This window comes from Mesorhizobium ciceri WSM4083, assembly GCF_000519305.1.
Classification (GTDB): Bacteria; Pseudomonadota; Alphaproteobacteria; order Rhizobiales; family Rhizobiaceae; genus Mesorhizobium; species Mesorhizobium ciceri_B.
In genome coordinates, this window is sequence record NZ_JAFG01000015.1 from 1 (window position 1) to 55,463 (window position 55,463).

A 55,463-nucleotide genomic window follows, 5' to 3' on the forward strand; every position below is an offset into this window, starting at 1 on the left:
TGATGCCGAGGTCGATGACGTCGAAGCCGGCGCCCTCCATCATCATGCCGACGAGGTTCTTGCCGATGTCGTGGATGTCGCCCTTGACGGTGCCGATGACCATCTTGCCCTGCTTGGGCGCGCCGGTGGCGGCGAGCAGCGGGCGCAGGATGAACATGCCGGCCTTCATCGCGTTGGCCGANAGCAGCACTTCGGGAACGAACAGGATGCCGTCGCGGAAATCCTCGCCGACGATGCGCATGCCTTCGACCAGCGCTTCCGTCAGCACTTTATAGGGCACCCAGCCGCGCTCGAGCAGGATGTTGGTGCCTTCCTCGATCTCTTCCTTCAGCCCGTCATAGAGATCGTCGTGCATCTGCTGCACCAACTCGTCGTCGGAAAGTTCAGAAAGGATGATCTCGTCGTCGGACATTTTTGCCTGTGCCAATTGCTTGTCAGTGACTACGGGCCGCCGGCACTTTTTGTCAGAATGCCGGCGGCTATTGCTTGCAAGTCTCGGGAGTTAAATCAGGCGTCCAGCCAGACGTTTTGGAAATCCATTTCGTAAGTCTGGTGCATTCCGTAGTTCTTCACCTTCTTGCTCATGTGGCAGTAGAGCTTCTGCCAGAACGGCTGGATGATGACGCCGGAATCCTGCAGGATCTGCTCGACGTCCTTCATGACCTCCTTGCGCTTGGCAGGATCGGCCAGCGAGAGCGCCTGCTTGAGCTTGGCGTCGAAATCCGGGTTGGCATAGGCCGTTTCGTTCCACGCCTCGCCCGAGCGATAGCCGAGTGCAAGCACCTGGACGCCCAGCGGCCGCATATACCAGATGGTCATCGAGTATGGATACTTCGTCCAGTCGTTCCAGAAGGTCGAGCCCGGCAGCACGGTGCGCTTCACCTTGATGCCGGCATCGCGCAGCTGGCCGGCGATCGCATCGCCGGTGTTCTTCTGCCATTCGTCCTCGACGGTGATCAGCTCGTGCTCGAAGTCGGCTTGCCCGGCATCCGCCATCAGCTTCTTGGCGGCGGCGGCATCGCGTGTCTTCTTGGGCAGCGGATAGTATTCGGGATGGATGGGCGCGACGTGGTGGTTCTCGCCGACCGTGCCGAGCCCGGCGTAGCCGAGTTGCATGACGGCATTGTTGTCGACGGCCATCTGCAGCGCATTGCGCACCCGCTGGTCGTCATAGGGCTTGTGGGTGATGTTGGTGCGGGCAACGAGCGTGGTCGCCGTTGCCACCTCCGATTTCACCAGATCCATCTTGTCGAGGGCGTCGATGAAGTCGGCCGGCGTTTCGAAATCGAGGTCGATCTCGCCGGACTCGAAGGCATTCAGCGTGGCGTTGAAGTCGGTGCCGTAGTCGATGAACTCGACACCGTCGAGCGGCGTTTCGCCACCCCACCACTTGCCGTTCTCGCGACGCTTGACGACCGCCTTCGTACCCACCGCATAGGACACCAGTTCGAAGGGTCCGGTACCGATCGGCTTCTTGACCGGGTCGGCGCCATCCTTGTCGAAGTCGCGATGCACGACCAGCGCCGGATAGTCGGTGAAGCCCGGTATGATCGCAATGTCGGGTTCGGACAGCTTCAGCTTGACCGTGAGGTCATCGACCTTGGTGATGGCGCCATCCTTGGCCTTGCCGGTCTTTGTGTCGATCAGCGCGCCGACGCGTGCCGCCATGGAATTACCGGAAGCACCCTTCTCGCACCAGCGGTTCAGATTGGAGACCACGTCATCGGCGTTGAAGGCATCGCCATTGTTCCAGGTGATGCCTTTGCGCAGATGCAGTGTGTATTCGGTGGCGTCGTCATTGACGTCCCAGCTTTCGAGCAGGACCGGCTCGAACGTGAATTGGTGCGTGTAGCGGACGAGCGGCTCCAGCCAACTGCGGGTGACGTTTGCCATCTCGGTCCAGTCATAGGTGCGCGGATCCTTCTGTGCCTTGACCGACATTGCGACACGCAGCGTTCCACCCTTTTTCGGCTCATCGGCCCGGGCTTTTGTCGGTGCGGCAAGGCCGATCATGCCATAGGCGAGAGCCGTCGAGGCGCCGAAGGCGCTGGCCAGCGCCAGGAATTCGCGCCGGTCCATGCGGCCTGCTCGCGTCTCTTCCGCCATCGCCTCGATAGCGCCCGGCACGCGATCGCCATTGCTTCTGAAGAATGTCATTTTTTTCTCCCTTTTTTGTTCCCGTTCGTTGTTCGTCCGTCGCGTCAACTGACGCTGTTTGGTAGCGCCTCCTCGCGCCGCGCAATGAAATCCGTCAGCCCGTCGGCGATGCCCTCGTCGAGCTTCGGCTCCTCATAATCGGCCAGCATGTTGCGCGCTTTCTCGCGACCGCGCGTGTCGTGGTCCTTTGCGCCTTCGGCCTTCCACTGCTCGTACGAATTGAAGTCCATGATGCTGGGCATGAAGAAAGCGGACTCGAAATGCTCGAGCGTGTGCTTGGTGCCGAGAAAATGGCCCTGCGGGCCCACCTCGCGGACAGCCGCCATCGCCTCCTTGAAATCGTCGAACGGCAACCCGCCGGCATATTTGTACCAGCCGACGAGCTGTTCGCAGTCGGTAGCGAATTTCGAATAGCCGCAGCTCAAGCCGGCCTCGAGCCATCCGGCGGAATGCCAGATGTAGTTGGCGCCGGAAAGGATGGCGGCATGCATCAGCATGTTCGACTCGTAGCCCGCCTGGGCGTCGTTCAGCTTCGATCCGACATGGAATCCGGAGGTGCGCCATGGCAGCCGGTATTTGCGCGCCAGCGCGCCCATCAGATACATCATCTGCGCCGCCTCCGGCGTGCCGCCCATGGGAGCACCGGTCTTCATGTCCACAGTGACCATGAACTGTCCGTAGATCTGCGGTGACCCCGGGCGCAGCAGTTGCGTGAAGGCGACGCCGGCCAGCGCTTCCGCATTGACCTGCGCCACCGCGCCGACGGCGGAAGCCGAGGTCGAGGCGCCGCACAGTGCGAAGGGTGCGAGGATCAGCGGCTGGTTGCTGCGCGCATAGACCTTCATCGCATCCAGCATGGTGGCGTCCCACACCAGTGGCGAATTGCAGTTGGTGATCGACACCAGGACCGGGTTGTCGCGGACATAGTCCTCGCCGAACACGATGCCTGCCATCGCCATCGTGTCTTCGGCGCGCTCCTTCGAGGTGACGATGCCCATGAACGGCTTGTCGGAATGCTTCAGTGCCGAATGGATGATGTGGAGGTGACGCTTCGGCACCGCAATTTCCATCGGCTCGCAGATGACCGAGCTCGACGAATGCAGCGCCGGCGCCATATAGGCGAGCTTGTGGAAATTGTTGAGGTCTTCAAGCGACCCGTAGCGCCTGTTGTTGTCGAGGTCGCGCACATAGGGCGCGCCATACATTGGCACGAAGATGGAGTTCTTGCCGCCGACGCGAACGGTACGTTCGGGGTTGCGGGCATTGAGGGTGAATTCCGGCGGGACCTTCGAGACCAACTCCATCAAGAGCGCACGGTCGATGCGGACGCGCGTCTCGGAGACATCGGCTCCCGCCGCTTTCCACAGGGCGATCGCCTCGTCGTCGCGGAACTCGCAGCCCACCTCTTCGAGGATCAACAGCGATTCCTCGTGGATCAACTCCACCGCCTCGTCAGGGACCATCTGATAGGTGGGGATCTGGCGCACCAGCGTCGGGAACGAGACCATGGGCGCGCCTCGTATCGCCTTGCGCCCCAGGCGGCCGCCGCTTCTGCGATTTGCGTGTTCGGTCACGGCAACGGCCGGTGCATTCATGGCAACTCATCCTCCAACTGCCCGTCAACTTAGCGAGACGAAATGTAGCTGTGACGCTGGAAAATCCTGATCTCTTGTATAAACTCTCCTTATGCGAAGCCTGCGCCATCTCCTGCCCTCCGCCGGCAGCCTGATCGTCTTCGAGGCGGCCGGCCGGCTGTCGAGCTTCACCGCAGCCGGGCGCGAGCTCGGCATGACGCAAGCGGCTGTGTCCTACGCCGTGCGTGGGCTGGAGGAACAGCTGGGAGCCCAGCTATTCCAGCGCCGCCACCGCCAGGTCATCCTCACCGAGGCCGGCGAGCGCTTTCACGCCGATGTCTCGCTCGGGCTGTCGCATATCCGCAAGTCGGCGGAAGATCTGCGCCTGCAGGCGAGTGGCGGTCATGTGACGCTGGCCGCCTCGACCGCCTTCGGCTCGTTCTGGATGATGCCACGCCTGCAGCAATTCCGCGACGAACTGCCGGGCGTTGATCTGCGCATCCAGACCGCCGACCGCGACCTCGACATCATCGCCGAGGGCATCCCGCTCGGCGTGCGCGGCGGCGTGCCGCGCGGCTGGCCGGATTATCATTCGCTGTTGCTTGCCGACGAGGAGATCTTCCCGGTGGCGGGCCCCAGTTATCTGGCGAAGTTTGGGTTGCCGGAGACCGTCGCTGAACTTGCCATGCACCGGCTGATCCATCTCGAGGAGCCCTACCGCGAGGCCCCGAACTGGGACGAATGGTTCGCGGCAGCCGGAACCAGCCTCCGTAATGCCGAGCGCGGGTTGCGCATCAATGACTATGCCTTGGTGATTCAGGCGGTCATGGAGGGACAAGGCATCTCGCTCGGCTGGCGGCATCTGGTCGAGCGCCTCGTGGCATCAGGACTGTTGGTGCCGGTGACGGATCATGTGCTGAGGACCGGCATCGGATTCTACGTCATCTGGCCAAAAAACCGGGAGCTCAGCGACAACGCCCGCAAGGTGCGCGACTGGCTGGCGGAGCAGGCATAGGCCGTTTTCCACTGATCCACCGCCAGCGCAATTCTGCCCCTCCCGCGCGACGCGAATCCGCCTATAGTGCCGCCATGCCCATCCGCCAGCTTTCCGAAACGATGATCAACCAGATCGCCGCCGGCGAAGTCATCGAGCGTCCGGCGAGCGTGGTCAAAGAACTGGTCGAGAATGCGCTCGATGCCGGGGCTTCGCGCGTCGAGATCGTCACGGCCGGCGGCGGGCTGAACCTGATCCGCGTCACCGATGACGGCTCCGGCATTCCCGAACGGGAGCTGGCGCTGGCGATCGCACGTCACTGCACCTCCAAGCTCACCGAGGATATCAACGACATCCGTTCGCTGGGCTTCCGCGGCGAAGCGCTGCCGTCGATCGGCTCGGTGTCGCGATTGTCGATCCGCTCGCGCACGGCAGCAAGCGACAGCGCCGCCGAGATCGGCATCGAGGGTGGCCGCGTCCTGCCTGTCAGGCCGGCGGCGGCCAATCGCGGCACCACGGTCGAGGTGCGCGACCTGTTCTTCGCAACGCCGGCCCGATTGAAGTTCATGAAGGGCGAGCGCGCCGAGAGCTCGGCCACCAGCGATGTGGTCAAGCGCATCGCCATCGCCTTCCCCGCCGTGCGCTTCACGCTGGCCGGCTCGGACCGCTCTATGCTGGAATTGCCGGCGGCGGATGACAGCGCGGCAGGCAGCCTGCGCCGTGTCGCCCAGGTGATGGGCGCCGATTTTCCCGACAATTCCATTGCCATCGATGCGACACGTGATGGCGTGCATCTGACCGGCCACGTGTCGATCCCCTCCTTCACCCGCGCCAATGCGCTGCAGCAATATGCCTATGTGAACGGCCGCCCGGTGCGCGACAAGCTGATCGCCGGCGCCATACGCGGCGCCTATGCCGACGTCCTGCCGCGTGACCGCCATGCGGTGACGGTGCTGTTCCTGACGCTCGACCCGGCCATCGTCGACGTCAATGTCCATCCAGCCAAGGCCGATGTACGCTTCCGCGATCCCGGCCTTGTGCGCGGACTGATCGTCGGCGCAATCCGACAGGCACTGGCCGATGCCGGCGTCCGCGCCGCCACCACGGGGGCCGCCGGCATGATGGCGGCGTTCCGGCCAGGGGCTACATCCTATGGCCACGGCAGCCCGGCAAACGGCCATCGCAGCTACGACGCGGCCTACCGCGCGTCGGTCTTCGATCCCGCCCGGTCGTCGCAGAGGCCGCTCGATATGGGTTTCGAGGGTGCGGACTTCGAGCAGCGCGGCTTGCGTGAAAACGAGCAAGCGGCTTTCGATGCCGGTCCGCTCGCCAGCGCCGATGCACGCGCAGGGCAGGATGAAGCGGCCGAGACCTTGCTCGGCGCGGTGCTGGGCGCGGCGCGCGCCCAGGTGCATGAGAACTACATCGTCGCCCAGACCAGGGATTCGCTCATCATCGTCGACCAGCATGCGGCACATGAACGGCTGGTCTACGAGGCGCTGAAGAATGCGCTGCACTCGCGCCCGGTGCCCTCGCAGATGCTGCTTCTGCCCGAAATCATCGACCTGCCGGAGGAGGACGCCGAGCGGCTTGCGCTGCATTCGGAAACGCTGGCCCGCTTCGGTCTCGGCATCGAGCGCTTCGGCCCCGGCGCCGTCGCGGTACGCGAGACGCCGTCGATGCTGGGCGAGACCAATGTCCAGCAATTGGTGCGCGACCTTGCCGACGAGATCGCCGACAACGATACGGTCGACACGCTGAAGGAGCGGCTGGACAAAATAGCCGCGACCATGGCCTGCCATGGCTCTGTGCGCTCCGGCCGCCTGCTCAAGGCCGAAGAGATGAACGCGCTGCTGCGGCAGATGGAGGCGACGCCCGGCTCGGGCACCTGCAACCACGGCCGCCCCACTTATATCGAACTCAAGCTGGCGGATATCGAACGGCTTTTCGGGCGGCGATAGCCGCGTACGTATTGCGGGCCTGTCGCTTCGCCGCTCGTAGGTGCCGGTGTTGACCAGCAATGCCGAGACCACCCGCCCCGTTCGCCTGTGGGCGAATGCCGCGCCGGCTCCACGCACCGCTGTTGCCAGAAGCGCGGCGGTCAGCAAATAGCGCGCCGCCGCCAGCAGTAGCGGAGGCACGTCATCGAGACCGAGCTAATCGCCGCCCAGGTCAGCCCCCAGATCGGCGACATCACCGCGAAGAAGGCGAAATTGCGAACCACCAGATTCGCCGTTCAGCGCAATCCCTGGCGATCGACAAGTATCCGGTGGATGTCGATCCGCTCCGGCAGTTCGATCAGGAACTCGGCATCACGGTCCAGATGATGGACTTTGGTCGGTTCGCCTTTGGTAAAGGCGGTCATCGCTTGCATGTCGGCCCAATACGAGATGGTTGTGAACCAGGTCTCGTCACCGCGGTCCTCGCGCAGCAATTGGACGCCAAGCGCTGTCTTCTCGAGGGGCGGAATACCCTTGGCACGCAGGTATGGCTCATAGGCGTCGGCAACGTCGCGGCGGGTGCGACCGCGCCAGATGCGCGCGATGGTCGGTTTGGTCGGCATGAGGTTCTCCTTCAGTCAGGCGGACAGCAACTGAACATAGCGAACGCCGGCTGGGTCAGCCGTGAACACGAGCCAGGAAACCGCGGACCAGCGGCAGCGCGTCGTCGAAATGTGTCTCGAGCAGCCAATGACCCGCCCCTTCGATCAGATGCAGTTCCGCATCGGGCAGATCGCGATGATAGGCCCGTGCCGACGCCGCGGGCATATAGCCATCCTCTGGCCCCCAAACGATCAGCGTCGGCGGATGGTGTTCACGCAAATAAGCCTGGTAGCGCGGAAACCAGGTGAGATTGGCTTCTAGCTTCTCCATCAGACCGACGGCGATCCGCCGACGAACCGGCGTGTTCATCAGTGGCCAGTGAAGGCTCCAGAGATCGGGCGGCACGCGCGTGGCGACGTCGTCAGCCACTTCCCCGATGAACTCGGCCCGGAACCCGTCCTCACTTACCGCGGCCTGGAGCGGACGGTGCTTGTCGGGCGTCTTGTCGGTCCACCAAGCCGTGATCGTGGCGTATTTCGGACCAAGCACGTCCTCGTAGATGTCGCCGTTCTGGATAATCAGGGCGCTGATCCGCTCCGGGTGCGAGATCGCATGCCGGAGTCCTATCTGCGAGCCATAATCATGCAGCCACAAGGCGTAGCGTTCGAGACCGAATTCACCGGCAAGTTTGGAAAGCACGTCGGAATAGGCGTCGAAATCATAGCCAAAGGCGGCCGGATCTGGTGTGCCGCTGTATCCGAAGCCCGGCCAGTCGAATGCAATCGTTCGCCAGCGGTCGGCGAGCGCCGGCATCAGTCGGCGGAATTGGAACGAAGAGCAGGGATAGCCGTGCGGCAACAGCAAGACAGGTGCTTCTGGCGGCCCTGCCTCGCGATAGAAAATGGATAGATCACCCAGTTGCATGCGTCGGTGCGTCGTTGCACCCGGCATTCGGACCTCCCTCGAATAAACACCGGCTAAACGCGTTTGACCGAGGCATCGTTCCCGAATGAGGGAAGCGGACGGCCGGCAATATTCATCTCTTCAAATTCACCACGATGACACCGCCCAGCGCCAGCGCGCCGCCGATTATGCCGAGCAGCGTGGGAACTTCGCCCAGCCAGAAGAAGCCGATCAGCGCGGACATCGGCGAGACCAGATAGAGGAAGTTGGAGGCACGTGCCGCCGGCAGACGCGACAGCGCGGTCGCCCAGGCGGCATAGGCGATGAGGCTGGGCACGATGCCGAGAAAGATGACGGCGCCGAGGCCTGCTGTGTCGGCGACGGCCGCCTGCGAAAAGGCCGACGGCAGGAAGGGCGCCAGGCATAGTGCGCCGAGCACCATGTTCGAAGCCGAAATGGTCAACGGATGATGGCGGGCAAACAGCGGCTTCTGGACGATGGTGTTGACGGCCGAGCACAAGGCCGAACCAAGCACCAGAAGAGCACCGGTGTTAAAAGACAGTCCATTCCCGTCGGCCATGGCGATGACGCCAATGCCGGCAAAGGAAATCACCGTGCCGGCCCAGGCCATGCTGGAGAAGCGCTCGCCCAGCAGGACCATCGCCATGATGGCGGTGAAGATCGGGCTGACATTGATGATGAAGCCGGCGGCACCGGCCGAGACGGTCAGTTCGCCGAAATTGAGCATGACGGTGTAGAGCGCGACGAAGATGGCGCCGCCAAAGACCAGGCGCCACACTTCGTCGAGCCTTGGCAGCGCCGGGCGCTTGATGGCCAGGAAGATCGCCGCCGGCACCGCGGCGATGGCAAAGCGCAACGCGCCGAGTTCCAGCGGTCCGAAGGCGGCGAGACCGGCGCGGATCGCCGGAAAGGCGGAGGCCCAACCAACCACCGTCAGCGCGACAGCAATGGCTGCCGTGGTGTCCATCCGCTGTGTCGAATTCAACGTGCCCGTCATCGCGCTCATCTCACTGCCCTCGTATTCTTCGGTCCTGAGAGGCAGAAACGCCTTTTCGCGCCGGTTGACAAACGACCAAATCGAGGATCACCTGTGACTATGGATCACAGCTCGGACACAATGGTGCCGCTCGAAACGCTGCGCGCCTTCGATGCGGCGGCGCGGACAGGCAGCTTTTCGGCGGCCGCTGAAAAGCTCAATATCACCCATGGCGCCGTCAGCCGGCAGATCGCCAAGCTCGAGGACTGGCTGGGATTGAAAGTCTTCGACCGTGGCGCGCGCGGCGTCTCGCTGACGATCGAGGGGAACCGGCTGCATCTGCGCACGGCGGAAGCCTTTGCGCTGATATCGACCCATTCCGACCGCTGGGTCGAGCCGCGTGGCACGGCGGTGGTGCGGCTGACCTCGATCCCCTCGGTCAGCGGACTGTGGCTGATGCCGCGCATGGCGGCTCTGGAAAACAATCCCTCGAAGCTGCGCATCGTGCTCGATGTCGACATCCGCCAGGCCGACCTTGCCGATGAGGGCATCGATCTCTCGATCCGCTGTGGACGCGGCGGCATTCCGGGCCGCGTCTCGGTGCAGCTTTTCGAGGAACATGTCTTCCCCGTCGCGTCACCCGGGCTTGCCCGCGAGATCGGCCGCGGCGACCCTGCCCGGCTGCTCAAATACCCGCTGATCAACGATTCCGACGCGTCTGCCTGGCGCGCCTGGTTTGCCGCGCAAGGCATGGATTATCGCCCGCGCCCGCAGGACCGTCGCTTCGAGGACTACAATCTGGTGCTCGACGCCGCCGCCTATGGGCTCGGCATCGCGCTGGCACGCCCGCCCCTGACCGGGCATCAATTGCAATCGGGCCGCATCACTCCCGTCGATGAGCGCACCGCGCTCAATCCGGTGTCCTACTGGCTCGACCGGCCGATGGGGCGGCCGCGTGCCGCCGCCGCCGACCTCGCCCGCCGCATCGCGGCAGAGGCCGGGCTGGCTCCGGACAAGATCGAGGCGTTTATCGAAGCCGAGCGATAGGCCTCCTGGACATATATCGAGAACCAGCCGATTCGAAGCTCAGCGAAGCAACAACAGAACGAACCCGAGGATCACGGTTCCCAGCAAGCCGGCCATTATCGAAACAAAGCCGATTTTCACCAGCAACTGCTCAGGGTTCGGCGCCGCACCACGGGATTGATTGGCCGGCCTGTGCCTGCCCGCCGGTGTATCCAGGGCGGCAGCGTTGCGCGGGACTGGAGCCTGCGGCGGGATAAGCGACAGCAATGACAGCCCCGCAACCCTGGCGGAGGCATTGTCATTGGCCGTTGTCGAAAGCGGCAAGAAGGCTCGCAGCGTTTCGGCTTCGGGTTTTGCCTTTCTCGCCACGACCGTTGCCAACGCCGCCTCTTCGCCCGTCTCAAGCTGGGCAAGATAGGCATCGACGATGCCAGCCGATGCGATCTGCTGCGATTTGACGGCCATCGGCGCGGCCGGCAAAGTCAACAGCGCTGGCGCTGTCTGTTGCGCCAGCAGAGACGGCGCCGGCGGTTGGACCAGCGCCTTGACCAGTGCCGTCATGACTGGATCAGCCTGACCTGAGGGCACCGCCTGCGGCGTCATCACCTCCCTGAGCAAGGCGGGAAGACGAGTGGAGGAAATGTCCATTGCGGCCCACCAACACCATTTTTCCGCTTCACAATAGGCGTTCAACATTGTCTCAGGCTTGTCGCATGCTTGACCTCGCCGGGAATTTATGGCGATGAAATCCTCATGAACCCTGGCGTCCCCGCATGATGAACCGTTTCGAAGGCCCCGGCGGCAAGGAAGCCCGCATCCGCTATCTGGATGGCGACTTCCAGGTTACCAGCCCCGGCGCGTTCGTGCGCTGCGCGGTGACAGGCGAAAGCATTCCGCTCGACGAGTTGAAGTACTGGAGCGTCGCCAGGCAAGAGCCCTACGTCAGCGCCACCGCCTCGCTGCGCCGCGAAATCGAGATGCATCCGGAGCTGCGTAAGCGCGGTTAGAGCAGTTCGCCGTTTCACGGAACGGCGAACCGCTCTATCCCTTTGTTTTGACGCAATTCCGGAACGGAAAACCGTTTCACACTTTTCTTGGAATTGCTTTAGCCCTTCAGCTTGCGCTGGCGCCAGGCATCGAGCGTCTCGTCGATGATGCGCTCGGGAACGTGGTCGAGTTCGAAGACCGTGTCGATCTCAAGCACCTCGAGCCGGTCGAGAAAGCCCTGCGAGGCGCCGTGGCGCAGCCGGGCGGCGTCCTTGGCGGTGGTGATGAGCACCAGCCCCTCAGTGCGTGCGGTCGCCGCCAACTCGGCAAGTTCGTCCTCGGCATAGAAATGGTGGTCCGGAAACGGCCGCGTCAACGCCAGCTCGCCGCCGGCTTGGCGCACCGTGTCGAAGAATTTCTCGGGATGCCCGATACCGGCGAAGGCGAAGAACCGCTTGCCGGCAAGCCCTGCCTTGCCGCTTGGCTCTGTATGGGCCTCGAAGATCGGCCGGCCGGCGCGTGCCGCCTGGCGGACCACGCTGTCGGCAGCAGTGCCCTCGCCCATTTTCAACAGCCCGCTAGTGAAGACCAGCTGGTCGACGATTTTGGCCCTGAGCGGCCCCCCCGGAATAACGCGGCCATTGCCGATCCCATAGCGCGCATCGACGACGACCAGCGCGTAGTCGATGTGGATGCGGGCGCTCTGGAAGCCATCGTCCATGATCAGGAAATCGCAGCCATTCCGTTCCAGCAGCAGCCGGGCGCCGGCGGCGCGGTTTGGCGTCACCGCCACCGGCGCGTGTTCGGCGAGCAGCAGCGGTTCGTCACCGACATGCCGGGCGCTGTCGTGATCGACATCGACGACATGCGGCTCGGCGAAGGAGCCGCCATGGCCGCGCGACAGGAAGCCTGGCTTGAGACGCATGCGCTTGGCCTGTTTGGCGAGCGCGATGGCCACCGGTGTCTTGCCGGTGCCGCCAACCGTGAAATTGCCGATGCACAGAACGGGTGCCTCGATCTTCTCACGCTTGGCCCGCCGCATGCCGCGGCCGGCGGAGGCCGCATAGATGGCCGATAGCGGCGACAGCGCCAGGACCCGCCAGTCCGGCTCTTCCCACCAGAATGGTGGTGCTTCGGAGGCCACGCTAGCGACCGTTCGCGCCCTTCAGGCGCGACTTGACGACCAGCGGCTGGATGTAGGGCTCAAGCGATTTCAGGGTGCGCGCCAGCGCACCGCGCATCTCGTCGACGGTCGCCACGCCCGCCGCCATCATCTCGTGGCGCGCCACTTCGTTGGTCAGGAGGAAATTGACGGCGCCGGCCAGCATGTCGCGATCGCGCACCAGCTTGGCGCCGCCGCTGTCGAGGAGACGCTGGTAGGCCTCGCGAAAATTCTGAACATTGCGTCCGGCCAGAACCGCCGTGTCGAGCATGGCCGGCTCCAGCGGGTTCTGGCCACCCTCGGAGGTCAGCGAGCGGCCGACGAAGGCGATTTCGGTCAGCCGGAGATAGAGCCCCATCTCGCCGATCGTGTCGCCGAGCAATATATCCGTGTCGGCAGCTATCCTGTCGCCCTTGCTGCGCCGCGCAACCTTCAGGCCCATGCCGGAAATCTGCGCCGCAAGCGCCTCGCCGCGATCGGGATGACGCGGAACGACGATCGTCAGGAGACCATGATGGCGTTTGTGCAGCGTCGCGTGGACTTCAGCCGCGACCACTTCCTCGCCGTCATGGGTCGAGATCGCCGCCCAGGTCGGGCGCGTGCCTATCTGCCGCCGCAGCGTCGCCAGCGCCCGTTCGTCGACGGGCGGCGGCGAGGTATCGACCTTGAGATTGCCCGACACGGTGACCGGCCGGGCGCCGAGCGCCAGAAACCGCTCGCCATCGACATCCGACTGCGCCACGACGTGAGCCAGGTTCTCGAACAACGCCTCGGCGATGTTGGCGCGTTTCTTCCACGACTTGAACGAGCGGTCGGACAGCCTGCCATTGACCAGCACCTGCGGCACGCGGCGCGCGCCAAGCTCGAGGATGGTCATCGGCCAGATCTCGGATTCGGCGATGATCGCCAGATCCGGCTGCCAGTGATCGAGAAACCGGCTGACCGCCGGCTTGAGATCGAGCGGTACGTATTGGTGGATGATCCGGTCACCGAGACGCTCGTCGGCGACCTGCGCCGAGGTGACCGTGCCGGTCGTCAGCACGATGTTGACGCCATAGTCGAGAATGCTTTCGACCAACGGCACTACGGCTATGGTCTCACCGACGCTCGCGGCATGGATCCAGATCACCGGCCCGTCGGGGCGCGCGCGTCCGGCGACGCCATAGCGCTCGCGGCGGCGGTAGCGGTCTTCCTTGCCGCGTGAGGTGCGCCAGGCCACATAGGGCCCGACCAGCGGATAGGCGGCCGCACCCGCGAAACGGTATGCCGACAGCATGGCTCGCGCCCAGCGGCCGCTCATCGCGGGGCATCCACGAGACGGTAGGCCTCGGCGGTCGCAGCATTGAGCGCGGTCGTCACTTCCTGGCGCTTGCGCTCCATTTCGGCCTCATCGGCGCCGGCCGCCACGAAGATCGGCGGGCCGATGACGATCGACGAGCGGCCGAACGGCAGGTTTATGGTGGTCTTGTCCCAGCTCTTCTCCAGCACCTTGCGGCGGCTGGTTGTGATGGCGACAGGCAGTAGCGGTCGACCGGAGAGGCGTGCAAGGAGAACGATACCAAGTCCTGCATCTCGCGGCGTACCGTGCGGAATGTCTGCTATCATGGCGACGTTCTTGCCGGCACCGAGCGACTTTTTCAGGGCGATAAGTGCTTTTGCCCCGCCCTTGTCGAGATGCCTGGCGTTTTCACGCCCACCCGAACCGCGCACCGCCTCGATGCCGAATTTCTCCAGCATCAGCGCGTTGAGCTCGGCATCGGCGCTGCGCGAGACCATGGCGACCAGCGGCTTGCGCTTGGGGTAGTAAGCCGGCGTCAGCAGGTGCTGGCCGTGCCACAGGGCGATGATGCCCGGCTCGAACTCGGTATAGGCCCCGCCCGAAAACCGCGCCGATCCCTCGACGACGCGATTGGTGAGGCGCACGAACCGGACGAACTGGGCAAACAGGCTGGCGATGGCGTTCTTGACGAATCGCGACTGCGCCAGCGGTTGGCGAATCTTGCGCCAGAAGGCCTTGGTCGTGCGGCTGCGTCCCCTGCCCGTGGGCGCGGCATCGCTTGCTGGCCCTTTCGCCAGGTCATGCTCCATCGAAGTCAACCGGCAACCTTGTTGTCGGGGTCCAGCAGCCGGTGCAGATGAACGACGAAGTAACGCATGTGGGCGTTGTCCACGCTGGCTTGCGCCTTGGCTTTCCACGCCGTGTGCGCGGATTGATAGTCGGGATAGATGCCGACGATATCGAGGCCCTCGAGATCGCGGAATTCGGTGCCGCCAAGCTTCTTGAGTTCGCCACCGAACACCAGATGCAAAAGCTGTTTCTTTCCGTCTTCCGCGGCCATGTCGGTCCTTCACATATCGTGAGTTTGTCACAGGTCTAGACCAAAGCCGCCAACTTTGGAACCTTTAGGGCGAGATGAATTCATCTCGCCCGGGAAAACGCTTTCACGCGTCCAGGCCGGCGATGACGCCGGCGAGCACGGCCAGCAATTCACCGCTGCCGGCGGCAAGGGCGCCGTGGCGGGTCACCTCGCCGGCATAAAGTGGAGCGCGACCGTGCTGGTCGAGCAGCTGGCCGCCGGCCTCGCGCAGGATGAGGTCGGCCGCCGCAATATCCCAGTCATGCGCATTCGGCTTGACGAAAGTGGCATCCAGCGCGCCATTGGCGATCATCGCCAGCCGATAAGCCAGCGAAGGGCTGTAGGGCGCTCGCTTCAGCCGCGCCTGCCATTCGGCCGGCATCAGGTCGGTCAACTGCTTCAGCCCGGAAATCTCGGCCGTATCCCCCAGCTTGCGCACCGCAATGCGCTTGCCGTTGCGGAAGGCGCCCTGGCCGGGCAGCGCCCAATAGGTCTCCTCCATCGCCGGGCATTCCAGCACGCCGGCCAGCGTACGGCCACGCTCGACGACGGCGACGCTGACGCACCAGGTGCGCTGGCCTTCCAGAAAACCGCGCGTGCCGTCGATCGGATCGACGACGAAGGTGCGGCGTGCCGAAAGCCGGACCGGATCGTCGACCGTCTCTTCCGACAGCCAGCCATAATCCGGCCGCGCCGCCAGCAATGTTTCGCGCAGGTAGGCGTCGGCGGCATGGTCGGCCTCGCTCACCGGCGATGTGCCGCCCTTCATCCAGACTTGCGGGCTGTTGCCGAAGTAGCGCATGGCGATGAGCCCCGCCTCGCGGGCGGCATCGCGCAGCAGCGGCAAGTCCCCAGAGGCGCCGGAGATGGCCCCCACAGTGGTCAGGTCATGCTCCGGCAAGGGTCATGCCTTCGATCAGGAGCGTTGGGGCCGCGGTGCCGAAATTGCGGTCGAGATCATCGGCCGGCACCATGTTGAGGAACATGGTCTTCAGGTTCGAGGCGATCGTGACCTCAGCGACCGGATAGGCCAGCTCGCCATTCTCGATCCAGAAGCCCGAGGCGCCACGGCTGTATTCGCCGGTGACCATGTCGACGCCCTGGCCGAACACTTCGGTGACGTAGAAGCCGCTCTTGAGCGATTTGATCAGCTCTTCCGGCGACCGCTCGCCCGGCTCGATGGCGAGATTGGTGGACGATGGCGTCACGGAAGAGCCGCCGCGGGCGCCGCGCCCGTTGGTGACGAGGCCGAGCTCGCGCGCGGCCGAGGTCGACAGGAACCAGTGGTTGAGCACGCCCTTCTCGACCATCAACAGCTTTTCGCCCTCGACGCCTTCGCCGTCGAACGGACGCGAGGCCTGGCCACGCCGCCTGAGCGGCTCATCGGTGACGGTGATGGCGGACGCGGCCACCTGCTTGCCCATCATGTCGCGCAGGAACGAGGTCTTGCGCGCGACCGAGGCGCCGTTGATGGCGCCGGCAAGATGGCCGGCAATGCCGCGCGCGACGCGCGGGTCGAAGACCACGTCGACCGGCCCGGTCGCCGCCTTGCGCGCGCCGATGCGGCGCACGGCGCGTTCACCGGCCTTGCGGCCGATGTCTTCGGGCGCGTCGAGATCGGCAAAATGCTGGCGCGAGGAGAATTCATAGTCGCGCTCCATGCCGGTGCCCTCGCCGGCGATGACGCTGGCCGAGCGCGAGAAACGCGAGCCGACATAATGGCCGAGGAAGCCGTGCGAGGTGGCCAGCACCAGGCCGCCCAGCCCCGCACCGGCGCTGGCGCCGGCCGAATTGGTCACGCCCTTGACGGCAAGCGCTGCCGCTTCCGCCGCCAATGCGGCTTCCTTCAACTGGTCTGCCGACACTTCGGTGGCATCGAAGAGATCGAGATCGCGCGTCTGTTTGGCCAGCAATGCCGGGTCGGCCAGCCCCTGATAAGGATCCTGCGGCGACACTTTCGCCATCGCCACGGCGCGCTCGGCCAGTGTTTTCGGGTCGGACGCCGCCGTCGCCGAGACACTTGCCACGCGGCCGCCGACGAAAACGCGCAGCGCCACATCCTCGCTTTCGGAGGCCTCGGTAGCCTCGACCTTGCCGAGACGCACCGACACCCCGGTCGAGCGGCCGCGCACGGCCACCGCGTCGGCGGCATCGGCGCCGGCCTTTTTGGCAGCCTCGACCAGGGCCGCGACGCGGTCGGTCAATTTTGCTGCGTCTGATATGTCGGTCATGCCTGAAATCCTGCTGGTGCGGCCGGTATGCGGCCGTTGCCCACCCATCTATTGTTCCGGTCCGGCTTGTGCAATGGCATAGGCTTCAATCAAAATGCAGGGTGGACGGTTCAAAACCGCGAACCCTGTGACGCAAAATCGGTCCGCAGCCTGCACGGAGCATTTCGATGACGCCTTTCCATCTCGCCTTCCCGGTCCGTGATCTCGATGAAACCCGCGTTTTCTATGGCGAGGTGCTGGGCTGTGCGATCGGCCGTTCATCGGCGACCTGGGTGGATTTCGATCTTTACGGCCACCAGATGTCGGCGCATCTGCGTCCGCAGGCCGCACAGGCCCCCAGTGACGGCAAGGTCGACGGCATTGTCGTGCCGATCCCGCATTTCGGCGCCGTGCTCTTGATGGACGACTGGCAGCGCCTGGCGACGCGGCTGGAGGCGCGCGACGACATCGACTGGCTGGAACGGCCGATGGTGCGTTTCAAAGGCGAGCCCGGCGAACAGGCAACGCTTTTCATCCGTGACCCCTCGGGCAATGCCCTGGAATTCAAGGGTTTTCGCTCGCTGGAGCAGATTTTCGCGCACTAGCTCAGATCGAGGGCATCCGTCGATCAACGGCCGAAACGGCCCGCCGCGAAAGGTGCGAGCCGAGCCGGATCGCCGCGTCCGCCGATCAAGTCGGCGACCAGCCGCGCGGTGATCGGAGCCAGCGTCAGGCCGAGATGGCCGTGCCCGAAAGCATGAATTACGCGGGAGCTGCCGCGCGAAGCGCCGATGACCGGCCTGGAATCCGGCAGGGACGGCCGGAAGCCGAGCCATTGCGAGGCAGGCGAGCCGAGCCGGGGAAAAATTTGCCTGGCGCCACGGTCAAGCAGCGCCAGCCGGCGCGGATTTGGCGGCGCGACCAGGCCGCCGAGTTCGACGGTGCCGGCGACCCGCAAGCGGCCAGCCATCGGCGTCAGGTAGAAACCAAGATCGACGGGACAGACAGGTCGGTTGAGCAGCGGCGCGTCGGTCTGGAATTCCAGATGATAGCCGCGCTCGGTCTCGAGCAGAATCCTGTCGCCGGCCTGCGCGGCCAGTGCGCGCGACCGTGCACCGGCGGCGATCACCACCGTGCCAGCCTTGATGCGAACGCCGGGTCCGCTGAGCTGGACACCATCAGCCTCGACCTGCAGCCCGGTGATCTCAGCTTGCTTTATCGATGCACCACGGGCACTCACCGCGCCCAGCAACCGCCGCATCACCATTGCCGGATCGGTGACATTGATCGAATCGGGAAAATACACGCCATGCGCTGCTGTCGCCGGCAGGCCCGGCTCAAGCGCCGCCACCTCTTCGGGAGTCAGCACCTCTTGGTGGATGCCAAGCCCAGCGCGCATTGCCCGGCCGCCGGCGCCAGCGGCAAAATCGCTCTCACGGCGATAGAGGTAAAGACAGCCATTGCGGCGCAGCAGGTCCTCCAGCCCGGCCTCCCCAGCCATGTCTTCCCAGGCCGGGAGGGCGTCGGCCAGCAGTCCGGCGAGCGCCAGCGCATTGGCCCGGGTGGCCGCCGGCAGCGATTGCCGCATGAACCGAACGAGCCATGGCGCCAGCTGCAGCAGCGCCGGCCAGCGCAGCGAAAACGGGCTGTCGGGATCAAGCAGCAGCTTTGGCAACGCCCGCAGCACCGCAGGAGTGCCGACCGGCATGCAGGCATATTCGGCGATCGTTCCGGCATTGCCTGATGACGCGCCGGAGCCCGGCTCGTTCGGATCGATGAGCAGGACTTCACGGCCGTCCGCGACAAGGCGAAGTGCCGTCGCCAGCCCGACAACTCCGGCGCCGACAATGGCGATTTCGACCGTTTCAGAAGCATCCACTGTAGATCTTCCCGATTGACCTTGAAATCCAGTACCGATCATGTGGTCTCTTGGTTCGGGGTCGCGGTCCAGTCTTGATCCCTGGAATCGAATAGGCCAGATCTTTCCGCGCCTCAGGCAACAGGCGTCCAGATCACGTCCTCGATTTTCTGCGCGCCGGTGGCCAGCATCGCCAGCCGGTCGAAGCCGAGCGCGATGCCGCTGGCAGGCGGCATGATGGCCAGCGCCGCGAGGAAATCCTCGTCGAGCGGATAGCGCTCGCCATAGATGCGCTGTTTCTCGTCCATCTCGATGACGAAGCGCCGGCGCTGCTCCTTGGCATCGGTCAGTTCGCCAAAGCCGTTGGCGAGTTCGACGCCGCAGCAATAGAGCTCGAAGCGGTCCGCCACGCGCGGGTCGCTCGGGCTCGGCCGGGCCAGTGCCGCCTCGGCCACCGGATATTCGCACAGGATGGTCGCTCGCCCCTGCCCGAGGAATGGCTCGACCTTTTCCACCATCACCCGGCTGAACAGGTCCGCCCAGCTGTCGTCGGGCGCCGTGCGCAGGCCGGCCTGGGTCAAGGCCGAATATAGCGCGTCGCGGTCGGTGCTGCCGTCGGCGGCGACCGTGGCCAGCAGGTCGATGCCGGAATAGTGGGTGAAAGCATCCGCCACCGTCAGCCGTTCGGGCTCGGCAAACGGATCGCAGTCGCGGCCCCGGAAAGAGAAAAGATTAGCCCCTGCCCTTGTCGCGGCCAGCGCCAGAAAGGCCGCGCAATCCAGCATCAGGCTCTCATAGGCTTCGCCCACGCGATACCATTCGAGCATGGTGAATTCGGGATGGTGCAAGGGGCCGCGCTCGCGGTTGCGGTAGACCGGACCGAAGCTGAAAATGCGCTGCTCGCCGGCGGCGAGCAGCTTCTTGCAGGCGAATTCCGGCGAGGTGTGGAGATAGAGCGGCGCCCTTGCACCATCCGGCCCGACCGCTTCCGTGGCGAATGCCGCCAGATGCGCCTCATTGCCGGGCGAAATCTGCAGGGCCGCCGTCTGCACCTCGACGAAATCATGGGCGGCGAACCAGTCGCGCAGGCTGGCGGCGATGCCGTTGCGCAGCATCAGCCGCGGGCGGCGGTCGGCGTGAACGTCAGGCGTCCACCAGGGCGAAGCTTCGGTCATGCGGCTCGGAACATGGTGGAAGGGGGCTGGCGGCGGCGGCCAAGATGCGGTAGGCCCCCATCCAGCGCCGCACTAGCCGGCAAACGCCAGTCAACTCTTCTTGCAGGATTTAAAACCGTGGTGAAAGTCATCGCCAGTTCGCTCCGCAAAGGCAATGTCGTCGACAAGGACGGCAAGCTTTATGTGATCCTCTTTGCCGAAAACATCCACCCAGGCAAGGGCACGCCGGTAACGCAGCTCGACATGCGCCGCATCGGCGACGGGGTGAAGGTTTCGGAGCGCTACCGCACCACCGAGCAGGTGGAGCGCGCCTATGTGGAAGAGCGCGAACACACCTTCCTCTACCGTGACGGCGAAGGCTTTCATTTCATGAACCCGGAAAGCTACGACCAGGTCGCGGTATCCGAAGCCGTGGTCGGCGACATGGCGCCTTACCTGCTGGAAGGCATGGCCGTGCAGGTGTCGCAGTTCAACGGCATTGCCATTTCCCTGGTGCTGCCGCAGCGCGCCACCTTCGAAGTGGTGGAAACCGAGCCGACGACCAAGGGCCAGACGGCCTCGTCGTCCTACAAGCCGGCCGTGCTGTCCAACGGCGTGCGCACCCTGGTGCCGCCGCACATCGCGCCAGGCACCCGCGTGGTGGTGATGACGGCCGATGGGGCCTATGTGGAGCGGGCGAAGGACTGAGGGCGCGGCTTTTTAGCTTCGGGGGTGAGCGGGCGAAGGCGGGGTTATTCCTCAGCGACCGCTTCGCGGCATGAGCGACCCTTTAGGGGGACAAGAGGATCGAATAACCGCTGTGGGCCGATTTCAGTCAGGCGGCTTTCAGGAGCTGCCCTGCGAAAGCAGGCGCGCTAACTGGTGGAGCTCCTCGTTCCGGCATGCGGCTTTTGTGGCTTGCCATCGCGTCATCTCGGGTCGGGCATCTTCTGAAGGCCTCAGTCGCGCCTTGCCAGTTGAGTGGCGTGGCGAATGGCGCGCACCGCGTCGGGGTTGGTCACGGGATAATTCGTGATGAAGCGTTCGACCGAAAAGTCCGGAAATTCGGATTTCAAGCGGGCCTCGATCCTACCCGCGTCGACTCTCTCGCCCACGGCCGTATGCGCCAAGGCCAAAAACAACAGCACATTCGGAGAGTTTAGCGTACTTCTGCGCAGCGCCGCGATTGCTTCCCTGTGCCTGCCGGCCGCGAACAGGATGCGGCCCAGCATGCCGAAATACCAAGGTGGGGCCAGTGGATTGAGGCGCATGGCGCGCTCGATAAGCGGCAGCGCCTCGGTCGGATCGCCAGCGACCAATGCTTTGCTGCCGGCCAGCAGCGTCAGCGTATCGGCATGGTTGGAGCCATATTCGAAGGCGCGGTGATACGCGCGGTCCGCTCCTGCGATGTCGCCAAGACACCCCTTGAGGTCGCCAAGGCAATTACAGGCGACACTATCCATCGGATCGAGCCGAATCGCGTTTTCGACCGCCGTCCGCCAGTTCTCTATCGAGCCCTGGGGGTCGTTGCTGAAGCCGTTGGCACCCTCGATCGAAAAGGCATAGGCAAGCGCGGTCCACGCCCTGACCAAGGTGGGGTCAAGTTCCAGCGCGCGCGAAAACAGGCGTATCGCTTCAGCGGTGCCGGCGCGGCTGAATGTGTCCTGTTGTTCAACACCAAGCAGATAACAGTCATAGGCACGCAGACTGGCCGGCGGTTTGCGGCGAATGGCGTTGCGTCCGACCGTCGCAAGCGCGCCGTAGCTGCCTGCGATCACATTAATGACGCTTTCCGTCAGGCTGTCTTGCAACGCAAAAACGTCATCGACCTGACGATCGTAGCGCTCGCTCCACAGGCTTACTCCGGTAGTCGCATCGGCGAGCTCTATCGATAACCGAACCCGCCACTCGTCGGCACGCAGTTGGCCGGACATGATGTAGGTGGCGCCAAGCGCTTTCCCGTTGGCGGCGAAATCGGCGGGTTTGCTGCCCAAGGATTTCATGGTGTGGAAGGCGATAACCGGCAGGTCCGCGTAGCGCGCCAGGTCGATGGTGATGTCTGACGAAAGGCCGTCGGCAAAGCGGCGCCATCGCTCTTCCGCCTGTAAGCATTCGATGGGGAATATAGCGAGCACGGGAGATGCATCTGCCAAAGGCGGCAGCCTGTCCATAGTTGTGCCGACACCTCCATTGATCTGCGAGGCAAGCGCAATTTTGTTGCGCACGCCGAGCTTTTCATAGATCGAGGCGAGATGGGTGCGCACTGTCGAAGGGGCGATGAACAGTGCCTCGCCGATCTCACGATAAGTTAGTCCGGCCGCGAATCTCTCCGCCACCGCTCGCTCCCGATCGGACAGCGCGTCGTGACCGGGTGAAGATGTCTCGATGCGGCTCATGGCAGACCGATCGGTACGGTTTCAGCTTTTGCCGAGGCAAAATACTACAAATGCTGGAGCCCGAATACACCATCTGCCCGATCCCTGCGCAGGCAGACTCGATGCAAGTTCTTTTACAGCAAAAAGGGTTGCATCGGCCAAGGGAGATTTTCATGCGCGCGGTTTCGATTGTTCTGGTATCTGCGATCCTGGGTTTGTCCAACGCACCGCGGCCGTCGTTCGCAAGCGGATGCAGGCAGCTGCTTGAGTCGGATGTGAAAATCGCCAGCATGCGCCTTTATGCCGATATCGTGGCCGATGCTGCCCGGCAGGGCTGGAACTATGCACCTGAATTGATCGTCAGCGGCTCAAAGCGGCATTTCGACGAGCTGAAACTCCGATTAATCGACGTCGGCTACGAGATCGTACCGGTCGGCCGCCGACTTCAATGCGACATCGCAGGCTGATCGCCCAGTCGTACGGCACTCGGTTTCAGAATTGATGACATGTCATTTCGCAGCGCTGGCTAGTCGGCATCATGGATATCTTCGTTTAGGCGGCAGCCAAGATAAATCTGAACGACCAGTATGAGGGCGCTTAGCCGCCATTCGTCCGTGAACTCGGGTCAAATGCGACCGTTCCATAGCTTGAATTTTGCTCGCTTAAACCGGTTCGGCAAGCGGTGTAGGCGTCACGCATCAGCGGCACGCCACCACCCTAACCCAGTCACCCGCTTCCGTCGTTTCCCCTTCCCGCCCTCGCCTCCAGCACCTTCTCACCTGCCGCTTCAGCTCGTCCTTAATATCCACCGTCTCGTTCATCAGAGCGTCGATCTTGGGGAATCGAGCACGCGGTACTTCAACACCCCCGGGCGGATCACAATGTCGGGGTGGGCGCCGTCAGGCCGGCTGAGGTCAATGCGTGTCTCGAGCACTACCGAAAACGACAAAGCGCTTGCGATATTTTTCACGAGGCCTGTCGCAAAGCGCCCGCGCAATCCGTCCTCTGAGCGAAGAAGGAGAGCGCCATGCCAAAACTCATCGTCACCGAATTCATCAGCGTCGATGGCATTGCCGAGGTCGAGAAGCTACCCAGCGTGACCTGGAATGATGAGATGAACAGGTTCAAGGAAGACGAGCTTGCCGATAGCGGCGCCATGCTTTTGGGGCGCACGACCTATGAGATCTTTGCCGGCTCCTGGCCAACGGAAACCGGAGATTTTGCCGACCGGTTCAACGCGCTGCCGAAACATGTCGCTTCGGCCAGCCTGAAGGCGCTCGACTGGAAGCCGGCCGAATTGCTGAAAGGGCCTCTGCCGGAAGCGGTCAGGACGCTGAAGCAAGGCAGCGGCGGCAACATCTATGTGCATGGCAGCCTCAGCGTCGCGCAGGAATTGCTGCGCCACAGCCTGGTCGATCGCGTCAGGCTGCTCAGCTATCCCGGCGCCGTCGGCCAGGGCAAACCGCTGTTCCCAGCCGGCCAGTCGCTACCGCTCGAACTGATTTCGGCCACGCCGTTCAGCAACGGCGTTGTGGCGCTGGAGTATGCGCCGGTGGCAAAGTCGTAAATCGGTTGGAGCCTTTCAGATCGAATGGGGAAGATGCATCCTCACCCGACCTGCTTCCCCCGTCTCCCCTTGATGGCGGCGCTATTCCTCGCCTCAACCACCTTCTCCACCTGCCGCTTCAGTTCGTCCTTGATATCCACCGTCTCGTTCATCAGCGCGTCGATCTTCAGGAAATCGAGGACGCGGTATCTCGACACTGCCGGGCGGACCAGGATGTCGGGGCGGCATTGTTTCAGCTTGTTGGCGATGATCGACTGCATCATCAGTTGGGTGGCGCCGAACATCAGGTCGACGGAGGTCGGCTGTTTGCGGTCGGCCTCTTCCGGCGCGCCGACCACGTCGACGCCGATGATGATGTCGGCGTCGTTCTCGATCAGGTCGAAAGGCACGGGGTTGTAGATGCCGCCGTCGATCAGCAGCCTGCCGTCGCGCATCACCGGCCGGAACACGGCTGGAATAGCCGCTGACGCTGCCAGCGCCGAATGCAGGTCGCCATCCTCGAAGACGGCCAGCTTGTGGCCGAAATAGTCGGTCGCCGTGACCTTCAGCGGGATTTTCAGCTCGGCGAAGGTTTCGGGGATGGCCTCGGGCAAAAAGGCCTTCAGGATGCGCTCGACATTGAACTGGCTGACGCGGATGCCATTCTGCATGGCTTCGGCGATGGTGCCCGGCCGCGCCCGCCACATGCGGCTCGCGACTTCGGCGCGGCGGCTAAGGATCGAGCGGGCATAGTCGTGGATGTCCTTGCCGGTCATGCCCGATGCCATGCCGGCGCCCATGATGGCGCCGATCGACGAGCCGGCTATGGCCACCGGCTTGATGCCCAGTTCGTCCAGCGCCTCGATGACATGGATATGCGCCAGCCCACGCGCGCCGCCGCCGCCGAAGGCGATGCCGAAGGTTGGGCTCATCCCTTGCCGGCTCCGGCCAGTTTCGGGCCGATGACCATGATGGTCGGCTCGGCGGTCAGCAGCTTCTTCGCCGCCGCCTTGACCTGGTCGAGCGTCACCGCGTTGATGTAGCCGGCGCGGCGCTGCATGTAGTCGATGCCGAGATCGTCGAGCTGCAGTTCGACCAGTGTCGCGGCGATGGCGCTGGACGAGTCCAGATTGTTGATGGCGTAGGCGCCGATCATGTATTTCTTGGTCGCCGCCAGTTCCGCTTCGGTCGGGCCTTCTTCGGCCAGTCGCTTGACGACATCGCGGACGATGCCCAGCGTCTCGGCCGCGCGGTCGGACCGGGTGCCGGTGCTGACGATCAGTGCGCTGGCGTGGTCCTGGTTGATCAGCGAGGAGTTGACGCTGTAGGCCAGCCCGCGCTTCTCGCGCACCTCCTGGAACAGGCGCGAGGTGAAGGTGCCGCCGCCGAGGATCTCGTTCATCAGCACGGCGGGGAAGAAATCCGCCGCCTTGCGCTTCACGCCGGGAAAAGCGAGCTGCAGCGAGGTCTGCGGCAGATCGTAATCGACCTCGATATGCTGCGCCAGCTTGGGGTCGATATCGGCCACGGGCCTCAGCGCCTGGTTTTGCGGCAGGTCGCCGAACACCATGTCGAGCTTCTTCTTCAGCGTCTCCGCGTCGATGGCGCCGACGACGGCGACACGCAGGCCGCCGCGGGCGAACACCGCTTTGTGCAAGGCTTTCAGATCGGTCGGCGTGATGGTGGCGATGCTTTCCTTGGTGCCCTGGTCGGAGCGGGAATAAGGATGGTCGCCATAAAGCGCCCGCGCCCATTTGTTCTGCGCCACCGTGTCGGGATCGTTTTCGCCGGCGATGATGCCGGACAGTATCTGGGAGCGGATGCGGTCGATCGGCAGCTGGTCGAAGCGCGGCTCGTTGACCGCCAGCCGCAACAGGTCGAACGCCTGGTCACGCTGCTCGGCCAGCATGCGCATGGAGCCGTAGATGCCGTCGCGGCTTTCGTCGAAGCTCATCTCGGCGCCGGCATCGTCGAGCTTGATCTGGAAGTCTTCACTGTCGAGCGGGCCGGCGCCTTCGTCGAACAGGCCGGTCATCAGATTGGCCAGGCCCTCTTTGCCGACGGGATCCTGCGTCGAGCCGCCGCCGAAGACGAAGCGGATGGCAACGACCGGCACGGAATAGTCCTCGACCAGCCAGGCGGTGATGCCTTTTGGCGAGGTGACGGACTGGATGTCCATGGCCCGCGCGGTGAGTGCCGGCAGGATGAGGAAGAGGATGGAGAGGAAGAGGGTGGTGAGTGCGGCGCGCGCTCTTCCTTCTCCCCTTGTGGGAGAAGGTGGATCGGCGCGCAGCGCCGAGACGGTCGAGGGGTGGGTGACAGAGCGCCGTCGGCGCCAAGCTGGAACACCCCTCATCCGACCTCGCTTCGCGAGGCCACCTTCTCCCACAAGGGGAGAAGGCAAGGGCGCGCCGGCATGCATGGGGCTCAATCTCGTCATCAAATCAATTCCCCGCCTGTTGCTGCGGCAAGAGATAGCCGGTCGTCGACCGGGCGAGCATCAGATAGCGCGCGGCGACGGCCTTGACCTCGTCTGCGGTGACCTTGCGGATGCGGTCCGTCCACTGCTGGACGTCCTGCACATTGCCGCCGGTGGCCAGCGTCGAGCCGTAGATGTTGGCCATGGAATCCTGCTTGTCGCGGGCAAAGATCATCGACCTGACATAGCGGTCCTTGGCCTTTTCCAGTTCCGATGGCGTGACGCCATCCTTGACGATGCGCACCACTTCGGCGTCGACCGCCGCTTCGACGTCGGAAATCTTGGCATCGCCGCGCGGCGCGCCATAGACGGTGAAGTTGGTGTCGTCGAGCATGGTGCCCTGGAAAAAGGCGCCGGCGCTGGATGCGATACCTTGCTGGACGACGAGCGCCTGGTAGAGCCGGCTGCGATTGCCGCCGCCGAGAATCTCCGCCAAGAGGTCGAGCGCTTCCGCCTCGCCCGGCTTGCCCGTGTGATAGGACGGCACCACCCATTGGGTGGAAAAGCTCGGCACGCTGACGCGGGCATCGGCGAGCGTCACCGTGCGCTTGGTGTTCTGCTCCGGCTCGACCGGGCGGATGCGCGGCGGCAGATCGGGGCCGCGCGCCACCTTGCCATAGGTCTTTTCGGCCAGCGCCCGCACCGTGTCCGGTTCGACATCGCCGGCGACGATCAGCACCGCGTTGTTGGGCCGATAGTATTTGTCGTAGAAGGCGACAGCGTCGGCGCGGTTCAGCTGCTGCATCTCCTGCATCCAGCCGATGACCGGGATGCGATAGGGCTGGTTTTGCCACAGCGTCGCATCGACCTCCTCGTCCAGCACGGCCTCGGGGCTGTTGTCGATGCGAGAGCGGCGCTCCTCGAGGATGACATCGCGCTCGGTCTTGATGACATCGTCGGTGAGAATGAGATTGCGCATGCGATCAGCCTCGAAACTCATCATCAGCTCGAGCGCCGACGGCGCCACCGTCTCGTGGAAGGCGGTGTAGTCGTAGGAGGTGAAGGCGTTGTTGGAGCCGCCGATATCGGAGATGGCGCGGTCGAATTCGCCCGCCGCATGGTTGGTCGTCGCCTTGAACATCAGATGTTCGAAGAAATGCGCAATGCCGGATTTGCCGGGCGGCTCGTCGGCGCTGCCGATCTTGTACCAGACCATGTGGGTGACGATCGGCGCACGGTGGTCGGGAATGACGACCACCTCCATGCCGTTGTCGAGCAGGAAATCCGTGACCTTGAACTCGGCCGGAACCGTGTTGGGCAAGACGGGGCTCTCGGCCAGCACCGGGCTGGTCATGACAAAAGCCAAAGAGGACGCCAACAGCGTTCCGCGCAGCCATTCAATCCTGGATGTCATCAACGGCTCCGGTTCTGTCTGCAGACGATAGGCAAGGTACTGGCGACAAGCAAAGTTAATTGTTGGTCATTTTAGAGGCGGTGCTCGGTTCCTCGCCCCCGTGAAGCGGGGGAGAGGAACCGCCAATCGCGACGGCGTATCAGGCCGCCTCGATAAAGCGGATGACGGTCTCGCCATAGTTGCGTTCGTCCAGCACCGAAAAGCCGGGGCCTGGCTCGAAGGAAGCCACCGCGGCCTCTTCGACCACGCACAGCGCGCCGGGGCGAAGCCAGCCGCCGGCTTTCGCCGACTGCAAGGCGCGCTCGCCAAGGCCCTTGCCATAGGGCGGGTCGGCAAAGACGAGGCCGAACGGCGCCAGCGTGCCGGCCTCGCCAAGGCCGGTGGCATCGCGGCGGAAGATCTTGGTGCGGCCGGTCAGCCCGAATGCCTCGACATTGTCGCGGATCAGGCCACGGCCTTCGGCCGATTCCTCGATGAAGACGCCGTAGGAGGCACCGCGCGACAGCGCCTCAAGCCCCAGCGCACCGGTGCCGGCGAACAGGTCGAGCACGCGCGCACCGTCCAATTGCTCGGCAAAGCGATGCGCCAGCACGTTGAAGACCGCCTCGCGGGTGCGATCGGTCGTCGGACGGATGGCGCTCGAGCGCGGCGTCGCCAGCGGACGCCCGCGAAACTCACCGCCGACGATCCTCATCTCGCTTTGGGGCCTCGGGGACCATTGCGCGAACGTTCACCGCCGCCGGCCCCGCCCGGACGTTCGCCTCTCGGCTTGCCGAACGGTTTTGCACCGGCGGGCTTGCCATAGGTCGGCTTGAACGATGCCTTTCGCGCCTTTGCTTCAGCGGCCTTGGCTGCGTCTGCATCGGCCCTGCCCTTGCCGATCGGCCGCGCGCCCGGTGCCATCCAGACATTGGCCTTGCGCTGGCCGGGCGGCTCGATCGGCCGCTGCTCGCGCTCGGACTTTTTCCCGCCGCCCGGCTTGCCGCCAAAAGCACCACGCGGCTTGTCGCCGAAGCCACCGCGCGGTTTGTCGCCGAAATTGCCGCGGGGTTTGTCGCCAAAGCTGCGTTCGGGACGCGGGGCGCGTTCGCCAAAACTCTTCTCCGCGCTTCTGTCGGGACTTGTCGACAGTTTGCCCAGAGCCTCGTCGCGGCTGCCTTCGCGGCGCTTGCGGTTCTTGATCAAACCGCCCTCGCCGATCGGGCGGCGCTCACCGTCGCGGGTGAATTTCGGCCGCTCCGGCTCCGGCTCGCGAACTTCCGTGCGCCGCACCGGCTTGTTGGAAAATGGCTTGGTGACATCGGCGTCGAAATTGGCGCCGGATTCCTCGACCAGGCGCTCGCCAAGCTGGTCGCGCAACACCCTGCCCTTGATCTCCAGCACATGGCCCTCGGCGAGGTCATCGAGCTGGAACGGCCCGTAGGAGATACGGATCAGCCGCGTCACGTCGAGGCCGAGCGAGCCCAGGATATTCCGGACTTCGCGGTTCTTGCCCTCGCGCAAGCCGATCGTCAGCCAGGCATTGGTGCCTTGCTCACGGTCGAGCGTCGCTTCGATGGCACCGTAGAACACGCCGTCGACGGCAATGCCTTCACGCAGGCCGGCAAGCGCGCTTTCCTCGACCTTGCCGTGGACGCGCACGCGGTAACGGCGCAGCCAGCCGGTGGCCGGCAGTTCGAGCACGCGCGACAGGCCGCCATCATTGGTGAGCAGCAGCAGGCCTTCGGTGTTGATGTCGAGCCGGCCGATGGTCATCAGCCGCGGCAATTCAGCCGGCAGCACGTCGAAGACGGTCTTGCGGCCCTCGGGATCGCGGTTGGTGGTGACGACGCCGGCCGGCTTGTGGAACAGGAACAGCCGGGTGCGCTCGATCGGCGGGATTTCCATGCCGTCGAGATGGATGATGTCATCAGGCATCACGTTGAAGGCCGGCGAGGTCAGGGCGCGGCCATTGACCTTGACGCGGCCGGCGGCGATCAGTTCCTCGGCATCGCGGCGCGAGGCCAGGCCGGCGCGGGCCAGCCGCTTGGCGATGCGCTCGCCTGCCTCTTCCGCGCCCTCGGCGGGACGCGGGCGTGGCTTGAAGCTGCCGCCTGACGCGCCTTGCGGCCGATCGTTGAAATCCCGCTTCGGGCGATCGCTGAAGTCACGCTTGGGGCGGTCGGCGAAGTCACGCTTCGGCCGATCGCCGACGTCGCGCGGCGCGCGGTCGCTGAAATCACGCTTGGGACGGTCGAAACGCTTTTCGCCGCCCGCTGCCGCCGCCACCGGGCGGTCGCCGCGCGGCGCATAGGGTTTGCGCGGCCCTTCGCGCTTTTCATAGGGCTTGCGCTCGCCTTCCGCGGCCACCGGGCGGTCGCCGCGCGGTGCGTAGGGCTTGCGCGGTCCTTCGCGCTTTTCATATGGCTTGCGCTCGCCTTCGGCGGCCATCGGCCGGTCGCCACGCGGTGCGTAGGGCTTGCGTGGTCCTTCGCGCTTCTCATAGAGCTTGCGCTCGCCTTCGGCGGCCACCGGGCGGTCGCCACGTGGCGCATAGGGCTTGCGTGTTCCTTCGCGCTTCTCATACGGTTTGCGCTCACCCTCGGCGGCCACCGGGCGGTCGCCGCGCGGTGCGTAGGGCTTGCGCGGCCCTTCGCGCTTCTCAAAAGGCTTGCCTTCGGGACGCGGGCCTTTGCTGAAAGGCTTGTCCCCGCCCTTGAAATCGCGCTTCGGCCGCTCGCCATCGGCAGCCATCGGCCGATCGCCACGCGGTGCGTAAGGTTTCTTGGCGCCAAAGGACGGCTTGCCGCCCTTGCCCGCGGCGCCATCACGGCTGCGCGGTCCCGCGGCTTTCGGCCCACTCCTGGCCGGACCCTTCCTGGGTCGGAATTTCTTGTCGTTGTCGTCCATGTGGCCTTTATCCGTTTGCGCTGCTACAGCGTGGCGCATCCTTTCGGGCGCGCAACGAACGCTGTAGCACTTTTGATGTGGCGCATGATCATTTTCGAAAACCGAGTCCCGATTTTCGAGGTCCTGCGCTCAATAACAGGATCACTGGAGTTTGTCAGGGAAAAGTGGAGACCGGTTTTTCCAAAAAGACAAACGAAAATCAAAAGCCTGGAACAAGTACGGTTCATTCGAAACGAACTTGCTCCGTCAGGTGGCGAGGAGATAATCGGAGTGGAAATCGCGTGAAGCGGCCCGATTTCATGGCGCTGGCGCTGAAGGAGGCAGAGGCTGCCGCCTTGCGAGGCGAAGTGCCGGTCGGCGCCGTCATCGCCAATGGCGTTGGTGTTGTCGCCAGCGCCGGCAACCGCACACGCGAACTTGCCGACCCGACCGCGCATGCCGAGATGCTGGTCATCCGCGAAGCTTGCCGCAAACTGTCGGCCGAGCGGCTGACCGGCCATGATCTCTATGTGACGCTGGAACCTTGCGCCATGTGCGCCGGCGCCATTTCCTTCGCCCGGCTGCGCCGGCTTTATTTCGGCGCCGCCGACGACAAGGGCGGTGCCGTGGTCAATGGCGTACGTTTTTTCGCCTCACCGACCTGCCACCACGCGCCCGACATCTATCCGGGCATGGGCGAGACCGAAGCAGCCCTGCTGCTCAAAGGATTTTTTCGGGAGCGGCGCGGCTGAACCGGGCGCAACGCCCGGCGACACAATATGGCGTTCTTACAGCCAGTCGAACCAGCCGCTGCCCTTCTTGCCTTCCGCCTCCTTCTTGAGGCGGCGTTCCTTCTTGTACTCGTCCTCGCCAAGCTCGTTCTGCGGCGCGGTGCCGGCCGCGACACGATACTGCACTGGAGGCTCGCTCAGATATTTGCGGGTGTTCGGATCGCCCTGCTTGCTATCGGCGAGGCGACGCTGGATCTCGGCGGCACGGCCCTTGTCGGAATCGGCCGGTGTCCATGCCGGCGGGTGGCTCGAGCCTGACTCCGCCATCGCCTTCTTCACCGAGGCCGGGTCCGTCTGCACGTCGTCGACGATCTCAGACTGATAGGCCGGGTCGTTCTGATGGGCGGTGGCGTCGGCCCGCAAGCGGGCGCGGCGCTGCTCGGGCGATTCGGGCCATTCGGCGCTCGCCGTCTCGATGCTGTCCTGCGGGGCCGGCAGCGCTTCCCTCTGGCCTGGCGCCGGCTTCACGAGCGTCGGACGCGGCTTGTAGTCGATCTGTTCCTTGCGCTTCGGCGCGAATGAAAAGGCGCCCGAAATATCGCCGGCCAGCTGTTCACTGGCGGTCTTGTCGGTGCCGTAGGTCGGAGAGCCCATGCAGCCCGACAAAGCGAGGCCCGACGCGACAAGCGGCGCCAGCAGCGCCAAGCGCGCATTATATCTCTCGGTCATGCCAAAAAGTCCCACTCTAGACAGCCTCTCGATTGCCACCAGCCTTCTGGCCGGTCCCCATCGTCCAAGCACTTGCGACGGAAATCCGGCGACAATTTGTCTTCCGGAGTTTCGCGTGTTTACCTCAACCACTCGTTAAGGGCAACGCGCGGGCGGTTTTCGCCCGCCCGGCGTGGCATTTGTGCACCGATCCGGCCGTCAAAGCCGGCCAAGCGCCTTCAATTCATGCAGCACCGCCGCATCCCTGGCCGAAACATCCGGGAATTCCGGATCCTGGCCGACATCGGCGGTGTAGCGCCAGGAGCGTGCGCATTTCACCAGGCCGCGATCCCAGGCCTTTTCGACCACCACGGCAACGCCCTTGACGTCGTCAAGCGTGAAGGCACCCGCGGGTGCTTGCCCATGAGCGATGACCAGATCGCTGGTGATCGCCATCTCGGCCATGTCGACATCTGAAATCGCCGCTTCGAGCGCGGCGTCGTTGATGGTGACGACCGGCACCGCTTCCAGCGATGATCCGATCACCTTCTGGGCGCGCGCGATCTCCAGCGCGCCGGTGACGACGCGCCGCACCTGCCGCACCTGGCGCCACTTTTCCGCCAGCGCCTCGTTCTTCCAGTCCGCCGGGATTTGAGGGAACTGGTCGAGATGCACCGAGACAGCGTCGGGATGACGATCGAGCCAGGCCTCCTCCATGGTGAAAGGCAGCATCGGCGCCAGCCATTTCACCAGGCAATCGAAGAGATGGCGCACCACCTGCACCGAAGCCTTGCGCTTCAGGCTCGACGGCGCGTCGCAGTAGAGCGCGTCCTTGCGGATGTCGAAATAGAACGCCGACAGCTCGACCACCATGAAATCGAGCAGCATGCGGGTGATGCGCTTGAACTCGAAGGCGTCGTAGCCCGAGCGCACGATTTCATCGAGCTCGGATAGCCGGTGCAGCATCAGCCGCTCCAGCTCCGGCATCTTCTCCAGCGGCACCTCTTCGCCATCGTCATGGGCGAGCGTGCCCAGCATCCAGCGGATGGTGTTGCGCAGCTTGCGGTAGGCGTCGATGTTGGTCTGCAGCACGTTCTTGCCGAGCCGCTGGTCCTCCCAGTAGTCGGTCGTCACCACCCACAGACGCAGGATATCGGCGCCCGACTGCTTGATGACGTCCTGCGGCACCACGGTGTTGCCCAGCGACTTCGACATCTTGCGGCCATCCTCGTCCATGGTGAAACCATGGGTGACGACGGTGTCGTAAGGCGCCCTGCCCCTGGTGCCGCAGCTCTCCAGCAGCGACGAATGGAACCAGCCGCGATGCTGGTCGGAACCTTCGAGATAGACGTCGGCCGGCCATTTCAGATCAGGACGATCCTCCAGCGTGAAGGCGTGCGTCGAGCCCGAATCGAACCAGACGTCGAGGATGTCCATCACCTGCTTCCATTTGGAGGCGTCGTGATTGCCAAGGAAACGTTCCTTGGCATCAGCCGCGAACCAGGCGTCGGCGCCCTCCTGCTCGAAGGCATCCATGATGCGCTGGTTGACCGCTTCGTCCTTCAACACATTGCCGTCGGCATCGGCGAAGACAGCGATCGGCACGCCCCAGGCGCGCTGGCGCGACAGCACCCAGTCCGGGCGCTCCTCGATCATGGCGCGGATGCGGTTCTGGCCGGCGGCGGGCACGAAGCGGGTGTCGTCGATGGCCTTCAGCGCCCGGCTGCGCAGTGTCGAGCCATCGCCGAGGTCCTTGTCCATATAGACGAACCATTGCGGCGTGTTGCGGAAGATGATCGGTTTCTTGGACCGCCAGGAGTGAGGATAGCTGTGCTTCAGCCGGCCACGCGCGAACAGCGCGTTGCGCTTGATCAGCTCGTCGATGACGGCCTGGTTGGCGTTGCCCTTCTTGCCGTTGTCGTCGATGACGCGTGCCGGTCCACCCTCCCGGTCAGGGCCGAAACCCGGCGCGTCCTTGGTGAAGAAGCCGCCATCGTCGACGGTGAACGGGATGGCGGGATCGATGCCACGTGCGCGCAGATCCGCCGCCGCATCCATCCAGGCGTCAAAGTCCTCGCGGCCGTGGCCGGGCGCGGTGTGGACGAAGCCGGTGCCGGCATCGTCGGTGACATGGTCGCCGGCGAGCATCGGAACGGCAAAGTCGTAGCCGCCGCAAAAATCCTTGAGCGGATGCGAAAGCGTAAGGCTTCCAAGCTCTTGCGCCGAAACACTGCGGAGACGATTCAAGGTGACCTTGGCTTTGGCCGAGGAATCTTCGGCCAGCGCATCGGCAAAGATCAGTTTTTCACCCGGCTGCGGGCCGAATGCGTTCTCGGCTGCCGTGACCTCATAGAGGCCATAGTTGATGCGCGGCGAATAGTTGACGGCGCGGTTGCCGGGGATCGTCCACGGCGTCGTCGTCCAGATGACGACATGAGCCTGCAGCAGATCGAGCGCGCCCTCGGTCAGCTTGGTCTGGCCATCGTCGATGGGGCGAACCAGGCTGGCAACCGGGAACTTCGCCCAGATCGTGTCGCTCTCATAGTCGTGGTACTCGATCTCGGCCTCGGCCAGCGCCGTGCGCTCGACGACGCTCCACATCACCGGCTTGGAGCCGCGATAGAGCTGGCCCGACATGGCGAACTTCAACAGCTCGCCGGCGATGCGCGACTCGGCATGGAAGGCCATCGTCGTATAGGGATTCTCGAAGTCGCCGATGACGCCGAGGCGCTGGAACTCAGCGCCCTGCACCGTGATCCAACCCGCGGCGAACTCACGGCATTCCTTGCGGAATTCGTTGACCGGCACCTCGTCCTTGTTCTTGCCCTTGGCGCGGTACTGCTCCTCGATCTTCCATTCGATCGGCAGGCCGTGGCAGTCCCAGCCGGGCACATAGTTCGAGTCGTAGCCGCGCATCTGGAACGAGCGGGTGATGACGTCCTTGAGGATCTTGTTCAGCGCATGGCCGATATGGATGTTGCCGTTGGCGTAGGGCGGACCGTCATGCAGCACGTATTTCGTGCGGCCGGCAGCGCTCTCGCGCAGCTTGCGGTAGAGATCCATGTCCTGCCAGCGCTTGACCAGCAGCGGCTCCTTCTCCGGCAAGCCGGCGCGCATCGGGAAATCCGTCTGCGGCAGGTAAAGCGTCTTGGAATAATCGATCGTTTCAGTTGTATCGGTCATTGGTCTGCCATTTGCATTGCCCGGCGGGCGTACAAGCTCGGGCGTGAACTATCATGTTATGGAAAAAGCGCGAGGAGGCGCGCAGAAACTCCCGGCGGCTCCGGCGGCGCTCAGGCCACCCGGAACACCGGGCCTGTAATTCGTATCGCGATCGCGAAAAGGCGCGAAAAGCTGGTCATGGCTAGGCTTTTAGCCGAAGCCACGGCAGGAATAAAGCGTCTCGTTCGATTCACCTACATCGTGAAATCGAAGCGGTAGGTGGTCGACACGCCGACCGTGAACTGGTTGCGGTCGCCGCGCTCCTTGACCAGGCTGGAATCGGCCGCCGGTCCCATCAGGCGCGAATATTCGCCAAACAGGCTGGCGGTCATCGGCTCGGTCACCTTCCAGGTTATGGCGCCGCCGAGGCCGGTCGATTTCAGCCCACCACCGGGATGGTATTCGCTCAAGCCCGACGCCACCGCTTCCTGCGCGTTGACGCCATAATAGGCGTCGAAATAATTGCCTGAGGCGAAGGAAACACGCGGGCCGCCCGAAATCCTGACGGTCGGCGTCACGTCGTAAAAGGCATCGGCGGCGATGTCGGCGACAAAGCCGTTGTGAGCGCGAATGCCGTGGCGCAACTCGGCGCGGGCGCGCAGCCAGTCGGTCGGATAGAATTCGAAGAAGCCGCCGACTTCCCCGCCCCAGCGCACCGGATCGAGGCCCTTCAGCTCATCGGCGTTGTCATCGTCGCGGGAAAACAGGAACTTGCCGGTCAGGCCGGCGCGGACACCGCCATCGTCGACCAGCGCCAGCGAGATGTTGTCGTTGCGCGAGACAAAGCGGGCCGCCGGTCCGGCCTTGCCCAGCGAAATGATCGGCGAAGCGCTGAGCAGGTACTTCTTGCCGCCCTCGAAATTCGGCGCCACCATGCCGGTGGCGCCAACGGTCAGATACCAGTCGCCGGACAGCCAGCTGCCCTCGCCCGCATGGGCAGTGCCCGCTCCGCCCAGCACCGCAGCGGCCAACACCAGAGAGATTCTTCCGACCGGACTCATGGCCACTCCATTAACACGACACACACGATTACCGATGACAGCTTTGACGGCCGTTTGGTAAAATTTGATTTAAACCCGAGACATACGCTCGCGCTTTGCAGCGGTCCCGCTGCCAGTCATCGACTGGACGTTGGCACGCGCCCGGATTACCTTCCATTCGCAGTATTCCGCAGCCCTCGATGGAGACCGCGACAATGACCCTGCATGGCGACGCCTTGAAAATCGCGCTCGAACAGACACGGACAAAATGGGGATGGTTTGTCGCGCTCGGTGTGCTGCTGCTCATTTTCGGCGGCATTGCCTTCGCCAATCTGTTCGTCGCCACAGTGGCTTCCGTCTACGTCGTGGGATGGCTGATGCTGATGGCGGGCATAATCGAGATCGTGCACGCGTTCGGCGTCAAGACCTGGAGCCGCTTCTTCTATTGGCTGCTCAGCGGACTGCTTTACGCCGTTGCCGGCTTCTTCGCTTTCGGCAATCCGTTGCTGGCCTCGGCGGTGCTGACATTCCTGCTGGCGATCGCGCTGGTCGCGTCAGGGGTGCTCAGGGCCTGGGTCGGCTACAGCCATCGGCCGGAACGCGGCTGGGGCTGGATCGTCGCTGCCGGTGCCATCAGCGCGCTTGCAGGCCTGATCATCGCGATGGGCTGGCCGGTCAACAGCCTGTGGGTGCTCGGGCTGTTCCTGGCGATCGACCTGATCTTCCAGGGCTGGACCTTCATCGCCGTCGGCCTGGCATTGAAGAAGTAGCCGGCATCACGCCTGGCTCAAAAAGCCATGGCCGCGTCGAGCTCGGAGAGCGGCCTGACGCCGGCGAGCAGCGCGCGTGCCTCGGCTTCATCGCGTTTCATCTGCGCGACCAGCGCGTCGAGCCCATCGAACTTCACCTCCGGGCGCAGGAAACCGAAGAAGGAAACCTGACAGACCTCGCCATAGAGGTCTTCGGAGAAGTCGAAGACGAAGGTTTCCAGCAGCGGCGTGCCATTGTCATTGACGGTCGGGCGACGGCCGAAGCTGGCGACGCCGTCGTGAAGCGTGCCGTCGGCGCGGCGGAAGCGGACGGCATAGATGCCCTCCTTGAGTGCGGCTTCAGCCGACAGCCTCATATTCGCGGTTGGAAAGCCAAGGGTGCGGCCAAGCTGCTGTCCGCCGACCACTTCGCTTTCGACGGTGAAGCGGTAGCCGAGCAGACCGGCGGCTTCGGCCACTTCGCCCTCGCCCAGCAATCCGCGGATGCGGCTGGACGACACCACCTCGGCGCCCTCGTCCCGGAAGGCGTCGACGAGCGTGACGCCGAAGCCGTGACGCTCGCCTGCCGCCATCAGGTAGGCCGGGCCGCCTTGACGATCCTTGCCGAAGTGGAAATCGAACCCGGTCACGGCGTGGGTAATGCCAAGGTTCGTTTCCAGCACATCCGTCACGAACGCTTCCGCCGACAGCGAGGCGAAGTCGCGCGTGAACGGCTGTTCGACCAGCGCGGCAAAGCCCAGCAGCGACAGGAGCCGCGCCTTCATCGGCGGCGGCGTCAGCACGAACAACGGGATATCAGGCCTGAAGATCTTGCGCGGATGCGGTTCGAATGTCAGCACCATGGCCGGTGCGCCGCGCCGTCCGGCCTCGGCGGAGGCGCGCTCGAGCACCGCCTGATGGCCGCGATGGACGCCATCGAAATTGCCGATCGCCACCACGCCGCCGCGCAGGTCTGCGGGAAGCGGCGCGGTTGCCAGGATGCGCTGGAAGGCTGCCATCGTCACCTACCGAAGTCTGGGAATGACGGCCACCGGACCATAGCCATGCTTTTCCAGGAACGCCGCCAATCTTGCCGGGTCCGGTTGCAGGGCATCGCCATAGTCGCGGGCATGGATACCGCCGGAGACATAAAGAACATCGAAGCCATTGTCGGCGGCGCCCTTCACATCGGTCATCATGCCATCGCCGATGGCCAGCACCTGGCCGCGCTCGACCGGCCGGCCAAGAATCTCGGCGACCTCCTTCATCGCGAGATTGTAGATCGGCGCGTATGGTTTTCCAGCGATCAATGTGCGGCCGCCGAGCTGGGCATAGTCACGCGCCAGCGCGCCGGCACACCAGATGATGCGTTCGCCGCGCTCGACCACGATGTCGGGATTTGCGCAGATGAAAGGCAGGTTCCGGGCGCGCAGCCGCCGCAGGAGCTCCGTGTAATCCTCGGGCTTCTCGACCTCGTCGTCGAACAGGCCGGTGCAGACGACGCCGGATGCTTCGAACTCCTCGACAAGCTCGATATCGAGACCTTCATAGAGGGTGAGGTCCCGGTCGGCGCCGATATGGAAAATCCTGCGCGGCCCTTCGGCGATCAGATCCCGGGTCACGTCGCCTGAGGTAACCACCCGGTCGTAGGCTGACGGTGGAACACCGATCGCGTTCATCTGCGCCATGACATCGGCACTTCTGCGCGGCGAATTGGTGATCAGGACGACGGGGATTTTCGCCTCTCGAGCCCTTGCCAATGCGGAGGCCGCCATCGGGAAATGCGTCTCGCCATTATGGACCACGCCCCAGACGTCGCACAGGATTGCCGAATAGGCCTTCGACACGTCTTCGAGCGAGCCGATGATTTCAGGCGAATTCGCCATGCCGTTTCCTTCAGTCGTGATCGTTGCGACGCCGCGACCGACGGTTCGCCGCAGCCGGTTCGGATTAGCCGAACCGCCCCGGCCTGTCACCAGCTTTCGCCAGGCACGATTGGTTAGCGGTTGGTGAAGCGCTGCCCCGGCAATAGAGCGATTTCCCAAACGCGGCCTTCAGCGTTTTGTGGAAAGCTGGCATCAATCGAGAATCCGCCGGCGGGGGCCGCTGCAAGACATGTATGGACTTTGGCGTCAGTTCTGCCGCGACCAACGCGGCAACTATGCTCTTATGACCGTCGTCGCGATGGTTCCGCTCATGGGCGCCCTGGCGATAGCCGTCGATTTCACCGAGATGAGCCGCGAAAAACAGGCGGTTTCGAATGCGCTCGATGCCGCAAACTTCGCCACGGCGCGCCGGCTGACGGAGGGTGCCACCGACGATCAGTTGAGAGCCTATGCGCTCGACTTCTTCAATGCCAACCTCAACAAGATCAACCCCGCCAACACGACGCTCACCGTCACCTTGCCTAGCAACACCACCGGAGGCGGCTTGCTCAAGATGAGCGCGCGGCTTGACTACAAACCCTACTTCTACCCGGTCTTCGGCCAGCTCGTCGGCAAATCCGAAACCGACGCCAACCAGAAGATCAGCTTCAATGTCACCTCGGAAGTGCGGCTGAAGAACACTCTTGAAGTCGCTCTGGCGCTCGACAATTCCGGGTCGATGACCAAGACCGGAACGGGCTCCGGGCAAACGCGCATCGACCTTCTCAAGACCGCGGCCAAACAGCTGGTCGACACGCTGGCCCAGCAGGCGGCGATGATCAAGCAGGTCGACAGGCCGGTGCAGTTCGGCCTCGTGCCGTTTGCCGCCTCGGTCAATGTCGGACCCGGCAATGGTAACGCGTCCTGGATGGATACCGAAGGCCTGTCACCGGTATCGAACGAGAATTTCGACTGGTCGACGCTGAACGCAGCCGACAAATATGCCCAGCAGACCAACGGCATCTGGTACAAGCGCGGCACCGGATGGGGTACCGACGAAGGCCAGATGCTGACCCGGTTTTCGCTCTACCGGGACATGAAGGTCGTCACCAACCATGAGCGTGTCACCAACAGCAAGCGCGTGGTTTGCGACGAATACAACTCGAACAACACCTGCAAACGAAGCCATGACGAATACGACTACATCGATTCCTATGGTCCATTCGCCAGTTGGCAGGGCTGCGTCGAGGCCAGGCCCTATCCCTATAATGTCAACGACGCGGCGCCGTCCGGCGGCTCGGCGAACACCGGCATAGGGGTTGGCGATCCGGCGACGATGTTCGTGCCGATGTTCGCCCCCGACGAACCCGGCAACCATTGGAGGCTCACCCAGGACCCCGATGAAGCAACGCCGACGGCCTACGGCGCCGTGAACAGCTGGTGGAATGACGACCCGACAAGCAGCACCGGCCAATCCCGGTTGCGCAACGTGGCCAAATATTTCCAGCCGCGGCCGATCAATGCGCCGGCGCTGGCCGCTGGCAACGGGCCAAACTACAGCTGCTCCACCAACCCGATCACGCCACTGACCGATGTCAGCGTTGCCACTGGGCTCACCGCGATCAAGGCCGCGATCGACCTGATGCAGCCCGATGGCGGCACCAATGTTCCCGAAGGCATGGCCTGGGGATGGCGGGTGGTTTCGAGCGGCGAGCCCTTCACGCAAGGCCGCCTGGAAACCGAGAGAGGCAACGACAAGGTTGTCATCGTGCTGACCGACGGCGCCAACACCTACTACACGCCTTCCTCGCTCGGCTATTCCGACCCCGCCGATTCGAAGTCGACCTATGCGTCCTTCGGCTATCTCAAACCCGGCTACAACGGCACGTCGGTGGGCCGCCTGTTCATGGGCACATCGAGCACCATTGGCCAATTCGATTATTCCAACGGCAACTATACCAACGCGCTCAACGAGCAGATGGCGACGCTTTGCAACAACGCCAAGGCAGCCAAAATCATGGTGATGACTGTGGCGCTCGATCTGTCGACGACCAAAATCGCCGACCAACAGGCGATCGAGGCGCTGAAATCCTGCTCGTCGAACTCGCGCTTCCGCAAGGATCCGACGGACGCGAGCAAGCCGGCAAAACTGTTCTGGAACGCCACCGGCGCCAGCTTGTCGAACGATTTCAAGGAAATCGGCAACGAACTGTCGAACCTGCGCATCGTCGGCTGATCCGTAGGCACCGGCTAAGCTGGAACAACGGCTGGCGCCGCCATGCACTTGCGCGCGCCTGCCGGGACAGGCACATCTTGGCCGCCTGCCGGATCGCGCGTCCATTCGCGGCGCGCTGGGGAAGAACAGATGCCCGAAACAGCCAATCATCTCGCCTTCGCGCTGGTCTGCCTCGGCATGGTGCTGACGCCTGGCCCCAACATGATCTATTTGATCTCGCGTTCCCTGTCGCAGGGGCCGAAGGCGGGGCTCATTTCGCTTGGCGGCGTGGCACTCGGCTTTGTCTTCTATGTGCTGGCGGCGGCATTCGGCATCACCGCGCTGCTGCTCGCCGTGCCCTACGCCTATGACGCGCTGCGCTTTGCCGGCGTGCTCTATCTGCTGTGGCTGGCCTGGCAGGCGGTGAAGCCGGGCGGACGCTCGCCGTTCGAAGTGCGCGAATTGCCGAGGGACCGGCCGCGCAAGCTGTTCGCCATGGGCCTGATGACCAATCTGCTCAATCCGAAGGTGGCCGTGCTCTATCTGTCGCTGTTGCCGCAGTTCATCAGCCCCGGCAAAGGCCACGTCCTGTCGCAGCTTCTGGTGCTCGGCGCGACGCAGATCTCGATCAGCCTCAGCGTCAATGCCGTCATCGCGGTGACGGCCGGCTCGATCGCCAGCTTTCTCGCCGGACGGCCCTTGTGGCTGGTCATCCAGCGCTGGATGATGGGCACCGTGCTGGCGGCCCTCGCACTGAAGATGGCGACAGACGCGCAGCGCTGAGGGTGCTGATCTACATCGGCCGCCTTATCTGCTGTGCCCGCTCGGGCTCGACCACCTTGCGGTAGAGATGCCAGGTGGCATGGCCGAGCACCGGCATGACGACGGCGAGCCCGGCAAACAGCGGGATCGAACCGATCACCAGAAGCACGGCGACCAGCAAGCCCCACAGCGCCATTTGCAGCGGGTTGGCCATCACCGCCCTGGCCGAGGTCTCGATCGCCGAAACGGCGCCGACGTCACGGTCGAGCAGCAGCGGGAAGGTAACCACGGTGGTGGCCAGCACGATTACGGCGAAGACAAAGCCCGCGGCATTGCCGGCAAGGATCAGCGTCCAGCCCTTGCTGGTGGTCAGCACGTCGCGGATGAAACCACCGATCGAGGCCGGCGGCTGGTCGCCGAACAGGCCGGTGTAGATCGATTGCGCGGTGTAGAGCCACAACAGGAACAGCGCCACCAGCATGATGCCGATGACGGCGATCGACGGGACAGCCGACGAGCGCCGCACCTCGAACGCGTGCCGCCAGGAGGTGTTCATGCCGAGTTCGCGCCGGCGGCTGATCTCGTAAAGGCCGAGCGCCGCAAACGGCCCGACCAGCGCGAAACCCGACATCAGGGGATAAATGAGCTGGATGGCATTGGCGCCGGACGTCCACTGCGTCAGGATCAGGCCGACGATGGGATAGATCAGGCACAGGAACACGTAGTGCGATGGTTTTGCCCAGAAATCCTCGAATCCGAGGCGCAGCGCATCCCAAAGGTCCGACGTGGTGATGCGGCGCACCGTTGGCTGCACATGCGTTCCACGTGCGTCCGCCATGACATGAAAGCCGGCCATAACCTTCCTCCCGTGTGTCGGGGCGGTCACCGCCTGGATGGCCGCCAGAGCTGCCACTTCAAGATCAAGAGGCATGATAGCAGAGTTGGCGGCGATTGTCGCCGCGTCAATTGCCTGGGGCGCAACTCCTCGTAGTGTTCAACTCTCCGTATGGCCTCTCATATGGCGTGCCTCGGCAGTCTTTCGTTTTAGCCAATCATTGTTCTGCATTTTAGCATTTACGTATTTTAGCATTTACTTAATTACTCGTAGGGATCTCTGGCGTATCACCTGAGCTTTACGAGGTTCGGCGAGGAACTATGTTCGCATTGAGAGGCTTCTGGTCTTCGGAGCACGGCAACTTTGCCATGACGACCGCCATCGCGATGCTGCCGATAATGATTGGTTTGGCCGGCGCCGTTGATCTGATCGGCACGAGCCATGACGCCTCGCAACTGCAGAACTCGCTGGACGCGGCGGGGCTCGCCATCGGCACGAAGTTCTCTCCCGATATGGCGGCCGGCGATGTCCAGGAGCTTGGGCTGCAATTCTTCGCCGCCAATATGAGCGTGGCCGACCAGCAGGAATATTTGGGCAGCGTCTCCGCTTTCGCGGCAACGGCAAGCGGCAGCCCAAGCGCCTACTTTATCTCGCTGTCGTCCAGCATAAGCCGCCCAAGCTTCATCAGCGCCTCGGCCCCCTGGCAGGCCTCCCGCTCGGCCTCGGTCAAGATAAAACCTGGCGCGCAGGCCTGCGTGCTGGCGCTCGATCCGCATGCGTCCGCCGCCGTGAACCTCCAGGGCTCGACCAACGTCTCGATGGACAATTGCCTGATCGCGGCGAACTCGGACGCGTCCGATTCCGTCAACAGGGGTGGCTCCGCACTGGTTTCAGCCGGCTGTGTCTCAACCGTCGGCGGCACCAGCGGACTGTTGCCACCCAGCGCCAGTCTCGCCTGCGGAACGCCGCACGAACATAGGTACGCGTCCTTTGATCCATTGGCCGACGTCGTTCCTCCCCCTTACACATTGTGTTTGCCTGTCCCGAACGGCAAAACCTATACGCTGTCGCCCGGCACTTATTGCGACAAGACATTGTCGGGGGACATCACGCTTGATCCGGGCGTCTACATCATGCGCGGCACCACCATAAAGCCAGGGGGGAACGGCAGCCTGGCTGGCCAGGGCGTGACCATATTCCTCATGGAAAGTGCTGAGATCTACATAAATGCCAATGAGAAGGTGAACCTTTCCCCGCCCACCAGCGGCCCTTATGCTGGCATCACCATTTTCCAGGATCACGGCAACACGTCTGCTCTGACATTGAATGGCGGCGCAAATTCCGTGCTCAGCGGTTTCATCTACGCGCCGGACGCGCCCATTTCCTACGCCGGCAACTCTGATATGAGCGCCCAGGGCGACTGTCTCAGGCTTGTCGGCAATACGATTCAGATGACCGGAAACTCGTCCGTCAAGTCGGACTGCGCGGCGGCGCTTGGAAATCGCACAATGTACGCCGATCGGATGATCACTCTGGTGAAATGAGAACGACAGGCGGCCCAAGCGGTAGCGTTGAGAAAAATGGCGGTCCCCTTTAACAATGCCGGAGTGCGGCGGCGACCGCACTCCGGCAGATCAGCGCCTCTCACAAAGGCACATCCTGGTTGAAAACAGAGTATCGCTACGATTTCGCCGCCGCCGCGAAGTGATCGATCACCTCAGTCAGGGGGACGTGGCCAAGGCAGGCGCCAGAACCGGCGGGCTGTTCGCCATCCTCGACAGCCAGCGCATAACGCACGGCCGGATCGGATTCGATGCGAAGGCGCAATCCGGCCAGCTTGGGATAGGCAGCGCCGTCGATCGCCTGGTGAAATTCCGCCCAGCGCGCCACGCCGATCAGCGTGATATCGGCCAGCGTCAGCCGGTCGCCGACCAGGAAATCCGTGTCGGCGATCATCGCCTCGAGCCGATCATGACGTTCCGCAACGACCTTGCGGCCGAACTCCCGCAAGGTCGCCTTCAGCGCCGGTTCATCCGCCGCCATTTCCAATGCCACCCAGAGCGGGCTGAAGGCGGCGGTGAAACCGGTGTTCACGAAGGCCATCAGCTGGTGCATGCGGTCGGCTTGCGGCGTGCGCGGTTCGAAGCTGATGCGGCGCTGTGTGTCGCGGGCTTCGAGCCACGAGGCGATGGCCATTGTCTCGGTGAGCACCCGGCCTTCGTCGGTGATCAGCACCGGCGTTTCCTGACGGTCGTTGATGCTGGCATAGGCATCGTTTTTCATCTCGGTGAGCATGTCGACGCGGCACAGGCGATAGGGTTGCCCGACGCGTTCAAAGGCAGCGACAAGCCCCATCGAGCTTCCCGCCGGGAAGCCATAAAGCAGGATAGGTTCCATTTGTTTTCTTCCGTGGTTGAGAGGATCACGCCGCGCAGCGAAACTTGACCCTAAACGCTGGTCGTCCCATGTAAATTACGCACAATTCTGTAACCAGGATCCGCCCATGAAAGACGTCGTCTCACGCTGCCCGATCGAAGAGACCATGCGCGTGCTCAGCGGCCGCTGGCCCACGCTGCTGCTTTATTATCTGAAGGACGGGACCAAGCGGTTCAGCGACCTGAGACGTGACAACCCGACGGTGTCGCATCGCATCCTGACGCTGGAACTGCGCAAGCTGGAAGAAGCCGGCATCGTGCGCCGAACGGCCCGCTCGGGCTATCCGCTGCGGGTTGACTACGATCTTACCGCGCCGGGCCGCAGGCTTGTTCCACTCATCGACGCGCTGGGCTCGTGGTGGGAACGGACCGAAGACGACCGAACGGGCCGATCCCCGACTTCGGACGTAAATCTCGACACCGCCGCCTAAAGCGCCGGTTAGACCGAGTTTTTCGCCGCCCTGCCCGGCAAAAGCCATGATCGCCACTATCTCAGGTGGGCATGACCATTGCGAAAACCGAAAACCACCCGATCCCGAATCTGAACAGGCGCATGGTGCTGACCGGCCTCGCGGCCCTGACGGGCCTCGCCGCCTGCAGCACCGTTTCACTGCCGACCGGCGAAGGCGCCGGGGTCTCTTCCTCCGCCACCAGCACGCTGGCCAGCATCCGCGCCTCGGCCGGGCTTGCGCCGCTGGTCCCCGACCGGCAGCTCGAACAGGCTGCCCTGCAGCAGGCCGGCTACATGGCGCAGCGCCGCCGCATGAGCCACACCACCGGCTGGGGCAAGGATTTCGCCTCGCGCGTCAAGGACAATCGAATTTCCGGCGCCGCGGCGGAGAACATCGCCGAGGGTCGTTTCGACCTCGAGAAACTGTTCGACATCTGGGTGCATTCACCAGGCCATCGCCGCAACATGCTCGACCCGCGCTTCACCCGCTTCGGCCTTGCCTATGTGCGCGACGGCAGCGACAGCAAGCTCCGTTACTGGAGCCTGGTGCTCGGGAAATAGCGCTAATCCATATGCGCTGCCGGCGCGCCGCCGGCAGGCGCCTGCTTGGGCTTGCGCAGCAGGAAAACAAACGGGATGGCAAGCAGCGTCATGACCATGAGTATTTTGAAGTCATTGACGTAGGAAATCATCATCGCCTGGAGATTGACCATGCGATCGACCTGCGAAAGCGCCGTCGGATCGCCGCTCGCGGCGGCTGGAGAGACCGCCCACAGGTTCGGGTTGAACGGGTTGATGAAGGCCGAAAGCTCGGCGTGATTGACCTGCGTGTTGCGCACCATCAGAACCGTCACGACCGACACGCCGATGGACGAGCCAAGATTGCGCACAAGGCTGAACAGGGCCGTGGCATCGGTGCGGAAGCGCACGTCAAGCGTGGCGAAGGCGACGGTCGACAGCGGCACGAACACCATTCCCATGCCCAGACCCTGGATGACGCCGGAGCTGATGATCAGCCAGTTGTCCATCTGCGGCGTGAAGCTGGACATGGTGTAGAGCGACTGCGCGGTCAGGAGGAAGCCGATGACGACCAGGATTCGGGCGTCGATCTTGCTCATGAGCCGCCCGACGACCAGCATCGAAATCATCGTGCCGACACCGCGTGGCCCTATAACGACGCCGATGGTGACCGTCGGATAGCCGAAGATGGTCGACAGCATTGGCGGCAGCAGCGACATCGAGGCCAGGATGAGCACACCCATGACGAAGATGAACGCCAGCCCGGTCACGAAATTGCGGTCGAGGAAGATCTTGGGATCGATGAAGGGGTGTTCGGCCGTCATCGTGTGAATGATGAACACCCAGAAGCCGGTGAGCGAAAGACCAAGTTCGATCCAGATCTCGACCGAGGAAAACCAGTCGACCTCGCCGCCGCGGTCGAGCAGCAGCTGAAGCGCGCCGACGCCGAGCGATATCATGGCGAAGCCGAAGAAATCGAAGCCGCGCACGCGCCGGGCAACGGCCGGTAAGTAGGCGGCCATGCCGAGAAAGGCGACGATGCCGACCGGCAGGTTGATGAAGAACACCCAGCGCCAGTTGAAATTCTCGGTCAGCCAGCCACCCAGCGTCGGGCCCAGAATCGGCCCCAGCATGATGCCGGCGCCCCAGATGGCCATCGCCTGGCCATGGCGTTCCCTGGGGTTGATGTCGAGCAGGAAGGTCTGCGACAGAGGCACGATCGCCGCGCCGAACACGCCTTGCATCAGCCGGAAGAACACTATGCTCTCCAGGCTCCAGGCGACGCCGCACAGCATTGAGAATATGGTGAAGCCGACCACCGCCGTCAGGAACAGTTCCTTGCGGCCGAAGCGATCGGCCAGCCAGCCGGTGACCGGCGTCATGATGGCGGCGGCAACGATGTAGGAGGTCAGCACCCAGTTGATGTTGTCCGGCGAGGCGCCGAGATCGCCGGTCATGGTCGGCAGCGCGACGTTGGCGATCGTCGTGTCGAGCGCCTGCATGACCGTCGCCAGCATGAGCGCGACCGTGATCAGGCCGCGATGCGGCACTTCTTTGAAGGGTTCGGGCGTGCTCATGGCGTGGAACTTCCAGCAGGTAACAAAAACGTGTACAAGGGGTTTCCGGGCGGCAACGCCTTCCGTTGAGAGACCCTCGTCGCGGTGGGACGCGATCGTCGATGTGGGGGTTACATCGACTGAAAGTCTCTGATGAGCGGATGCCTGCCGCCCGGAAACATGAGGACCGACGGGTCCGCGTCGGAGATTTCAGCTTTCGCCGGGCCGCTACGCGGCGCGTCCAAACGCTGATCCTCCAGCTCCTCCCATCAGACCAATCCTGCTATTCACCTCCGCCGCTGGTCCTGCGGCAATCTGTTCACGTTACTGCGCGGCCTCGCCAGCCGTGGCGTGACCGAAGATCGAAGGCAGGCCACGCGTCACGCCGGTGTCGACGGTAACGGTGGCGCTCATGCCGGTGCGCAACGCCATCTTGGCGTCCGCATCGATGAGTTCGAGACGAACCGGGATGCGCTGCGTTACCTTGACCCAGTTGCCGGTGGCATTCTGGGCCGGCAGCAGCGAGAACTCGGCTCCCGTGCCGGCGCCGATCGCCTTGACCGTCGCCTCGAAGGTGCGCCCTGGATAGGTGTCGACCACGATCTCGGCCTTCTGGCCGGGCTTCATATGGGTGAGCTGCGTTTCCTTGAAATTGGCATCGATCCAGGTGTCGCCGGTCTCGACCAGCGAAAAGAGCGGCGTGCCGGAACCGACATACTGGCCGACCTTGAACGACGAGGCCTGGCTGACAATGCCGTCCGCCGGCGCCTTGACCGTGGTCTGGGCCAGGTCGTAGGCCGCCTTGTCGCGCGCGGCGAGCGCGGCCATCACGGTCGGGTGCTTGTCGGTCTCGATATCGGGATTGCCGCCAAGGGCTGCCTTGGCGCTGATGATGCCTTGCTCGGCAACCGCCAGCTGCTGCTTGGCCTTGTCGAGATCGTTCTTGGCTTCGTCGAGCGACGATTTGGCGTTGATGCCCTTCTGGGCGAGGTCGGCGGCGCGGTCGAACTGCGACTGGGCGAAGGCGACCTGGCTGGCGTCGGATTTCTGCTGCGCCATCGACTGGCCATAGGCCGCGCGCAACTGCTCGACATTGAGACGCGCGCCCGCCACCGCCGCGTCGGCCTGCGCCAACGCGATCCGGTATGGCTCTGGGTCGATGGCAAACAGCTCGTCACCCTGCTTGACCAGCTGGTTATCGAAGATATCGACCTTGACGATGCGGCCGGCCGTGTCGGAAGCGATCGACACCTTGGCCTGCTGCAGATTGGCGTTCTCGGTCTCCTGATAGCGGCCGCCGGTGACCCAGACATAGCCGCCGCCGACAGCCAATGCCGCAGGCAGCGCGACCATCAGCAGGAAGCGGCCCAGCCGGCGCTTTTTCTTCACGGGCACTGGGGCCGGCTGCACCGGGGGAGCAACCGCCGCCGGGGCTGCGGCCGGCTGCGCCGGCGCTTCCATGTCCAGTTCGGTCACTTTCTCGTCTATCTTGGCTACCGCGTTCATGCTGCTGCGCCCTCTGTATTCTTCACTTTTTCAATGGACGGCGTCTCGTCGTCGGTCAGGTTGCGGACCATCGCCTCAAGCCCCTCGATGAGGACGCGACGGGCTTCCGGCTTCACGCCGACCAGCGATTCCTCATAGACTTCTCCGGCAATGCTCTTGATCACGGCGTAGGCATCGCTTGCCTTGGGCGTCAGGAAGATCATGCGGACGCGACGATCGGCGGCGTCGGAACGACGCTCGATCCAGCCGCCCTCCTCCATGCGGTCGACCAGGCGCGAAACGCTGATCGGCTCGATTTCGAGAAGTTCGGCCAGCCGCGCCTGCGCAACACCGTCTTCCTTGGCAACGCGGACCAGAAGCCGCCATTGCGCCGAAGAAAGCCCCAAGCCACTGGCCCTCGCCTCGAAGCGCTTGCGCATCAGGCGCTGCACGTCGTGGATCAAGAAGCCCAATCTGTCGATGCCATCGGAAACCATGAGCGGGATATATAATAAGCGTGCTTACTATTCAAGATGCCGCGTTGCACGAGCAGCCGGCAAATGTGCATGACAGCTTTGCCGGCCCAATCATGGTTATCGATTTGCGAACGCATGATGGCCGCGCCGCCTCTCCGCTGGCCGCGTCTGGCATATTGATGTACAGCCGCTGAACAGGATCGGGGGATCAACGCAATGCCGACGCTTTACGCTCTCAAGCCGGCCTTCCAGGGTCGATTGCGGCCGCTGGTCAATCGGCTGGCGGCAATCGGGGTCACCGCAAACAGCATCACCATCCTGGCCGCCGTGATGTCGGTCGCGGCCGGGACGGCGATCGCGATCTGGCACGAATGGCACTGGCTGCTGTTGCTTATCCCCGCGGTGATGTTCGTGCGCATGGCGCTGAATGCCGTGGATGGCATGCTGGCGCGGGAACACGGGCAGGCCTCGACGCTCGGCATGTATCTGAACGAGTTGTGTGACGTCGTTTCGGACCTCGCGCTGATTCTCCCTTTTGCCGTCTTTCCCGAATTTGGCGCATGGGGCGTCGTCGCCTTCGCGGTATCGGCCGTGCTGACCGAGTTTGCCGGCGTGCTCGGCATCGCCGCCAGGATCGGGCGTAATTATGCCGGGCCGTTCGGCAAGAGCGACAGGGCGCTGGCGCTCGGCGTTGTCGCCGCGCTGTGTGCCGCCGGGCTGTGGCCGGCATCCATAACGCCGTTTGTGTTTCCGGCCATGGCAACGCTTTCGCTGCTGACCGCCATAAACCGGATACGCGCCGGCCTTATTGGCAGCGCCAGCTGAGCATCGAGGCTCGCCATGCCGCCAGTGGGGCCGCCAGAGGGAAAGACCATGATGCACGAACCGATCGCCGCCGCGGCTACGCAAAGCCCTGAGCGGCAAGCGCAGGAGCGGGTCTTCCGCAGCCATGACGGGACGGAGATCTTCTACCGCTTCTGGCCGGCGGCTTCCGCCGATGCCAAGGGCGCGGTGGTGCTCTTCCATCGCGGCCACGAGCATGGCGGCCGCATGGCCCATCTCGTCGATGAACTGCAGATGCCCGACCACGCCTTCTATGCCTGGGATGCGCGTGGCAATGGCCGTTCGTCCGGCGAGCGCGGCTATGCCCCGTCCTTCGCGGCCCTGGTGCGCGACATCGACTGCTTCATGCGCGAGATCGCCGAAAGGGATGGCTTCGCCACGCGCGATATCGCGCTGATCGCGCAGTCCTTCGGCGCCGTGCTCGCTGCCGCCTGGGTGCACGACTATGCGCCCAAGCTGCGCGCCATGGTGCTGGCCTCACCGGCCTTCTCGGTAAAACTATACGTGCCCTTCGCTAAGGAAGGCATCGCGTTCTGGCAGAAGATCAAGGGCCGCTTCTTCGTCAATTCCTACGTCAAGGCGAAATTCCTGACCCACGATCCTGTGCGCATCGCCTCTTTCGAGAGCGATCCGCTGATCACGCGGCCGATCGCCTCCAACATACTGGTCGAACTCTACCAGCACGCCGCCCGCATCGTCAGTGACGCCCGCGCCATCACCGTGCCGACCCAGCTTCTGCTTTCGGGCAGCGACTGGGTGGTGCGCCACGGTCCGCAGCACGAGTTCTTCGTCAATCTCGGCAGCCGCACCAAGGAACGCCATGTGCTGCCGGGCTTCTTCCATGACACGCTGGGCGAGCGCGACCGCGCGCAGGCCCTCGACCTGATCCGGCCGTTCCTCGCCAGGCAATTCGCAACGCCGGATGCGCCGGCCGACCTGAAGCAGGCGGACATTGCCGGCTACACCCGCGACGAGGCCGACAGGCTTGCCTCGCCGCTCGCTCTCATGTCGCCCAAGGGTCTCTATTGGGCATTCAGCCGCGCCTCCATCCGCATGGGCGCCTGGGTCTCGCAAGGTATGAAGGCCGGCGTGACCACCGGCTTCGATTCCGGCTCGACGCTGGACTACGTCTACGAGAACAATGCGCGCGGGCTTACGCCTCTTGGCCGCGTCGTCGACCGCATTTTCCTGGAGGCCATTGGCTGGCGCGGCATCCGCCAGCGCAAGCTGCATCTCGAGGAGCTCATCGGCTCTTGCCTGGCGACGCTCAAGGCCACTGGCCGGCCAGCGCACATTCTCGACATCGCCGCCGGCCACGGCCGCTATGTTCTCGATGCCATCGTGAAGAGCCCCGACCAGCCGGCGAGCGTTCGCCTGCAGGATTATTCCGACCTCAACGTCGAGCTTGGCCGCAAGCTGATCGCCGAGCGGCAATTGCCGGCTGATGTCTCATTCCAGCGCGCCGATGCCTTCGATGCCGACATGCTCGCCAACGTCGATCCGGCGCCCGACCTCGCCATCGTTTCCGGCCTCTACGAACTGTTCTCCGACAATGCGATGATCGCCCGCTCGCTCGGTGGATTGGCCAGCGCCATGCAGCCGGGCAGCCTTTTGCTCTACACCAACCAGCCCTGGCATCCGCAGCTCGAGATGATCGCCCGCAGCCTGACTTCGCATCGCGGCGGCGAGGCCTGGGTGATGCGCCGGCGAACGCAAGGCGAGATGGACCAGCTCGTCGAAGCCGCCGGTTTCGAAAAGCTCGACCAGCGCATCGACCAATGGGGCATCTTCACCGTCTCGGTCGCGCGGCGCCGCTGAACAGCATGGTCTCATCGCCTGCATCCGTGGCGCGTGCCGAACCCTATAGCCGGGTGGTCGTCAGGGCAGCCCTGTGGCTGGCCTTCCTGGCGCCGTTCTTCTATCTCAGCTACGGCTTCGCCAACTGGCTGGCGTCGCAGCGCGACGATGTCGGCAGCATCGTGTTCTCGTGGGAGCACGGCATCCCGTTCGTCGCCTGGACCATCGTGCCCTACTGGTCGATCAACCTGTTCTACGGCCTGTCGCTGCTGCTCAACAACGACAGGCAAGGGGTCGACCGTCTGGCCGGACGCTATCTCACCGCGCAGATCGTCGCCGTTATCTGCTTCATCCTGTTCCCGCTGACCGCGACCTTCGTGCGGCCGGCGACCACCGGCCTGCCCGGCTTCCTGTTTGCCGTGCTCGGCGGTTTCGACAAGCCGTTCAACCAGGCGCCCTCGCTGCACATCGCCCTTTTGGTGATCATCTGGGATCATTGGCGCCACCGGCTCGGCGGGTTGCTCCTGCCGCTTTGGCATGGCTGGTGTTTCCTGATCGGCGCCTCGGTGCTGACGACCTGGCAGCATCATTTCATCGACATCCCGACCGGCGCGCTGCTCGGGTTCTTTGCGCTTTGGCTGTTTCCGCGCAGCGGCGAATTGCCGTTTTCAGGCTTCCGGCTGACCAGCGATGCGAAAGCGCGGCGGCTGGCGCGGTTCTACGCGCTGGGCGCGGTCCTCGCGCTGGCCGGCGCCGCGCTCGGCGCCTTGTTCTGCGCCGTCGCGCTCTTCCTGCTTTGGCCGGCGCTGGCGCTGGCCATCATCGCCTTCGCCTATGCAGGAGCAGGCGAAAAAGTGTTCCAGAAATCCGCCGATGGCAGCATCACGCTCGCAAGCCGTGTCCTGCTCTTGCCTTACCGTCTCGGCGCCAGGGCAAACATATGGGCCTGGACGCGCAAACTTGCTCCCCAGGTGGCGATTGCCGATGGCGTCTTTCTCGGACGCTTTCCCACGGCACGCGAGGCCAACAGCTTCGGTACGGTCATCGACCTCGCCGCCGAACTCGAAAAGCCGGCGGCAGCCGATTGCCGCTGGATCAGCTTTCCGATGATCGACCTCGTGTCGCCGCCGGCGACGATACGGCAGCAGGCAGCCAGCGCGCTGGAGGGTGCACGCCGCGACGGCACCGTGCTGGTGTGCTGCGCGCTCGGCTTCCAGCGCAGCGCCGGCGTCGTCGCCGAATGGCTGGTGGCGACCGGCAAGGCCACGACACCTGCGCTTGCACGCGAAATGCTGATGGCAGCCGGCCGCCCGGTTCATCTTGCCGAAGCCACGGAGCGTGCCGTTTCATGACCGGCAATGCGTATCAGGAACGCGCCAATCGGTTCGCCTGCAGGCTGATGTGGCAGGCGGCGTGGCCGGCTGCGATTGTGGTGGCCGCGAATATCCTTGCGCCCCTGGCTGCTTCGCCGCGCGGTGCCTTCGGGAGCCTGCGCGCGGCCATCCCATTGTCGGCCTCAGCCGCGATCGCAGTCGTCGTGCTGGCGCTGTCGGCATTGCTGGCATTCGACGCGCTGCTGTTCCGGCTGATGGCCAGCCATGACGAGGAAGCTTCCGGCGGCGCCGCGGTGGATGACATACTGGCGCGCATGCGCCTGAAACCCTCGCCGTCCACGACACGGTCGCTCGACGACCGCATGGCCGGCGCAAGCCGCTTGTTGTTCAGGCAGCGCGTCGCCTTCGGCCTGTTCCTGGCGATGCTTTTCGCGGCAGGATTCTGGGCGCCGCGATGAACAGGCTTTCGCTCAAGACCTTCACCTTGCTGCAGACGGCAACCTCCGTCGGCCTGTCGGCGCTGGCCCGGATGGTGACGGGCGTGCGTCCGATCTGGAACGGCAGCCTGCCCTCCGACCGGCAGCGCATCTATTTCGCCAATCACACCAGCCATGGCGACTTCATACTTTTGTCGGCCTGTCTCAGCGAAAGCGAGCGCGCGATCACCCATGCTGTTGCCGCAGGCGAATATTGGGGGAAGTCGCGGCTGCGCCGCTTCATCGCGCAAGACATGCTGTCGTCGGTGCTCATCAACCGGCAGTGGACGAGACCCGAGGAAAATCCGATCGAGATCATGCTGTCGGTTCTCGACCAGGGGCACTCGCTGATCCTGTTTCCCGAAGGCACACGCAACATGACCGAAGAGCCGCTGCTGGCATTCCGCTCCGGGCTCTACAATCTGTCGACGGCGCGGCCTGAGGTCGAGCTGATACCGTGCTGGATCGAGAACATGTCGCGCGTGCTGCCCAAGGGCCAGTTCCTGCCGGTGCCGCTGCTGTGCCGTGTCGTCTTCGGCCCGCCGGTGGCCGTGGCGCCTGGTGAAGAACGCCGCGCCTTCCTCGAACGCGCCCACGCCACGCTTCTGGCGCTCAACCCGCGTCCCGAGCGAGACGATTGATGCGCCACGAAATCTCCATCCTGATCATCGGCCTGCTGGCGGTTTTGACCACCGCCAGCATCGTCGCCACCATCCTTTCGGCGCGGGCGCCGAAGCCGCTCAGTTCGACGCTGGTCAATCTGACCCAGCGCATCAACGCATGGTGGGTGATGGTGGCGCTGATGACGGTCGCCTTCTTCTTCGGCCGTTACGGGATGACCATCCTGTTCGCGCTGATTTCTTTTGCCGCGCTGCGCGAATTCGTGACGCTGACGCATACGCGCCGCAGCGACCATTGGGTGCTGCTCGGCATGTTCGGCATCATCATACCGTTTCAATATTGGCTGGTGTGGACCGCCTGGTACGGGCTCTTCGTCATCTTCATTCCGGTCTATTGCTTCCTGTTGATGCCGGCCATCACGGCGCTGCATGGCGACACCGAACGCTTCCTCGAGCGCATCGCCGCGCAGCAATGGGCGGTGATGATCTCTGTCTATTGCGTCAGCCACGTCCCTGCCCTGCTGACACTCGAGGTGCCGGGCTTCGAAGGCCGCACCCTGCTGCTGATCGCCTTCCTGATCATCGTCGTGCAAGGCAGCGACGTGCTGCAGTACATCTTCGGCAAGCTGTTTGGAAAGCATCGTTTTTCGCCGAACGTCTCACCGTCGAAAACCTGGGAAGGGCTGATCGGCGGGCTGGTGTCGGCGAGCCTGCTGGGCGCGCTGTTGTCGTTCGTCACCCCCTTTTCGCCGCTGCAGGCGGCGGCCGTGGCCTTCGTCGCCTGCTCGATGGGATTCCTCGGCGGGCTGGTCGCCTCGGCCATCAAGCGCGACCAGGGCGTCAAGGACTGGGGCCATCTG

Annotated in this window: 52 protein-coding genes (1 of these 52 running past the window's edge); 21 read left to right on the plus strand and 31 right to left on the minus strand. The window is 64.0% G+C overall.

Annotated features, from left to right (window positions below):
• The 3 genes from MESCI2_RS0122885 to MESCI2_RS0122895 form a co-directional block, all read right to left on the minus strand.
• The coding region (locus tag MESCI2_RS0122885; protein WP_027038595.1) for a B12-binding domain-containing protein at nt 1-412 on the minus strand (412 nt) is incomplete at its 3' end.
• Between the two features lie 95 nt (nt 413-507).
• Nucleotides 508-2,157 (minus strand): ABC transporter substrate-binding protein, encoded by a 1,650-nt coding sequence (locus MESCI2_RS0122890; RefSeq protein WP_027038596.1) that lies wholly within the window; start codon nt 2,155-2,157, stop codon nt 508-510.
• A 44-nt stretch (nt 2,158-2,201) separates the two neighbouring features.
• On the minus strand, nt 2,202-3,752 hold the full coding sequence (locus MESCI2_RS0122895) for a trimethylamine methyltransferase family protein (protein ID WP_027038597.1): 1,551 nt from the start codon (nt 3,750-3,752) through the stop codon (nt 2,202-2,204).
• 91 nt (nt 3,753-3,843) lie between these two features.
• Here MESCI2_RS0122895 and MESCI2_RS0122900 point away from each other — a divergent pair, with 91 nt between their 5' ends.
• Together MESCI2_RS0122900 and mutL are read left to right on the plus strand one after the other, a co-directional pair.
• On the plus strand, nt 3,844-4,746 hold the full coding sequence (locus MESCI2_RS0122900) for a LysR substrate-binding domain-containing protein (protein WP_027038598.1): 903 nt from the start codon (nt 3,844-3,846) through the stop codon (nt 4,744-4,746).
• A gap of 74 nt (nt 4,747-4,820) precedes the next feature.
• Complete coding sequence (gene mutL / locus MESCI2_RS0122905) at nt 4,821-6,686, plus strand: DNA mismatch repair endonuclease MutL (protein ID WP_027038599.1); 1,866 nt, start codon at nt 4,821-4,823, stop codon at nt 6,684-6,686.
• A 275-nt stretch (nt 6,687-6,961) separates the two neighbouring features.
• Here mutL and MESCI2_RS0122910 read toward each other — a convergent pair whose 3' ends face one another.
• The 3 genes from MESCI2_RS0122910 to MESCI2_RS0122920 form a co-directional block, all read right to left on the minus strand.
• Nucleotides 6,962-7,288, minus strand: a complete 327-nt coding sequence (locus tag MESCI2_RS0122910) for an antibiotic biosynthesis monooxygenase family protein (RefSeq protein ID WP_027038600.1) — start codon at nt 7,286-7,288, stop codon at nt 6,962-6,964.
• Between the two features lie 55 nt (nt 7,289-7,343).
• A complete protein-coding gene (locus MESCI2_RS0122915) occupies nt 7,344-8,219 on the minus strand; it encodes an alpha/beta fold hydrolase (protein WP_027038601.1) in 876 nt (291 codons plus the stop codon).
• Between the two features lie 85 nt (nt 8,220-8,304).
• Entirely contained in the window at nt 8,305-9,198 is an 894-nt protein-coding gene (locus MESCI2_RS0122920) for a DMT family transporter (protein ID WP_027038602.1), read from the minus strand.
• A 90-nt stretch (nt 9,199-9,288) separates the two neighbouring features.
• On the opposite strand from MESCI2_RS0122920, the gene MESCI2_RS0122925 reads away from it, so the two are divergent.
• The gene (locus MESCI2_RS0122925; protein WP_027038603.1) at nt 9,289-10,215 is read left to right on the plus strand and encodes a LysR family transcriptional regulator; all 927 of its coding nucleotides are present in this window, start codon (nt 9,289-9,291) and stop codon (nt 10,213-10,215) included.
• Between the two features lie 39 nt (nt 10,216-10,254).
• Here the strand turns inward: MESCI2_RS0122925 and MESCI2_RS0122930 are convergent, their stop codons facing one another.
• Nucleotides 10,255-10,890, minus strand: coding sequence for a hypothetical protein (locus MESCI2_RS0122930; RefSeq protein ID WP_245270433.1), 636 nt, complete (start codon nt 10,888-10,890; stop codon nt 10,255-10,257).
• 77 nt (nt 10,891-10,967) lie between these two features.
• Here MESCI2_RS0122930 and MESCI2_RS0122935 point away from each other — a divergent pair, with 77 nt between their 5' ends.
• Nucleotides 10,968-11,201 (plus strand): DUF2093 domain-containing protein, encoded by a 234-nt coding sequence (locus MESCI2_RS0122935; RefSeq protein WP_027038605.1) that lies wholly within the window; start codon nt 10,968-10,970, stop codon nt 11,199-11,201.
• Nucleotides 11,202-11,299: 98 nt separating this feature from the next.
• On the opposite strand, the gene lpxK is transcribed toward MESCI2_RS0122935, so the two are convergent.
• The 6 genes from lpxK to MESCI2_RS0122965 form a co-directional block, all read right to left on the minus strand.
• Entirely contained in the window at nt 11,300-12,325 is a 1,026-nt protein-coding gene (gene lpxK, locus MESCI2_RS0122940; RefSeq protein ID WP_027038606.1) for a tetraacyldisaccharide 4'-kinase, read from the minus strand.
• 1 nt (nt 12,326) lies between these two features.
• Nucleotides 12,327-13,643, minus strand: a complete 1,317-nt coding sequence (gene waaA, locus MESCI2_RS0122945; protein WP_027038607.1) for a lipid IV(A) 3-deoxy-D-manno-octulosonic acid transferase — start codon at nt 13,641-13,643, stop codon at nt 12,327-12,329.
• Nucleotides 13,640-14,431 carry a lysophospholipid acyltransferase family protein gene (locus MESCI2_RS0122950; protein WP_027038608.1) on the minus strand — a complete coding sequence of 264 codons (792 nt, stop codon included), beginning with the start codon at nt 14,429-14,431 and terminating at the stop codon, nt 13,640-13,642. Before MESCI2_RS0122950 ends, waaA begins: the two co-directional genes overlap by 4 nt.
• Before the next feature lie 5 nt (nt 14,432-14,436).
• Entirely contained in the window at nt 14,437-14,682 is a 246-nt protein-coding gene (locus MESCI2_RS0122955; protein ID WP_027038609.1) for a DUF4170 domain-containing protein, read from the minus strand.
• Nucleotides 14,683-14,785: 103 nt separating this feature from the next.
• The gene (locus MESCI2_RS0122960; protein ID WP_027038610.1) at nt 14,786-15,601 is read right to left on the minus strand and encodes a 3'(2'),5'-bisphosphate nucleotidase CysQ; all 816 of its coding nucleotides are present in this window, start codon (nt 15,599-15,601) and stop codon (nt 14,786-14,788) included.
• On the minus strand, nt 15,588-16,931 hold the full coding sequence (locus MESCI2_RS0122965; protein WP_027038611.1) for a TldD/PmbA family protein: 1,344 nt from the start codon (nt 16,929-16,931) through the stop codon (nt 15,588-15,590). The genes MESCI2_RS0122960 and MESCI2_RS0122965 overlap by 14 nt, the downstream gene beginning before the upstream one ends.
• 167 nt (nt 16,932-17,098) lie before the next feature.
• On the opposite strand from MESCI2_RS0122965, the gene MESCI2_RS0122970 reads away from it, so the two are divergent.
• Nucleotides 17,099-17,515 (plus strand): VOC family protein, encoded by a 417-nt coding sequence (locus tag MESCI2_RS0122970; protein WP_027038612.1) that lies wholly within the window; start codon nt 17,099-17,101, stop codon nt 17,513-17,515.
• 23 nt (nt 17,516-17,538) lie between these two features.
• On the opposite strand, the gene MESCI2_RS0122975 is transcribed toward MESCI2_RS0122970, so the two are convergent.
• A complete protein-coding gene (locus tag MESCI2_RS0122975) occupies nt 17,539-18,789 on the minus strand; it encodes an NAD(P)/FAD-dependent oxidoreductase (RefSeq protein ID WP_027038613.1) in 1,251 nt (416 codons plus the stop codon).
• A 113-nt stretch (nt 18,790-18,902) separates the two neighbouring features.
• Entirely contained in the window at nt 18,903-19,943 is a 1,041-nt protein-coding gene (gene epmA, locus MESCI2_RS0122980; protein ID WP_027038614.1) for an EF-P lysine aminoacylase EpmA, read from the minus strand.
• Between the two features lie 117 nt (nt 19,944-20,060).
• On the opposite strand from epmA, the gene efp reads away from it, so the two are divergent.
• Entirely contained in the window at nt 20,061-20,630 is a 570-nt protein-coding gene (gene efp / locus MESCI2_RS0122985) for an elongation factor P (RefSeq protein WP_027038615.1), read from the plus strand.
• Nucleotides 20,631-20,881: 251 nt separating this feature from the next.
• On the opposite strand, the gene MESCI2_RS0122990 is transcribed toward efp, so the two are convergent.
• Nucleotides 20,882-22,318, minus strand: a complete 1,437-nt coding sequence (locus MESCI2_RS0122990) for a LuxR C-terminal-related transcriptional regulator (RefSeq protein WP_027038616.1) — start codon at nt 22,316-22,318, stop codon at nt 20,882-20,884.
• 50 nt (nt 22,319-22,368) lie between these two features.
• Here MESCI2_RS0122990 and MESCI2_RS0122995 point away from each other — a divergent pair, with 50 nt between their 5' ends.
• Both MESCI2_RS0122995 and MESCI2_RS0123005 read left to right on the plus strand, forming a co-directional pair.
• Nucleotides 22,369-22,764 carry a hypothetical protein gene (locus tag MESCI2_RS0122995; protein ID WP_155936651.1) on the plus strand — a complete coding sequence of 132 codons (396 nt, stop codon included), beginning with the start codon at nt 22,369-22,371 and terminating at the stop codon, nt 22,762-22,764.
• Nucleotides 22,765-23,324: 560 nt separating this feature from the next.
• A complete protein-coding gene (locus MESCI2_RS0123005; RefSeq protein WP_027038618.1) occupies nt 23,325-23,864 on the plus strand; it encodes a dihydrofolate reductase family protein in 540 nt (179 codons plus the stop codon).
• 41 nt (nt 23,865-23,905) lie between these two features.
• Here MESCI2_RS0123005 and MESCI2_RS0123010 read toward each other — a convergent pair whose 3' ends face one another.
• The 5 genes from MESCI2_RS0123010 to MESCI2_RS0123030 form a co-directional block, all read right to left on the minus strand.
• The gene (locus MESCI2_RS0123010) at nt 23,906-24,775 is read right to left on the minus strand and encodes a patatin-like phospholipase family protein (protein WP_027038619.1); all 870 of its coding nucleotides are present in this window, start codon (nt 24,773-24,775) and stop codon (nt 23,906-23,908) included.
• Nucleotides 24,772-26,199 carry a M16 family metallopeptidase gene (locus tag MESCI2_RS0123015; protein WP_027038620.1) on the minus strand — a complete coding sequence of 476 codons (1,428 nt, stop codon included), beginning with the start codon at nt 26,197-26,199 and terminating at the stop codon, nt 24,772-24,774. Before MESCI2_RS0123015 ends, MESCI2_RS0123010 begins: the two co-directional genes overlap by 4 nt.
• 88 nt (nt 26,200-26,287) lie before the next feature.
• The gene (locus tag MESCI2_RS0123020) at nt 26,288-27,676 is read right to left on the minus strand and encodes a M16 family metallopeptidase (RefSeq protein WP_027038621.1); all 1,389 of its coding nucleotides are present in this window, start codon (nt 27,674-27,676) and stop codon (nt 26,288-26,290) included.
• Between the two features lie 139 nt (nt 27,677-27,815).
• Nucleotides 27,816-28,370 (minus strand): 16S rRNA (guanine(966)-N(2))-methyltransferase RsmD, encoded by a 555-nt coding sequence (rsmD, locus tag MESCI2_RS0123025; RefSeq protein WP_024504838.1) that lies wholly within the window; start codon nt 28,368-28,370, stop codon nt 27,816-27,818.
• Nucleotides 28,367-30,565: a pseudouridine synthase gene (locus MESCI2_RS0123030; protein ID WP_027038622.1), complete on the minus strand. Its 2,199-nt coding sequence runs from the start codon at nt 30,563-30,565 to the stop codon at nt 28,367-28,369. Before MESCI2_RS0123030 ends, rsmD begins: the two co-directional genes overlap by 4 nt.
• A 281-nt stretch (nt 30,566-30,846) precedes the next feature.
• Here MESCI2_RS0123030 and MESCI2_RS0123040 point away from each other — a divergent pair, with 281 nt between their 5' ends.
• Nucleotides 30,847-31,296: a nucleoside deaminase gene (locus MESCI2_RS0123040; RefSeq protein ID WP_027038624.1), complete on the plus strand. Its 450-nt coding sequence runs from the start codon at nt 30,847-30,849 to the stop codon at nt 31,294-31,296.
• A 36-nt stretch (nt 31,297-31,332) separates the two neighbouring features.
• Here the strand turns inward: MESCI2_RS0123040 and MESCI2_RS0123045 are convergent, their stop codons facing one another.
• From MESCI2_RS0123045 to MESCI2_RS0123055, 3 genes are all read right to left on the minus strand, one after another.
• Nucleotides 31,333-32,004 (minus strand): hypothetical protein, encoded by a 672-nt coding sequence (locus MESCI2_RS0123045; RefSeq protein ID WP_027038625.1) that lies wholly within the window; start codon nt 32,002-32,004, stop codon nt 31,333-31,335.
• Nucleotides 32,005-32,202: 198 nt separating this feature from the next.
• A complete protein-coding gene (ileS, locus tag MESCI2_RS0123050; protein WP_027038626.1) occupies nt 32,203-35,166 on the minus strand; it encodes an isoleucine--tRNA ligase in 2,964 nt (987 codons plus the stop codon).
• 233 nt (nt 35,167-35,399) lie between these two features.
• Nucleotides 35,400-36,206 carry a MipA/OmpV family protein gene (locus MESCI2_RS0123055; RefSeq protein WP_027038627.1) on the minus strand — a complete coding sequence of 269 codons (807 nt, stop codon included), beginning with the start codon at nt 36,204-36,206 and terminating at the stop codon, nt 35,400-35,402.
• 194 nt (nt 36,207-36,400) lie between these two features.
• Between MESCI2_RS0123055 and MESCI2_RS0123060 the strand changes: the two genes are divergently transcribed.
• Nucleotides 36,401-36,955, plus strand: a complete 555-nt coding sequence (locus MESCI2_RS0123060; RefSeq protein ID WP_027038628.1) for an HdeD family acid-resistance protein — start codon at nt 36,401-36,403, stop codon at nt 36,953-36,955.
• A gap of 17 nt (nt 36,956-36,972) precedes the next feature.
• Here MESCI2_RS0123060 and MESCI2_RS0123065 read toward each other — a convergent pair whose 3' ends face one another.
• Nucleotides 36,973-37,953, minus strand: coding sequence for a bifunctional riboflavin kinase/FAD synthetase (locus MESCI2_RS0123065; protein WP_027038629.1), 981 nt, complete (start codon nt 37,951-37,953; stop codon nt 36,973-36,975).
• Between the two features lie 6 nt (nt 37,954-37,959).
• Nucleotides 37,960-38,820, minus strand: coding sequence for a TIGR01459 family HAD-type hydrolase (locus MESCI2_RS0123070; protein WP_027038630.1), 861 nt, complete (start codon nt 38,818-38,820; stop codon nt 37,960-37,962).
• Nucleotides 38,821-39,049: 229 nt separating this feature from the next.
• Here MESCI2_RS0123070 and MESCI2_RS0123075 point away from each other — a divergent pair, with 229 nt between their 5' ends.
• Together MESCI2_RS0123075 and MESCI2_RS0123080 are read left to right on the plus strand one after the other, a co-directional pair.
• Nucleotides 39,050-41,035 carry a TadE/TadG family type IV pilus assembly protein gene (locus tag MESCI2_RS0123075; protein WP_027038631.1) on the plus strand — a complete coding sequence of 662 codons (1,986 nt, stop codon included), beginning with the start codon at nt 39,050-39,052 and terminating at the stop codon, nt 41,033-41,035.
• A 129-nt stretch (nt 41,036-41,164) separates the two neighbouring features.
• Entirely contained in the window at nt 41,165-41,797 is a 633-nt protein-coding gene (locus MESCI2_RS0123080) for a LysE family translocator (RefSeq protein ID WP_027038632.1), read from the plus strand.
• 10 nt (nt 41,798-41,807) lie between these two features.
• Here MESCI2_RS0123080 and MESCI2_RS0123085 read toward each other — a convergent pair whose 3' ends face one another.
• Complete coding sequence (locus MESCI2_RS0123085) at nt 41,808-42,632, minus strand: DUF2189 domain-containing protein (protein WP_027038633.1); 825 nt, start codon at nt 42,630-42,632, stop codon at nt 41,808-41,810.
• Nucleotides 42,633-42,931: 299 nt separating this feature from the next.
• Between MESCI2_RS0123085 and MESCI2_RS0123090 the strand changes: the two genes are divergently transcribed.
• Complete coding sequence (locus MESCI2_RS0123090; protein WP_027038634.1) at nt 42,932-44,155, plus strand: TadE/TadG family type IV pilus assembly protein; 1,224 nt, start codon at nt 42,932-42,934, stop codon at nt 44,153-44,155.
• A 136-nt stretch (nt 44,156-44,291) separates the two neighbouring features.
• On the opposite strand, the gene MESCI2_RS0123095 is transcribed toward MESCI2_RS0123090, so the two are convergent.
• Nucleotides 44,292-45,008: a glutathione S-transferase family protein gene (locus tag MESCI2_RS0123095; protein WP_027038635.1), complete on the minus strand. Its 717-nt coding sequence runs from the start codon at nt 45,006-45,008 to the stop codon at nt 44,292-44,294.
• 106 nt (nt 45,009-45,114) lie between these two features.
• Here MESCI2_RS0123095 and MESCI2_RS0123100 point away from each other — a divergent pair, with 106 nt between their 5' ends.
• Complete coding sequence (locus MESCI2_RS0123100) at nt 45,115-45,477, plus strand: winged helix-turn-helix transcriptional regulator (RefSeq protein WP_027038636.1); 363 nt, start codon at nt 45,115-45,117, stop codon at nt 45,475-45,477.
• A gap of 71 nt (nt 45,478-45,548) precedes the next feature.
• Nucleotides 45,549-46,058 (plus strand): CAP domain-containing protein, encoded by a 510-nt coding sequence (locus MESCI2_RS0123105; RefSeq protein ID WP_032901228.1) that lies wholly within the window; start codon nt 45,549-45,551, stop codon nt 46,056-46,058.
• A gap of 2 nt (nt 46,059-46,060) precedes the next feature.
• On the opposite strand, the gene MESCI2_RS0123110 is transcribed toward MESCI2_RS0123105, so the two are convergent.
• From MESCI2_RS0123110 to MESCI2_RS0123120, 3 genes are all read right to left on the minus strand, one after another.
• Entirely contained in the window at nt 46,061-47,593 is a 1,533-nt protein-coding gene (locus tag MESCI2_RS0123110) for a DHA2 family efflux MFS transporter permease subunit (protein ID WP_027038638.1), read from the minus strand.
• A gap of 303 nt (nt 47,594-47,896) precedes the next feature.
• Nucleotides 47,897-49,078, minus strand: a complete 1,182-nt coding sequence (locus tag MESCI2_RS0123115; protein WP_027038639.1) for an HlyD family secretion protein — start codon at nt 49,076-49,078, stop codon at nt 47,897-47,899.
• Nucleotides 49,075-49,554: a MarR family winged helix-turn-helix transcriptional regulator gene (locus MESCI2_RS0123120; protein WP_027038640.1), complete on the minus strand. Its 480-nt coding sequence runs from the start codon at nt 49,552-49,554 to the stop codon at nt 49,075-49,077. The genes MESCI2_RS0123115 and MESCI2_RS0123120 overlap by 4 nt, the downstream gene beginning before the upstream one ends.
• A 195-nt stretch (nt 49,555-49,749) precedes the next feature.
• Between MESCI2_RS0123120 and MESCI2_RS0123125 the strand changes: the two genes are divergently transcribed.
• The 6 genes in view from MESCI2_RS0123125 to MESCI2_RS0123150 are tightly spaced (at most 51 nt apart) and all read left to right on the plus strand, a layout consistent with a single transcriptional unit that may run on beyond the window.
• Nucleotides 49,750-50,358, plus strand: coding sequence for a CDP-alcohol phosphatidyltransferase family protein (locus MESCI2_RS0123125; protein ID WP_027038641.1), 609 nt, complete (start codon nt 49,750-49,752; stop codon nt 50,356-50,358).
• Between the two features lie 51 nt (nt 50,359-50,409).
• Entirely contained in the window at nt 50,410-52,194 is a 1,785-nt protein-coding gene (locus MESCI2_RS0123130) for a bifunctional alpha/beta hydrolase/class I SAM-dependent methyltransferase (RefSeq protein ID WP_430981680.1), read from the plus strand.
• Between the two features lie 5 nt (nt 52,195-52,199).
• Entirely contained in the window at nt 52,200-53,525 is a 1,326-nt protein-coding gene (locus tag MESCI2_RS0123135; RefSeq protein ID WP_027038643.1) for a phosphatase PAP2/dual specificity phosphatase family protein, read from the plus strand.
• Complete coding sequence (locus MESCI2_RS0123140) at nt 53,522-53,965, plus strand: hypothetical protein (RefSeq protein ID WP_027038644.1); 444 nt, start codon at nt 53,522-53,524, stop codon at nt 53,963-53,965. Before MESCI2_RS0123135 ends, MESCI2_RS0123140 begins: the two co-directional genes overlap by 4 nt.
• Nucleotides 53,962-54,624, plus strand: a complete 663-nt coding sequence (locus tag MESCI2_RS0123145; RefSeq protein WP_032901230.1) for a lysophospholipid acyltransferase family protein — start codon at nt 53,962-53,964, stop codon at nt 54,622-54,624. Before MESCI2_RS0123140 ends, MESCI2_RS0123145 begins: the two co-directional genes overlap by 4 nt.
• Nucleotides 54,624-55,463, plus strand: the 5' portion of a protein-coding gene (locus tag MESCI2_RS0123150) for a phosphatidate cytidylyltransferase (protein ID WP_027038646.1). 96 nt of this gene lie beyond the right edge of the window; the window shows 840 of its 936 coding nt (coding positions 1-840); the start codon lies at nt 54,624-54,626; the stop codon falls past the right edge of the window. Before MESCI2_RS0123145 ends, MESCI2_RS0123150 begins: the two co-directional genes overlap by 1 nt.

What these genes read in the sequence shown, in the direction of transcription:
- MESCI2_RS0122890 (WP_027038596.1), bottom strand. Translation starts at nt 2,157, where the DNA reads ATGACATTCTTCAGAAGCAATGGCGATCGCGTGCCGGGCGCTATCGAG.
- MESCI2_RS0122895 (WP_027038597.1), bottom strand. Translation starts at nt 3,752, where the DNA reads ATGAATGCACCGGCCGTTGCCGTGACCGAACACGCAAATCGCAGAAGC.
- MESCI2_RS0122900 (WP_027038598.1), top strand. Translation starts at nt 3,844, where the DNA reads ATGCGAAGCCTGCGCCATCTCCTGCCCTCCGCCGGCAGCCTGATCGTC.
- mutL (WP_027038599.1), top strand. Translation starts at nt 4,821, where the DNA reads ATGCCCATCCGCCAGCTTTCCGAAACGATGATCAACCAGATCGCCGCC.
- MESCI2_RS0122910 (WP_027038600.1), bottom strand. Translation starts at nt 7,288, where the DNA reads ATGCCGACCAAACCGACCATCGCGCGCATCTGGCGCGGTCGCACCCGC.
- MESCI2_RS0122915 (WP_027038601.1), bottom strand. Translation starts at nt 8,219, where the DNA reads ATGCCGGGTGCAACGACGCACCGACGCATGCAACTGGGTGATCTATCC.
- MESCI2_RS0122920 (WP_027038602.1), bottom strand. Translation starts at nt 9,198, where the DNA reads ATGAGCGCGATGACGGGCACGTTGAATTCGACACAGCGGATGGACACC.
- MESCI2_RS0122925 (WP_027038603.1), top strand. Translation starts at nt 9,289, where the DNA reads ATGGATCACAGCTCGGACACAATGGTGCCGCTCGAAACGCTGCGCGCC.
- MESCI2_RS0122930 (WP_245270433.1), bottom strand. Translation starts at nt 10,890, where the DNA reads ATGTTGAACGCCTATTGTGAAGCGGAAAAATGGTGTTGGTGGGCCGCA.
- MESCI2_RS0122935 (WP_027038605.1), top strand. Translation starts at nt 10,968, where the DNA reads ATGATGAACCGTTTCGAAGGCCCCGGCGGCAAGGAAGCCCGCATCCGC.
- waaA (WP_027038607.1), bottom strand. Translation starts at nt 13,643, where the DNA reads ATGAGCGGCCGCTGGGCGCGAGCCATGCTGTCGGCATACCGTTTCGCG.
- MESCI2_RS0122950 (WP_027038608.1), bottom strand. Translation starts at nt 14,431, where the DNA reads ATGGAGCATGACCTGGCGAAAGGGCCAGCAAGCGATGCCGCGCCCACG.
- MESCI2_RS0122955 (WP_027038609.1), bottom strand. Translation starts at nt 14,682, where the DNA reads ATGGCCGCGGAAGACGGAAAGAAACAGCTTTTGCATCTGGTGTTCGGT.
- MESCI2_RS0122965 (WP_027038611.1), bottom strand. Translation starts at nt 16,931, where the DNA reads ATGACCGACATATCAGACGCAGCAAAATTGACCGACCGCGTCGCGGCC.
- MESCI2_RS0122970 (WP_027038612.1), top strand. Translation starts at nt 17,099, where the DNA reads ATGACGCCTTTCCATCTCGCCTTCCCGGTCCGTGATCTCGATGAAACC.
- epmA (WP_027038614.1), bottom strand. Translation starts at nt 19,943, where the DNA reads ATGACCGAAGCTTCGCCCTGGTGGACGCCTGACGTTCACGCCGACCGC.
- MESCI2_RS0122990 (WP_027038616.1), bottom strand. Translation starts at nt 22,318, where the DNA reads ATGAGCCGCATCGAGACATCTTCACCCGGTCACGACGCGCTGTCCGAT.
- MESCI2_RS0122995 (WP_155936651.1), top strand. Translation starts at nt 22,369, where the DNA reads ATGCTGGAGCCCGAATACACCATCTGCCCGATCCCTGCGCAGGCAGAC.
- MESCI2_RS0123005 (WP_027038618.1), top strand. Translation starts at nt 23,325, where the DNA reads ATGCCAAAACTCATCGTCACCGAATTCATCAGCGTCGATGGCATTGCC.
- MESCI2_RS0123010 (WP_027038619.1), bottom strand. Translation starts at nt 24,775, where the DNA reads ATGAGCCCAACCTTCGGCATCGCCTTCGGCGGCGGCGGCGCGCGTGGG.
- MESCI2_RS0123015 (WP_027038620.1), bottom strand. Translation starts at nt 26,199, where the DNA reads ATGAGGGGTGTTCCAGCTTGGCGCCGACGGCGCTCTGTCACCCACCCC.
- MESCI2_RS0123020 (WP_027038621.1), bottom strand. Translation starts at nt 27,676, where the DNA reads ATGACATCCAGGATTGAATGGCTGCGCGGAACGCTGTTGGCGTCCTCT.
- rsmD (WP_024504838.1), bottom strand. Translation starts at nt 28,370, where the DNA reads ATGAGGATCGTCGGCGGTGAGTTTCGCGGGCGTCCGCTGGCGACGCCG.
- MESCI2_RS0123030 (WP_027038622.1), bottom strand. Translation starts at nt 30,565, where the DNA reads ATGGACGACAACGACAAGAAATTCCGACCCAGGAAGGGTCCGGCCAGG.
- MESCI2_RS0123045 (WP_027038625.1), bottom strand. Translation starts at nt 32,004, where the DNA reads ATGACCGAGAGATATAATGCGCGCTTGGCGCTGCTGGCGCCGCTTGTC.
- ileS (WP_027038626.1), bottom strand. Translation starts at nt 35,166, where the DNA reads ATGACCGATACAACTGAAACGATCGATTATTCCAAGACGCTTTACCTG.
- MESCI2_RS0123055 (WP_027038627.1), bottom strand. Translation starts at nt 36,206, where the DNA reads ATGAGTCCGGTCGGAAGAATCTCTCTGGTGTTGGCCGCTGCGGTGCTG.
- MESCI2_RS0123060 (WP_027038628.1), top strand. Translation starts at nt 36,401, where the DNA reads ATGACCCTGCATGGCGACGCCTTGAAAATCGCGCTCGAACAGACACGG.
- MESCI2_RS0123065 (WP_027038629.1), bottom strand. Translation starts at nt 37,953, where the DNA reads ATGGCAGCCTTCCAGCGCATCCTGGCAACCGCGCCGCTTCCCGCAGAC.
- MESCI2_RS0123070 (WP_027038630.1), bottom strand. Translation starts at nt 38,820, where the DNA reads ATGGCGAATTCGCCTGAAATCATCGGCTCGCTCGAAGACGTGTCGAAG.
- MESCI2_RS0123075 (WP_027038631.1), top strand. Translation starts at nt 39,050, where the DNA reads ATGTATGGACTTTGGCGTCAGTTCTGCCGCGACCAACGCGGCAACTAT.
- MESCI2_RS0123080 (WP_027038632.1), top strand. Translation starts at nt 41,165, where the DNA reads ATGCCCGAAACAGCCAATCATCTCGCCTTCGCGCTGGTCTGCCTCGGC.
- MESCI2_RS0123085 (WP_027038633.1), bottom strand. Translation starts at nt 42,632, where the DNA reads ATGGCCGGCTTTCATGTCATGGCGGACGCACGTGGAACGCATGTGCAG.
- MESCI2_RS0123090 (WP_027038634.1), top strand. Translation starts at nt 42,932, where the DNA reads ATGTTCGCATTGAGAGGCTTCTGGTCTTCGGAGCACGGCAACTTTGCC.
- MESCI2_RS0123095 (WP_027038635.1), bottom strand. Translation starts at nt 45,008, where the DNA reads ATGGAACCTATCCTGCTTTATGGCTTCCCGGCGGGAAGCTCGATGGGG.
- MESCI2_RS0123100 (WP_027038636.1), top strand. Translation starts at nt 45,115, where the DNA reads ATGAAAGACGTCGTCTCACGCTGCCCGATCGAAGAGACCATGCGCGTG.
- MESCI2_RS0123105 (WP_032901228.1), top strand. Translation starts at nt 45,549, where the DNA reads ATGACCATTGCGAAAACCGAAAACCACCCGATCCCGAATCTGAACAGG.
- MESCI2_RS0123110 (WP_027038638.1), bottom strand. Translation starts at nt 47,593, where the DNA reads ATGAGCACGCCCGAACCCTTCAAAGAAGTGCCGCATCGCGGCCTGATC.
- MESCI2_RS0123115 (WP_027038639.1), bottom strand. Translation starts at nt 49,078, where the DNA reads ATGAACGCGGTAGCCAAGATAGACGAGAAAGTGACCGAACTGGACATG.
- MESCI2_RS0123120 (WP_027038640.1), bottom strand. Translation starts at nt 49,554, where the DNA reads ATGGTTTCCGATGGCATCGACAGATTGGGCTTCTTGATCCACGACGTG.
- MESCI2_RS0123125 (WP_027038641.1), top strand. Translation starts at nt 49,750, where the DNA reads ATGCCGACGCTTTACGCTCTCAAGCCGGCCTTCCAGGGTCGATTGCGG.
- MESCI2_RS0123130 (WP_430981680.1), top strand. Translation starts at nt 50,410, where the DNA reads ATGCACGAACCGATCGCCGCCGCGGCTACGCAAAGCCCTGAGCGGCAA.
- MESCI2_RS0123135 (WP_027038643.1), top strand. Translation starts at nt 52,200, where the DNA reads ATGGTCTCATCGCCTGCATCCGTGGCGCGTGCCGAACCCTATAGCCGG.
- MESCI2_RS0123140 (WP_027038644.1), top strand. Translation starts at nt 53,522, where the DNA reads ATGACCGGCAATGCGTATCAGGAACGCGCCAATCGGTTCGCCTGCAGG.
- MESCI2_RS0123145 (WP_032901230.1), top strand. Translation starts at nt 53,962, where the DNA reads ATGAACAGGCTTTCGCTCAAGACCTTCACCTTGCTGCAGACGGCAACC.